Source organism: Pseudomonas sp. FSL R10-2964 (assembly GCF_009600035.1).
GTDB lineage: Bacteria > Pseudomonadota > Gammaproteobacteria > Pseudomonadales > Pseudomonadaceae > Aquipseudomonas > Aquipseudomonas bubulae.
Window position 1 is genome coordinate 113,574 of the sequence record NZ_WIWH01000005.1, and the last position, 41,017, is coordinate 154,590.

A 41,017-nucleotide genomic window follows, 5' to 3' on the forward strand; every position below is an offset into this window, starting at 1 on the left:
GGATGCATCGGTCAGGTCGACCTCTATCATCTCAATCGCTGGCGCGTATCCCAACTCATACGCCAGTGCCTGTTTCAACAGCAAAGCCGTGCGTCGGGCCGCGCGATCATTGCCGGGTTGAGTATCGGGTTTCGTGGCCAGGCACCTGGCCGTGTAATTGGCCGGTGCTGTCTGGGGTTGCCCCGCAATGCAACTGTCTTGGTTAATCAATTGTGCCGTTCGGCTGGCCATCAACCGGACAGGCGCTTCGAGGACTTGCGCATAGCGCACGTCGAACCAGATGCTGCTCGACAACAATTGAATAGCCAGCGTGCCGCTGACCAGAATCAGCGTCAGTTGGCCGAACAGGGTTTTGGGCCACAGGCGCATCACCCCCCGCACCAGAGCATCGCGCACCTGGTTAAACCGCCGCTTCAGGGCTGTAGACACTTAGCAGGTAACCTTCATTACGCACGGTCAGTATCTGGACGTGCCCCTCCTTGAAATGCTGGCGCAGACGGCTGATGCACATGTCGATCGAGCCGTCGTCGGGCGAGTATTCTCGTCCCATCGCACTGAGTGTCAATTGATCACGCGACAACACTTGTTCACGGGCCTGGAGCAAATCACGCAACACCCTGAAGTCGGAGCGCGGCAAGGTCAGGGTCTGGCCACCCGGGGTGTGTAACAGGCGCTTTACATAATCGAGGCGATAGCCGACGAAGTCGCGGTGGGTCGTGACCGGGCGATCCGCGATGGGCTCGGCCCGTGCTTGCCGGCGCAGCACCGCCTTGATTCTGGCCACCAGCTCACGGGGCTCGAAAGGCTTGGTCAAATAATCATCGGCGCCTACCTCCAGGCCAATGATGCGATCCAGCGCTGATCCCTTGGCGGAAAGCATGATCACGCTAAGGCCGGGGCGCGATTGAAGCTGGCGACACAGACTCAGGCCGTCTTCTCCCGGCAGCATGACGTCCAGCACGACCAGATCGACAGCCTGGCGCCCAACTGCGCCCACATCTCAAGGCCATCGGCTGCTGCCAGCACATGGTCGCCGTTCTCACTCAGGTAATCACATAACAACTCGCGAATTTCATCATCGTCATCCACCACCAACAGCGTTTTGGCGGCCACGGGAGGTTTTGACGTGGGTAAAACATGGCGCTCATTACATTCCATTACATACCCACACATATCCGTAATAGTGCCTGGCGGCGTGATACCTAAAATGCTACCAAACATTATCTGCAAATACGAAGTATTACCAATGACAACGCAGGGCATGATGACGGATCTCTCAGCACGACCTTTGATGCTAACCACCCCGGCTCGCCGAAATGCACCCCGCAACCAGGCCGCGCTCATGGCCGCTATCAGCCTCAGCGCCATGGTCGGCTTGGCCAGCCAACCGGCAATAGCGGGGACGATTGAACTGGACACCCTGAATGTCGAAGGTACCCAGCCATCAGCCGATGAAAACACCGGCCAACTGGGTTACACCGTCAAGAGCACCACCAGTTCCACGGGCATGAAACTCACCCCGCGCCAAACGCCACAATCGGTCACCACCATCACCCAGGAACAAATGGCAGACCGCCAGATCACCAATATCGAGCAAGTGCTGGACAGCGCACCCGGCGTCACCATGAGCAAGTCAGAAGTGGGCGGACGCACCGAGTACCGCGCACGCGGCTATCCGATTACCAACTGGAAAACCGACGGCCTGCAGTTTCAGGGCGGCTCGGACTTCAGTGGCGCAGGCAGCTCGCTGAACATGGATATGTACGAGCGTATCGACATCGTACGCGGTGCCAATGGCCTGCTGGGCGGCACCGGCGACCCATCGGCCACCGTCAACCTGATCCGCAAACGCCCTGGCTACGAGTTCGGCGGCAGTGCATACGCCACCTATGGCAGTTGGGACAAGCGACGCCTGGGCGCTGACCTGAACCTGCCCTTGTCTGAAGATGGCCGATTGCGCTCTCGCCTGGTCATGACGCAAGAGGACGCCAACTCTTTCCGCGATCAACAGTCCGAGCGTTCACGGGCCGCGCTGGCCAATGTCGAGTTTGACCTGACGGATGCCACGACCCTCGGTGCCGGCTATCAATATGAGTACTACAAGATCGTGGGCGGCGGCTGGGGCGCGAACATCCCTATCTGGTACGGCGATGGCAGTAAAACAAGCCTGCCGCGCAGCACCAACGTGGTGCCCAGCTGGAGTTTTGGCGAGTACACCACGCGTACAGCGTTCGGCTCGCTGGAGCATCGCTTTGATAATGACTGGACGCTCAACGTCAAAGCGGCGCAAAGCACCACCGATGCGTTGAATCACCGCGGGCTGGCCAAGGTCAACTCCATAGGTGGCGGCGCATTCGGCGGTTACTGGAACCAGGATGGTACCGGGGCCATTCTCAATGGCCTGCACAGCTCCACCGACACGACCCAGCAATCGGCACAAGTCGACGTGACCGGACCTTTCAGCCTGTTCGGACGCACCCACCAGGCCATGTTCGGCTACAACGACAGTCGCACCGTCGCCTGGTCACCTCAATATCGTTGCAATATGGTCAGCGATGACCGCACCAGCCCTAGCGCGCTGGGGTGCCAGTTCCGGGCAAACAACGGTTTCCCGATTACCGACTGGCACAACGGGGTCGATAGCGACTACCGGATCAACGCTTACAAAACCGGCCTGCACAGCAAAACCACCACCCGCCTGCAAGGCATGTATGCGGCCACCCGCCTGAGTATTACCGACCCGTTGTCGGTGATCCTGGGCGCGCGCATCAGCGATTACAGCAGCACCACGGTGTCGACCGCCGGAGTGCGCAGCAATCAGCAACAAAACGGTATCGTCACGCCTTACCTGGGGGCGGTGTATGACCTCAACGACACCTACTCGCTGTACGCCAGCTACACCGATATCTTCAGCCCGCAAAGCGAAGAAAACGCCAGCGGCAACAAGCTCGAGCCGATTCGCGGCCAGAGTTATGAAACCGGTATTAAAGGAGAATGGTTTGACGGTCAGGTCAATGCGCAAGCGGCCTACTTCCTGACCCGCCAGGAAAACAAGGCAGTGACCGATGGCGCCAACCTGACGCCCACCGGAGCCCAGGCCTACACGACCGGCACCGGCGTAGAGACAGAAGGTATCGACCTCGAAGTCCCCGGCGCGTTGACGCCCAACTGGAATGTCTACGGTGGCTACACCTATCTGCACTTTCGTCGCCTTAACGCCGACGGCCAAAGTGACCCGTCGCACCTGTTCAAGGCTTCAACCACCTACCGCCTGTCGGGTGCTCTTGATCGCTTGACCGTGGGTACCGGTGTCACCGCGCAAACCAGCATTCGCGCCACCTCTACTCCGGCAGGCATTCCCACAGACGGTGTGAGCCGCGGCCCCACCGATGTGACCTGGGCAGGTTATGCCATCTGGAGCGCAATGGCCAAATACGACCTCACCGAAGATACGGCCGTTACCCTGAACGCCAACAACCTCTTCGACAAAACCTACTACACCCGCTACGGCTTCTACGCTGGCGCCATATACGGTGATCCGCGCAGCCTGTCGTTGACCCTGAGTACTGCATTTTGAGACCTGGCCTGTTCCTTCCCCCAAGGTAAGCCCTGCTTCAACATGCAACTACCGAAGCCCGCCCAATGGCGGGCTTCGTCTGTTTGGCAACGGCCAAAAAAGCCACTGGGGGAACATCACACCGTCATCAAGGTCGGTTACTTAAATGGCTCACTTTGGCCCCACGACGAAGGCTTATAAAATTGCGACATTTTTTGTTGATCTAAGCGCAGTCACGCCCTAAAGTTCGCGCCGAACATCCATGCTGGAAACGATCCATCCGGCTCAAGTACTGACGACGAGACAGCAAGGTCCATTTACCTTATTTGCTTTCGGCGGACATGCCTTGGGAAGTAGGCGAACCAAAGTGGGGATACGGAGGATGTTCAGCTGCACCCATTTATTGATGACGTTTGCCACAGGAGTTCCCCAGCATGTCGATCCAGGTCGAAGACTATTACGCGCGCGACACCTTCAACAAAATGAAGGCGTTCGCTGACACCCAGGAAACACCGTTCGTGGTGATCGATACCGCCATGATCAGCAAGGCTTACGATGACCTGCGCGCAGGCTTCGAATTCGCCAAGGTGTATTACGCGGTGAAGGCCAACCCGGCCGTCGAAATCATTGATCTGCTGCGCGACAAAGGTTCGAGCTTCGATATCGCGTCGATCTATGAGCTGGATAAAGTCATGGACCGCGGCGTCAGCCCGGACCGCATCAGCTACGGCAACACCATCAAGAAATCCAAAGACATTCGTTATTTCTACGAGAAAGGCGTGCGTCTGTTTTCCACCGACTCCGAAGCCGACTTGCGCAACATTGCCAAGGCCGCACCGGGCGCCAAGATTTACGTGCGCATCCTTACCGAAGGTTCGACCACCGCTGACTGGCCTCTGTCGCGAAAATTCGGCTGCCAGACCGATATGGCCATGGACCTGCTGATTCTGGCCCGTGACCTGGGCCTGGTGCCTTACGGCATTTCGTTCCACGTAGGTTCGCAGCAACGTGACATTAGCGTGTGGGACGCAGCCATCGCCAAGGTCAAGGTGATCTTCGAGCGTCTGAAAGAAGAAGACGGCATCGTCCTCAAGCTGATCAACATGGGCGGCGGCTTCCCGGCCAACTACATCACCCGTACCAACAGCCTGGAAACCTACGCCGAAGAAATCATTCGTTTCCTGAAAGAAGACTTCGGTGACGACCTGCCAGAAATCATTCTGGAACCGGGCCGTTCGCTGATCGCCAACGCAGGCATCCTGGTCAGTGAAGTGGTTTTGGTCGCACGTAAATCGCGCACCGCCGTCGAGCGTTGGGTGTATACCGATGTGGGCAAATTCTCTGGTCTGATCGAAACCATGGACGAAGCCATCAAGTTCCCGATCTGGACTGAAAAGAAAGGCGAGATGGAAGAAGTGGTCATCGCCGGCCCAACCTGTGACAGCGCCGACATCATGTACGAAAACTACAAATACGGCCTGCCCCTGAACCTGGCCATCGGCGATCGCCTGTACTGGTTGTCGACCGGTGCCTATACCACCAGCTACAGCGCCGTTGAGTTCAATGGCTTCCCGCCGCTGAAATCGTTCTACCTGTAACAACTGGCCCCCCGCGCAAGCGTGCGGGGGGCAGCCCCTATCGGCTGATGTGCCGTAAGAAACGCAGAAAACCCGCCAGCTCTGCCGAGGCTTGCACCATCGAGTGCTCATTTGCATCAATGGCTGCATTGACCCGAGTGGAAAACACGGTCAACCCGTTGGCAATCCGCTTCATGTTGTCGACCCAGTACGCCCGCGCTTCAACCAGCTCTGCGTGACGCCTTATTTTTTCAGCGCGCTCCTTGAGCACGCGCCTGTCTGACTTGTCCCTGGATTTACGCATGCTCAAATCAGCCAGTTTGTCGGTGATTTTGTTGCGTGCTTCAATCAGCGAAAACATCCTGTACCCACTGTCAATAAAACCCAGGTACTGCGTTATACGCTCAATGGCGGCAGTCACCACATCCGCCTCGACCTTTCCCACTGCAGCTGTTGTCACAAGTACCTGAATTTGTTCAATACCAGGCAGCAAATCCCTTGCATGATCAAGCCAGGTCCTGGACTGAAGGATCTCCAGAGCCGCGACGACAACCTGTTTGTCCGCACGCAATTGATCTTCTTCCAGTTGCAGCGTAATCGCCTGTTGCTCCAGTTCATCCAGCCTGGCCACGTCATACGCCAGCAGCGGATCGGAATAGTGTTCGAGATTCAGTCCCTCGCCTTCGGCAGTACGCAATGCTATTTGCGCTTTGGCCGCCGCAACAGCACTCACCAGGCGCCGGCTTCGCTGAGTGAAAGTTTCATTCAGAATATGGATTGCAGAGGTGCGAGCCTCAGGCGTTAATGGGCCATGAGTGTGAATGGCTGCCCATTGTTCCGCCAGTTCATCAAAACCCGCACTGTCCACCATTACTTCAAGGCTACGCACCTTGTCGACAATACTGCGCGCACCACGACTCAAGCATCTGGCCGCCAGGCTTAAACGCTCCTGCAACGATGGAATAAAATCGTATTCATGACTGACCGCCACTGCATTAAACTTTTTTAGCCCGCTGAAAACACCTGGCATATCAGGGGTTTCATACTCCACTTCATCGACGCCCGCATTCATATTGTGACTTCCTTTTCAAATACGCTTTTCAATAATCTCATTAAATGCATTGGATATTTGCACGCTGTAATCCTTAACACGCTTCCACGGATTCAGCAGCTGTGCAAAATCAACTTTAAGTTTGTATAAGCGACCAAAAGAATCCACGTACCCCAATTCATGATCAACTTCATCCAGGTAGTTACTTATATAGCTCCATACTTGCGCCAGACGCTTGGCGCCCTCTTCTGCTCCCAGCATGCGACTGCGCAAGTCGGTAAAACGCTGCTGGGTGGCATCCAGCACCATCGCGAGTTGCTCTTGCTCCTGGCTGCCTTGCCTGGCAATGTCACGCTCGGCAATCAGTTTGTTTTTTCGTGTGCGTATTGCTTCGGCCTTTACCCCGAATATCCCGCCTGTGACAGCCAAGCCGATAGGCCCCAGAAAAATCCCTGAGTGCCCGTACAAAACCTGAGACCTGTAATCCCTTATCAATCGCTCGATTTCGCTGTCCAGCTCTTTGATGCGCGCAGTCAGTGTTTCACGGTCCCTGGAAAGGCCCGCTTTGGCATAGGCATCCAGTTTGGCATTGACTTCATGAGTCAATTCATCGGACAGGACGCGCTCAAACTCGGCCGCCAATGCCCCCACTGCGTAGGCTCTTTTTATATAGGAATCGGTGCTGCTTTTGATCGACTTTACATGTTCGCGCATGATGGTGACTGCCTTGAGTTCTGTAGAGCTAAGCCCATCAGCCAACTGCGCGGTTTCCGCGGCCGTCAGATCGTCCAGCCCACCAGAGAACAGCCGATCGGAATCCAGCCTGTTTATTAATTCAATGATGCCATTGGCATGGGTAATGAAACTGTCCGAGAACCGGTTCAGTTGGCGAGCAAGTTCCTTTGTTTCCCGCTCGAGCGCCGACCAGCTGCCGGCATGCTGCACGACGCGTTGATGAAAAGACTGAATACTGGCGGGTTCTAGCCCCGGAATACTTGTAGTGTCCAGACCAAACCAGGCCACAATCTTGTTGTAGTCCACGGGTAACTTGCGTGACTCACTCACATAGGCTCGAACACTGTGAATATCACTGCGCCGGATAATAAAACCCAATTCTTCCTTTGAAACAGCGGAATCTTTTTCACCGGCCAGCATTTGAATATAATGCGATGGCAAATAGATAGCCGCTTCCAGAGCGCTCATTTTCTCAAGCGATCTGGCCTCCTCAGCACTGTTGCTGAACGCCTTATTATCAACCTGCATATTAATTCCCTTTAAAAAATGATCCTGTTCGAACAGCATCACTTCTCAAAGAGCATCCATCAATAACAGAACTACCCGAGTACCTGTAAGACCGGGACAAAAATAAAAATGAATAATTACCCGAATAAACAGTTATTGGCTAGGACACGCTTGAAAGCCGCGTACGAGCATTAACTTTGACGGTGTAATCACGGTCAGCCGTTGTTGCCCTGCAAGGCATCGATACGCACTTGCCAGGCAGCGCTCAGTGCCCGGATACGGGGTTCCCGAGCCTCTAGCAGGGTGCCCAGGGTCACCCGCAAGAAGTTCAGATTGCCGCCATTCAGAGCACGCTCGAACCAGCGCAACGCGTCATCAATATTGCCGTCTTCGGCCAGTACCGAGGCATGGCTGAACTGGCCACGAAAATCACCGCCGCGTGCCGAGCGCTCGTACCAGAGACAGGCCTCGGCTTTGTCGGCCGGGCAATGCTCGCCTTCTTCGAGGTAACGCCCCAGCAGGTTCATCGACTTGGCATGGCCCGCCTGTGCCGCCACCCGGTACAGCTGGTACGCCGCGTTCTGGTCTTGGGTTACGCCGCGACCGGTAGCGAGCAAGTTGGCGTAGTTGTAGAGCGCCCAATCCAGTCCAGCTTCAGCGGCTTGTCGATATTCCAGGCTTGCCAGGGTGCAGTCGACGGGCCCGCCCCAACCATGCTCCCAGCAGCGACCCAGCATGTTGCGGGCCATCAAGTGGCCGGCATTGGCCGCAATCTGAAACCAGCGCTTGGCCAGCACCGGGTCGCGCTCGATGCCCTGGCCGTCGAGCAGGATCTGCCCCAGCAACGCCTGACCATCGACGATGCCCTCTTTGGCCGCCATCAAAATGGCCTGGGCCGCTTTGGCCGGGTTCTCGCTCAACATGGCGCTCAGCTGGTCACCATTGAGTACTTCTTCGCGGCGTAATTGAAAGCTCATGAATTACACCTCGGCCCATCGACGCAACAGGTTGTGATAAGTGCCGGTGAGCTGGATCAGCGAAGGATGATCAGGAACGTCACGGGTCAGTTGCTGGATCGCGCCGTCCATTTCAAACAGCAACGTGCGCTGACTGTCCTCGCGTACCAGGCTCTGAGTCCAGAAGAACGACGCAAAACGTGCCCCACGGGTAACGGCATTGACCTTGTGCAAACTGGTACCGGGGTACAAGACCATATCGCCAGCAGGCAGTTTGACCTGCTGCACACCATAGGTGTCCTGAATCACCAGTTCGCCGCCGTCGTACTCCTCGGGGTCACTGAAAAACAGGGTCGCCGACAGATCAGTACGCACCCGTTCAGGGCTGCCCTTGGGCTGGCGCACGGCATTGTCGATATGGAAGTCGAAACTGCCGCCCCCGGTGTAGCAGTTCACCAACGGCGGGAAGACCTTGTGTGGCAGGGCCGCCGACATATACAGCGGATTTTTCCACAGCCTGTCTACCATCGCCGCGCCGATCTCCTTGGCGAGGGGATGGTCTTCGGGCAGTTGCAGATTGTGCTTGGCCTTGGCCGATTGAAAGCCGGCGGTGATTTTACCGTCAGCCCATTGCGTCTGCTGCAGCGCCTCACGGATGCGCTGCACCTCTTCACGGGAGAACAAGCCGGGGATATGCAGCAACATGACGCAATACCTGATAGCAAAGGGATGGCAATGGTATTGATTCTTATTGTCTATGTAAAACTTTGTTAAGAGACCTGTAGACGAACGAGTGTGAAAAAACCGTAAAGGCAATTTGTAAAGAATGTAAATTCAGCGCAAATAGTAATGCCTCTCAATTGATAGTCAGAATTGTTTGCCATATATTTCGCGGCTCAAATTCTGGGGGAAGGGATCTTCAAATGTCGCGCCAACAAATAAAAATACCCGTCAGCTCACCGCGTTTACTGGCTTCGGCCATCGGTGTCGCGATTACCGCGACCTCGGCAGGCCATATGGTTCAGGCTGCCGAGAGCACTGACAGCAAGGCACAGGGCAGCAGTATTTCCCTTGGCGCGACCACAGTTACCGGTGAACAGACCGAGCAGTCTTATCAAACCGAAAAAGCCAGCTCCCAAAAATACACAGCGCCCCTGGTAGATACCCCGCGCTCTGTCACCGTGATCCCACAGCAAGTGCTGCAGGACACCGCAGCCACTTCGCTGCAGGATGCATTGCGCACCGTACCGGGCATCACCTTCGGCGCAGGCGAAGGCGGCAACCCACAGGGCGACCGTCCATTTATCCGTGGTTTTGACGCACAATCCGATATGTACCTGGACGGCGTGCGCGATGCTGGCGGCCAGACCCGGGAAATCTTCGACATCGAATCGATCGAAGTCAGCAAAGGCCCGAACTCCACCTTTGGTGGTCGTGGCTCGGCTGGCGGCAGCCTGAACATGGTGAGCAAGACCGCCAAGGCGGGTGACTTCCTCAACGGCGGCTTCACCTATGGCTCCGACCAGACCCGCCGCTACACCCTGGATGTAAACCGCCAGTTCCTGGACACCGCAGCGTTCCGCCTGAACCTGATGAGCCACGAGCAGAATGTCGCTGGCCGTGAGTCGGTCAACTACGACCGCTGGGGCGTAGCGCCATCGCTGACCTTCGGCCTGGGCACTGAAAACCGCCTGAACGTCAGCTATTACCACCTGGAAAGCAACGACCTGCCGGACTCGGGCATTCCATACGGCTACAGCAACAGCTCCAAGACCGCTGTTCACGCCCACGACAAACCGGACGATGGCGGCGACAGCAAAAACTTCTACGGCTTGAAAGACCGTGACTTCCGCAAGACCCGCGTGGACATCAGCACCATCTCGTTCGAGCATGACTTCAACGATGCGATGACCCTGAAAAACACCTTCCGTCACGGCAACACCGGCCAGGACTACATTCTCACCCAGCCGGACGACAGCCAGCACAACGTCAACCAGTACGGTACCGTATGGCGTCGCGCCAACACCCGGGTTTCGACCACTGAAACCACTACCAACCAGACCGATCTGTTCGGCAACTTCCAGGTCATGGGTTTCAAGAACAACTACTCCACAGGTGTTGAATTCACTCGTGAAGAGACTCGGGCCAGCAGCTACAACGTATATGGTCCAGATGGTCTGATTCAGGGCAATCCAAAACCTAACGGATGCACGCCTAGCATGGTAGGCAATAGTGGCGGCGTATGCACCTCGCTTGATAACCCTAACCCGAATGATGTCTGGGGTGGCTCCGAATCACGCAACTACTACGGCACCAACACCGTGGGTGTGACCAAAGCTGCCTACGTGTTCGACACCATCGAGCTGGATCCGAAGTGGCTGTTGAACGCCGGCCTGCGTTACGACGCATTCAGCACCACCGCCAATACCAATGCGGCGAGCGGTCGTACCAAAGCCTCAAACGACAGCCATTTCTTCAACTGGCAGACCGGCCTGGTCTGGAAGCCACTGGATAACGGCAGCGTTTACCTGTCCTACGCGACCTCGGCTACCCCGCCAGGCGGCGTGGTGGGTGAAGGGGTCGAAGGTAACGGCATACCTGCTCCAGGCAGCGGTATCACCAGCGACCTGAAGCCGGAAGAAACCGTCAACTACGAACTGGGCACCAAGTGGGACGTGTTCCACGATCGTCTGTCGCTGACTGCAGCCATCTTCCGTACCGAGAAAAAGAACACTCGCGTCCTGACTGACTCGTTCACCTACGAAAACGCCGGTGAATCCCGCGTTGACGGTCTGGAACTGTCGGCCAGCGGTAAAATCACTGACAAATGGCAAGTGTTTGCAGGCTACAGCTACCTGAAAAGCGAGCTGGTTGATCCAGGCCAGAAAGCCAACCGTAACGGCACTATCAATACCGCAGCGGTTTCGGACAAAGGCAACGAAATGCCGAACACCCCGAAAAACAGCTTCAGCCTGTGGACAACCTATGAAGTGATGCCAAAGCTGACCATCGGCGGCGGCGCGTTCTATGTTGACGAAGTCTACGGCGACACGGCCAACACCGTTTACGTGCCGGCTTACACTCGCTACGACGCAATGGCCAGCTACAAGCTGACCAAAAATATCGACCTGCAACTGAACGTACAAAACCTGACCGACAAGACCTACTACGACAAAGCCTACGCTGCGCATTTCGCCAGCCAGGCAGCGGGCCGTACTGCCCTGTTGACCACCAGCTTCCACTTCTAACTCGAAGTTGAGCTGAACCAAGCCCCGTCCATTCAATGGTCGGGGCTTTTGTGTGTAAAAAGACGTACACGGCATACTGCGCCGTGATGAATTCAATTGAGCAAGCAAGGCGGTCGTTGTGTTCAAGAAAACACTGTTTCAGCTGCACTGGTTTTTCGGCATAACCGCCGGGCTGGTTCTGGCCCTGATGGGGATAACCGGTGCCACGGTGTCGTTTCAGGACGAGCTGCTGAACTTGCTCAACCCTTCAGTGCTCAAGGTCGAGAAACTCGACAGCGGCGTGCTGCCACCGGCCGAGCTGGTGCGCAGGGTCGAGGCCACCGAGGGCAAGCAAGTCGCCATGCTCTGGGTGGGCGTGGACAGCGGCACCGCTGCACGCATCTTCTTCACCCCGCCACCGGGCGAGCGTCGTGGCCAGTTGCGTTATGTTGACCCCTATACCGGTACCTATCAGGGCGAGGCCAACGGCCAGGGCTTTTTCGACCTGATGCTGCAATTGCACCGTTTCCTGGCCATGGGCCAGAGCGGTCGCCAGATCACCGGCGCCTGCACCCTGATGCTGGTGTTCTTCTGCCTGTCGGGCCTGTACCTGCGCTGGCCGCGCCAGGCGCTTAACTGGCGCACCTGGCTGACCCTGGACTGGGCGAAAAAAGGTCGCAGCTTCAACTGGGACCTGCACGCCGTGGCGGGCACCTGGTGTATGGTCTTTTATCTGCTGGCCGCACTGACCGGCTTGTCGTGGTCCTATGAGTGGTACAACCAGGGCCTGCAAAAACTCCTGTCCGATGCCCCGAGCGGCGAGCAGCGCCAGGGCGGCGGTCGCGGCCCCCGTGGTCAGGGCGGGCCAGCCGGGCCAGCTCCGGTCGCCGATTACGATGCCATTTGGGCCAGCATCCAGAAAACCGCCGGGCCTGAGTTGAGCATGTACAACGTGCGTATGCCGCCAGTGGCCGGCCAGCCTGCCACGGTGTTCTACCTATTGAACACCTCACCCCATGAGCGCGCGTTCAACCAGATTGTGCTCGACCCGGCCACCGGTGCCGTCAAAAAAGTCGATCGTTATGACGACAAGTCCTACAAGGCACAATTGCTGACCAGCATTTACGCGCTGCACACAGGCAGTTACTGGGGCATTACCGGGCGCGTGCTGGTGACCGTAGCCAGCCTGACCATGCCGCTGTTCTTTATTACCGGCTGGTTGCTGTATCTGGACCGTCGACGTAAAAAGCGTCAGATCAAGCAGGCACGCCAGGGTTTTGCCGCTACGAGCAGCGATACGCCGTCCTGGCTGATCGGTTTTGCCAGCCAGAGCGGCTTTGCCGAGCAACTGGCCTGGCAGACCGCCGGGCAATTGCAAGCCGCCGGATTGCCGGTACGGGTGCAGCCCTTGGCCGCCCTGAGCGAAAACGATTTACAACAGGCCAGCAACGCGCTGTTTGTGGTGAGCACCTTTGGCGATGGCGAAGCGCCTGATAGCGCGCGGGGCTTTGAACGCAAGATCCTCGGCCAGCCTCTGGGACTGAACCGCCTCAAGTACTCGGTGCTGGCACTGGGCGATCGTCAATACCCGCACTTTTGCGGTTTTGCCACGCGGATCCAGCACTGGCTGAGCGAGCGCGGTGCCCAAGCGTTGTTCAGCCCGGTGCAGGTGGACAGCGGCGATGCCGAGGCCCTGCATCAATGGCAACAGCAGCTTAGCCAACTGACCGGAGGCACGCCGAATGCCAACTGGCAGGCGCCTGGTTACAACAACTGGCCCCTGACTGAGCGCAAGCTGCTCAACCCCGGCAGCAGTGGCTCGGGGGTGTACCTGCTGGGGCTCAGCGCGCCTGACACCAACAGCCTGTGGCAGGCCGGTGATCTGGTGGAAGTGATGCCGCGGCAATCGAGCTGGGCGGTTGAGCACTTCCTGGAGGGGCTGGGCCTGTCGGCTGACACTCCGGTGCAACTCGATGGCCTGCAGGAAACTTTGGCTCAGGCCCTGGCTGGCCGACAACTGCCGGAAAATCGCGGCCATCTTGTGGGCATGCACGCCCAGGCACTGGTGGACGCACTGATCCCGTTGAACATGCGCGAATACTCCATTGCCTCGATCCCGCAGGACGGTCTGCTGGAGTTGATCGTACGTCAGGAGCGGCATGCTGATGGCAGCCTGGGCATCGGTTCGGGCTGGCTTACCGAACATGCCGCAGTCGGCTCGGCGATCAGCCTGCGCGTGCGCCGCAACAGCGGTTTTCATTTGCCGGCCGAACCGGTGCCAATGATTCTCCTCGGCAATGGTACCGGCCTGGCAGGGCTGCGCAGCTTGCTCAAGGCTCGGATTGCCCAGGGCCAGCAGCGCAACTGGCTGTTCTTTGGCGAGCGTAATGCCGAGCACGACTTCTATTGCCGCGATGAGCTGCAGGGCTGGTTGGCCAGTGGCGATCTGGCGCGGCTGGATCTGGCGTTTTCACGGGATCAGGCGCAGAAGGTGTATGTGCAGGACCGCTTGCGCGAGTCTGCCGAGCAGGTACGCCAATGGCTGGACCAAGGCGCGGCGATTTATATCTGTGGCAGTTTGCAGGGAATGGCGGCGGGTGTGGATCAAGCGCTGATCGACATGCTGGGGGCAGAAGCGGTAGAGAGGCTGATCGAGCAAGGGCGTTATCGGCGGGATGTGTACTAGTCGGACAAGCTGCTCAGCTCTTGTGGGAGCGGACTTGCTCGCGATGGCATCGCCACGGTTTGCCTGACAGACCCCAGTATCTGCATCGCAGGCAAGCCAGCTCCCACTGGATTTACGGTGACATTGTGGGAGCGGGCTTGCTCGCGATGGCATCGCCACGGTTTGCCTGACAGACCCCAGTATCTGCATCGCAGGCAAGCCAGCTCCCACTGGATTTACGGTGACATTGTGGGAGCGGGCTTGCTCGCGATGGCATCGCCACGGTTTGCCTGACAGACCCCAGTGCCTGCATCGCAGGCGAACCAGCTCCCACTGGATTTGCGGTGACATTGTGGGAGCGGGCTTGCTCGCGATGGCATCGCCACGGTTTGCCTGACAGACCCCAGTGCCTGCATAGCAGGCGAACCAGCTCCCACTGGATTTGCGGTGACATTGTGGGAGCGGGCTTGCTCGCGATGGCATCGCCACGGTTTGCCTGACAGACCCCAGTGCCTGCATAGCAGGCGAACCAGCTCCCACTGGATTTGCGGTGACATTGTGGGAGCGGGCTTGCTCGCGATGGCATCGCCACGGTTTGCCTGACAGACCCCAGTGCCTGCATAGCAGGCGAACCAGCTCCCACTGGATTTGCGGTGACATTGTGGGAGCGGGCTTGCTCGCGATGGCATCGCCACGGTTTGCCTGACAGACCCCAGTGCCTGCATAGCAGGCGAACCAGCTCCCACTGGATTTGCGGTGACATTGTGGGAGCGGGGATTGATTTATGCTTTGGCCGTCTCCAGCGCCATTTCAACCGGCTCCGGACGCTTGATCACCGCGTACACCACCGCCGTCACCAAGCTGCCCGCCACGATCGCCAACAAGTACAGCAGCGCATGGTTGATCGCGTTTGGAATCAGCAATACAAACAAGCCACCGTGCGGTGCCATCAGCTTGCAACCGAAGTACATCGACAATGCCCCCGTCAACGCGCCCCCCACGATGCTCGCCGGAATCACCCGCAGCGGGTCTTTGGCAGCAAACGGGATTGCACCTTCAGAAATAAAGCACAGCCCCAGCACCAGTGCAGCCTTGCCCGCCTCACGCTCAGTCTGGGCGAACTTGCGGCGCGCCAGGAACGTGGCAATACCCAAGCCAATCGGCGGCACCATGCCCGCCGCCATCGTTGCCGCCATCGGTGCATAACTTTGCGAAGCCAGCAGCCCCACCGAAAACGCATAGGCCGCCTTGTTGATCGGCCCGCCCAGGTCTACGCACATCATCCCGCCCAGCAATACACCCAGCAGGATGGCGTTGGTGGTGCCCATGCTGTCGAGGAAGTGGGTCAGGCCTTCAAGCATTCCGGCAACCGGCTTGCCCACCACGTAAATCATCACCAGACCGGTAAACAGGCTGGCGAACAACGGGATGATCAAAATCGGTTTCAGCGCCTCAAGGCTCTGCGGCAAGCGCGCATAACGGTTGATCGCCTTGGCACAGTAACCGGCGATGAAACCGGCAATAATCCCACCGATAAAGCCCGCACCCAGGGTACTCGCCAGCAAGCCGCCGATCATCCCCGGCGCCAGGCCCGGGCGGTCGGCAATCGAGTAGGCGATATAACCCGCCAACAACGGCACCATCAGTTTGAATGCGGCATCGCCACCAATCTGCATCAGCGCCGCCGCCAGCGTGCCGGGCTCTTTATAAGCTTCAATGCCAAATACGAAAGACAGCGCGATCAGCAGCCCCCCTGCCACCACCATCGGCAGCATAAAGGACACGCCCGTCAGCAGGTGCTTGTAGACCCCGGCCTTCTCCTGCTTGGCAGGCGCCCCGCCCGCAGCGGCGGCACTCTCCTGCTTGCCTTCGCTCAACGCCTTGTTCAGGGTGGCTTCGGCTTGCTTGAGGGCGATGCCTGTGCCGCAACGGTAGATTTTCTTGCCGGCAAAACGCTCGGTCGGCACTTCGATATCCGCCGCCAGCAACACCACATCGGCGTCGCGAATGGCTTCGGCGCTCAACGGGTTGCGCGCGCCTACCGAACCCTGGGTCTCGACTTGCAAGTCGTAGCCCAAGCGCTTGGCCGCTTGCTGCAAGGCTTCGGCTGCCATAAAGGTATGGGCCACGCCTGTCGGGCAGGCGGTGATGGCGACGATTTTTGGAGCTTTCTGCGCGTTTTCAACTGCAGCTGTTGGCGCAGGTGCAACGTAGACCTCGGCCTCCTCCACGCCACGCTGCAACACCGCCTCTACATCTTGCAGGGCCTGGGCCGGCGTGCTCTGGAACACACGCTTGCCGATAAAACGCTGCATATCCAGCGGCGTACTGCTGACCAGCAACACCCACTCGGCTTCATCTATGGTCGCCGCCGATAACTGACGTTCAGGGTGCTTGGGGTCGTGGACTTCAACGCTGGTGCTCCAGCCCTGACGCTGAGCCGCCGCATCAAGCAAACGGGCGCACAGCACGCTGGTCACCATGCCGTTGGGGCAGCCCGTCACAATGGCTAATTTCATGTGGATTCCTTTTATTCTTCTGTCAGGGGGCGAACGCGAACGCCGCTTTCGAGCGTCGCCAGGTGCGCTGCATCGCTGATACCAAAACCGATCTGAGTAACGGCCATTGCCGCAATGGCAGTGGCGGTGCGCAGGGTCTGCTCGGGGCTATGGCCGCTGAGCAAACCGTGGACCATGCCCGCCAGCAGCGAGTCGCCCGCACCCACCGTGCTGGCGACGCTGACCTTGGGCGGCAACGCTTGCAAGGCCGGCCCACGGCTGAACCAGTTCACGCCTTCTGCACCGTGGGAAATCACCACGTGCTCAACGCCCTGTGCCTGCAAAGCGGTTGCGGCTGCAACCTGGGTTGCAAGGTCGCTGATATCGCGGCCCAAAGCATCGCTGAGTTCTTCGGTGTTGGGCTTGATCAGCCACGGCCCCGCTGCCAGGCCCTGCTTCAAGGCCTCACCGCTGGTGTCCAGGACCACTTTCAGGCCCTGAGCCTTCAAGCCCAGCAGCAGATCGTGCAGCCATTGCGGGCTGACGCCTCGGGGCAAACTGCCAGCCACCACGACCGCGTCATGCCCGGGAGCAATGCGCTCAAGGGTATCGAGCAAGATTTGCTGCGCCTGTGCGTCAACCTGCGGCCCCGGCCCGTTGAGGTCGGTGACGCGGCCATCGTCTTCAGCCAGCTTGATATTGCTGCGGGTTTCGCCCGGCACACGGATAAAGGCATCGACAAAACCGCGACGCTTGAACAGGGCATCGAATGCTTGTGCATTGTCCTCACCCAAAAAGCCACTTACCGTCAGCGTGTGGCCCAGATCGGCCAGTACTTGCGCCACGTTCAGGCCCTTGCCGGCAGCATGGGTCAGCATCAGCGGGCTACGGTTAACCTCCCCCGGTACCAGTTGCCCAAGACGCACGGTCAAGTCCAGTGCCGGGTTGAGGGTGACAGTCAGAATACGGGCCATCAGAGCGCCTCCACCAACGCACGAACTTCATCCGGGCTGCCCACGCTCAACGCTTCGGCGGCCAGGGTTTTCAGACGATCCATGCTCAACTCGCGTACCCGCGCCTTGACCTCGGGGATGCTGCGCGCCGAAACGCTCAGCTCATCCACGCCCAGGCCCACCAGCACAGGCACGGCCAGCGGATCAGCCGCCAGCTCGCCGCACACGCCCACCCATTTGCCATGGGCATGGGCCGCACGCACGGTGATATCGATCAGTTGCAATACCGCGGGGTGCAAGCCGTCAGCCTGGGCCGACAGGGTCGGGTGGCCACGGTCGATGGCCAGGGTGTATTGGGTCAGGTCGTTGGTGCCGACGCTGAAAAAGTCCACTTCCCTGGCCAGCACGGGCGCCAGCAAGGCAGCCGACGGCACTTCGATCATGATCCCCAATTGCAGGTCAGCCACTGGAATTTCCAGGCGCAAACGCTCGGTCATGTCGCGGGCGGCACGCCACTCGGCCACGCTGCCCACCATCGGGAACATGATACGCAGCGGGCGGTTGTCGGCTGAACGTAGCAAGGCGCGCAACTGACTTTCCATGATCTGCGGCCGTTGCAGCGTAAGACGAATGCCACGTACACCCAAAAACGGGTTTTCTTCTTTCTCGATCGGCCAGTACGGCAGCGGTTTATCGCCGCCCACGTCCAGCGTGCGTACCACCAGCGGCCGGCCAGCCAGGCCGTCGAGTACACGACGGTATTCGGCTTCCTGAGTCGCCTCATCCGGTACTTGCGAATGGGCCATGAAAATCAGTTCGGTGCGCAGCAGGCCAATGCCTTCGGCGCCCTGCTCCACTGCCGTGGCGACGCCCTTGCTCTCACCGATATTGGCAAACACTTCAACCGCATGACCATCCTGGGTCACGGCCAGTTCGTGGCGCTGGGCAGAGGCTGCCAGCAAACGCTGCTCACGGCTGTCGCGCTCCTGGGTGGCACGCTGCAAGGCGTCGGCATCCGGGGAGACGTGCAGGCGACCGCGCTGGCCATCAATCAACAATTCAGTGCCCGGCGCCAGCAGCAGCACCGCCTCGCCCGCGCCAACCAGGGCCGGAATACCAAGCGCGCGGGCGACAATGGCGCTGTGCGCAGTCGCACCACCGCGGGCGGTTAAAATGCCTGCCACCCGCGCCGGATCAAGGCGAGCCACATCTGAAGGGCCGACCTCATCCATTACCAGCACATAAGGCTGGTCAGGCTCGGCCGGGGTTTCGACGCCACACAGCTGGGCCAGCACGCGACGGCCGATATCCCGCAGGTCCGCTGCCCGCTCGGCCAGCAGCGCATCCTGCAAGGACTCCTGCTGACGCGCAGCGGCCTCGATCACCGACATCCACGCGGCTTCGGCGCTTTCGCCCTGCTTGAGGCGCGAATCCACTTCATCGGTCAGTTCAGGGTCGTCGAGCATTTCCTGGTGGGTAATGAAAATTTCGCGAATGGCCTTGGACTGGCTGCGCGTAATCAGGCCTTCAATGTCCTTGCGCACTTCGCTCAGGGCTTTTTGCAGACGCTCGCGCTCGACCACGGAAGACTCGCCACGCAGCGGGTAATCGAACGTTTGCAGCACCTGTATATGGGCAGGGCCAATGGCAATGCCGGGCGATGCGGCAATCGCCTGCACCAGGCTGCCAGCCGCCGGGGCGGTAAGCACCGTGGCAATTTCGGCGACACCGGGCACGGCTTCAGCCAACGCCGGCAACGGCTCGACTTCCTCACCCAAACCCGCCTCGACCGCAGCCAGTAGTGCAGGCAGCGCATCGTTGGCGATATTCGGCTCGGCGACAAATTCCAGCACCTGACCGCGACGGGCACCCAGGCTCAGCAGCTTGCTCAAGCTCTTGGCAGATACCGCCGAATCCTGGCCATCGACGATCCGGACGCGGATTTCGCCTTCAAAACTTTTCGCCAGTTGCGCCAGCACTTTGGCCGGCCGCGCATGCAGGCCGTGGGCGTTGGCCAAGGGAATACGGGCACTTGGCCAGTCGGCCGGCAGCTCGCCGCCCAATACTTCAAGCACGGCACGGCGGCTGGTGGCACTGCCCAGTTCGTGGCCACGACCGGCAATCAGTAGCGCGCACAAGCGCTCCAGCAAGGCCTGATGCGCTTCGCCAAGGCTGGCCAGGCAGAACAGACCGCTCAGCGGCTGGCCCAGATAGCGCATCGGTTTGTCCGGTGTCACAAACGCCAGCCCCGGACGTTTGACGGTTTGCTCGCTATGCAGCCACCACAGGCCATCGCCCAGCGGCAGCGCATCGACTTGCTGCAGTACGGCAGCAAAGCCATTGCTCACGCAATCAGCCTGACGCAGCAGACGGGCACCACGCCATACCAGTTCCTCAAAGTCATCGGCAGACACACCCAGGCCGATCATCTGTGCATCCAGCGCCAGCTCCTGTGGTGCGCCCTGCAGCAGTTTAAGCAAGGCTTCGGCGGAGCTGGCGCGACGCAGGGCCTCACCCAGATCGGTTTCGCCCAGGGCACGGGTCAGCAGTTGCAGCAAACGTAAATGTTCGTCGGACTTTGCGGCAATACCGATGGCCAGGTACACCATCTGGCCATCACCCCAGTCCACCCCCTCGGGGAACTGCAACAGGCGCACGCCCGTGGTGAACACCAGCTCACGTGTTTCGGGCGTGCCGTGGGGGATGGCAATGCCCTGACCCAGAAAGGTCGAACCCTGAGCCTCACGCGCTTGCAAGCCACTCAGATAGCCTTCGGCTACCAAGCCATCGGCGACCAGTTTATCGGCAAGCAATTGCAGCGCCGCAGACTTGTCCACAGCCGTCTGGCCCATGGATATCTGCTCTATGGTGAGCTCGAGCATGCGTTCTCCTTTCCGGTACTCAATGGCAACCGGTATTGTTTTGAATTAAGTCAGCTTAGGTCGCTCTTCCCGTGCTGCGTCAGTTGATGCGTGGCAAGCACATCACTGCCGGGTTCGAGGCCTTTAAATGCGCAGGCTGAAACGTTTAATCAAGAATACCCGGCACGTTACTGCATAATTCCCCGCGCTTGAAGTCCAACTTGTCGTATTGCCTGGCGGCAGCGGGTAGATGTCGCAAATAAATACAGCGCACCCATGACAGACGATGGTCGGCTGCCTTTATCGGTTAGGATTGTTCACAATGTCGACATGTACTACAAAAAATAAGGAATTTTCGGCGTGAAACTCAGTGATATCGCTCAATTGGCAGGTGTTTCCGTAACGACTGCCAGCTATGTCATCAATGGAAAAGCCGAACAGCAGCGCATCAGCAGCAGCACGGTCGAGCGCGTACGTGCGGTGGTCGAGGAGCACGGCTTTACTCCCAACCCGCAGGCAGCCGGGCTGCGCAGCCGACACACGCGCACCTTGGGGTTCATCCTGCCGGACCTCGAAAACCCGAGTTATGCGCGCCTGGCCAAGCAGCTCGAACAAGGCGCCCGTGCCCGCGGCTATCAGTTGCTGATCGCCAGCTCCGACGATGCACCGGACAGTGAGCGCCAATTGCTCAAGCTGTTTCGTGCCCGTCGCTGCGATGCCCTGTTCGTAGCCAGCTGCTTGCCCGCAGAAGATGACAGCTACCGCCAGTTGCAGGACCTGGGCATGCCCATCATCGCCATCGACCGGACCCTGGAGCCGGAGCGCTTCTGCTCGGTAATCAGTGATGATTGCGAAGCCAGCCTGCAATTGACCCGCAGTCTGTTGCAGCCTTTGCCGCGCCAGATTGTGTTGATCGGTGCGCGCCCCGAACTGAGCGTCAGCCAGGCCCGTGAAGCGGGTTTCAAGCAAGCGGTCGAAGGGTTCAAGGGCGAGGTCCTGATCGAACACGGCAGTGCGTTCAGCCGTGAATGTGGACGGCGGATCATTGATGATTTGCTGGCACGCCAGGGCCACTTCCCCGAAGCGCTGATCACCACTTCATATGTGCTGTTGCAAGGGATGTTCGACGCGTTGCTGGAGCACCCGACCCAGCGCCCGCCATTGCGCCTTGCCACGTTTGGTGACACCCAGTTGCTGGACTTCCTGCCGCTGCCAGTCAATGCTATGGGCCAACAACACAAGCTGATTGCCGAAACAGCCCTGAACCTGGCCCTGGCGGCGATTGAAGAGCAAAACTACGTACCCGGCATCCATGCCATTGCCCGTAACTTCAAACAACGTATCCATCAGGCCTGAGTATGCAACTGATCGACACCCACACCCACCTCGACTTCCCTGAGTTCGACGCCGACCGCCCACAGATACTGGCGGGCAGTCGGGCACTGGGGGTTGAGAGCATGGTGGTTCTGGGGGTTTATCAGAGTAATTGGCAGAGCGTGTGGGACTTGATCCAAACCGACAGCCAACTGTATGCCGCGTTTGGCCTGCACCCGGTGTACATCAATGAGCATCGCCCCGAGCATATGATTGAACTGGGGCAATGGCTGAGCCGCCTGGCAGGGCATCCTCAGGTGTGTGCTGTGGGCGAGATCGGCCTGGACTACTTTCTGCCCGAGCTGGACCGCCAGATCCAGCAACAGTTGTTTGAAGCCCAATTGCAATTGGCCGCCGACTTTAATCTGCCCGCCCTGCTTCATGTTCGGCGCAGCCATGCGCAGGTAATCGCCACCCTCAAGCGTTTCAAGCTTCAGCGTGGCGGGATTGTTCATGCCTTTTCAGGCAGTCGCGAAGAAGCCCGTGAATATATAAAACTGGGATTCAAGCTGGGCCTGGGGGGGGCTGCCACCTGGCCACAAGCCTTGCGCTTGCGCAAAGTGCTACCTGATCTGCCGCTGGACGCCATCGTGCTGGAAACCGATGCCCCCGGCATGGCCCCGGCCATGTACCCCAACCAGCGCAACAGCCCGCAGTACCTGCCTGATATTTGCCGGGCGCTGGCCGAGATAATGGGCATCAGCCCCGAGCAATTGGCAAAGGCGACAACAGCTAATGCCTGCGAAGTCTTTGGCTGGAAGCGCTGACTTATACCCCTGTAGCAGCTGCCGAAGGAACGAGGCTGCTACAGATCTTGTGTAATCTCAGAGCAACAACGCCCACACCGCGAAGCACGCATACCACAACACCGCCGCCCGCAGCAGCAAGGCCCACAGGGTGTCGAGGCTGCTCACGCCCTCAGGCCCGGCCTGTGGCGCAGGGATTTCAGCAGCTGCGCAGCCGGCTTTGTTGATCAGCTGCGCAGCACTGATGTCCCAGCTCAGCAACTCATGCAACATCACCCGGCTAACCGCTGCAAAATTACCCACCAGGGCAAAACTCGCGGCCAGCAACCGCACCGGCAACCAGTCAAAAGCATGGCGCAATTGCCCGGCACGCTCCACCAGCGCCGGGTTTTGGCTGTGCTCCTGCGCCAGGGCCAGCAGGCGATAGCTCAGGATCACCACCGGCCCCAGCAGGAAGTACCAGAAAATAACCGCAAAGAAGCTCTGGTAGGCCTGCCATAACAAATGCCCCTGCACCCTCTCCAGCAATTGCTCACCGCTGTCCGCATTTATGCTCAGGTCACGCTCGGCAACATGGGCGGCGGCCTGCAAATCACCACGACGCCAGGCATCACGAAACGGCCCGAGCCCCCCCAGCAAGTCTCCACGCCCAAGGCTGTAGATCACCACCAATAAATGTATCGGCAGTGCCAACAGGCCATAAGCCACCGGATGCAGTACCACCAGCAGCAAGCCCAGCACCGCCGCAGGCAAGGCAATCAGGATAAACAACACCCACCATGGCTTGTTGCCAAGCCTTGGGCTGGTTTCAAGTTTGTGCAACTCGCGCAACCAGCCGCCATCACGCTGCAGACGCTGACGCAGCCCCGAGAATTTCTCGACCACAATCGCCAGCAGTAACACCACAAAACTCATTGTTTATCTCCTGTGTGCTGCAACGCGCTGCGAAAACGCGTCCAGTCAAAAGCCGGTCCCGGGTCCGTCTTGCGTCCCGGCGCCACGTCGCTATGGCCGCAAATCCTGTGTCGGGTAATGGCAGGAAACTGCATCTGCAACTGTCGGGTCAAGGTTGTCAGAGCCTGATACTGGGCATCCGTAAAAGGCAGCTCATCGGTGCCCTCAAGTTCAATGCCCAGAGAAAAATCATTGCAGGTCTCACGTCCTTCGAAGCTCGAAACGCCAGCATGCCATGCGCGATCAAAACAGGAGACAAACTGGGTAACAGTGCCGTCACGCTCGATCAGAAAATGTGCGCTCACGCGCAGGGCACTTATACCTTCAAAGTAAGGATGTTCTGTGACGTCCAGTCGATTCTGGAAGAATTCCTGGACCTTACCGGTGGCGAACTGCCCCGGCGGCAAGCTGATGTTATGAATGATCAGCAGGGAGATTTCATCACCCGGGCGCGCATTGAAGTTGGGTGACGGGCAATGGCGCACGCCTTGAAACCAGCCGCTCGCGGGGTCCATCTGCATACAGGCTCCTTTAACAGGCAAAACCAAAGGCCCAGTATGCCGCGATGCGCGCATCGATGGGGAGCAATCTGCGCTATACGCGATTACTCGCCGCCAGCCTGACGCAAACTGTCTATCACCGACTCCAGAGCCCGATCAATCAACAGGCGGTCATCGACCAGCAGGATACTGCCATTGCGCAGGTGCACGATTAAATCGTTGCGGCTTTTTTCCAGCATCTTGGCCCCGATACGGTTTACAAAGATATGCGTACCGTCCGGCTCAAGAATCGTAATCAGCTTGCAACGCAGGCGGGTGGTCTCATCTTCTTGCAGTTCGATCCAGGCCCCAACCCGCAACTGACTGACCAACAACAACCCCAACTGAGCTTGCTCATCGAGAACCGGTGAAGGCCATGAGCGCACCGGGTTGCGCTGCACCGCAGGGCGGCAGCGCACCTGTTCGGCATCCCGGGTGCGCTGCTCAAGCAGCTCGGTGCGGCTGCGCTCGCCGCGGGTAAACATCGAAAAATCATGCAGCAACGACTCAAGCAGCGCCGGATTATTGCCCGCGTACCGGGCCAATTGCAGCACCACGTGCTCGACCTTGCGGTACAGCGGATCGTTGCAACTATTGGCACCGGCGTCCCAGCCAATGGCTGCATCGGCCATGACATTGAGCAGACGCCGGGCCGGATGGCTGTCACAGCTGAAGAAGTTCTGATCACGCCGGGCGATCTGGAGCATGGGTTCACGCAACAAGCCCAGCAGTTTTTTCAAAGGCTGCGAAAGGTTGCGATCATCGCTGATGTAGTCGAACAAAAGCCCGATCAGGTTACTCGCATCCTCACCCGCCCCTGGCAATTCCTGGGCATGGATATCGGCTTTGGCGGCGCAGCACGACTCCCTGTCCGACAGATCTGGCAGCACTCCGGTGGCAATCAACAGCTGGTTGGCGTCGGCGTACAGCTGCCCGGTCTGACTGAGCAGGTACTTGTCGAACAGGCGCAGCATGATCAGCTTGACCTTGATGTCCATGCCTTGGTCACGTTCGGCCTGCAAAAAATATTCGCACAGCATCGCCGGCCCCAGCGGGTTGTTCTGTTCATCCAGTGGCATGCAGCTCAGGGTGTTGAGGCGTGTGCTCAACTGGCACAAAGCCAGCTGGTTGCGGCTCAGGACCTTCGTCACCATTGCATTGGTTACCTGAGCGCGCTCAATGTTATCGGCCATCAGCGAGAACACCGCATGCCCCGCGGGAACGACGTGCAGGGCTGGCTCACTGACATCAGGCAGGGTCAGACGGATAAAGGCATCGAACAGACGCTCAAGAAAACCGCGTTCAATGCTTTTACGTTTGAGCCGCACATCGCGCATGGCCTCAAAGAACAGGCTCTGATCGGTATCGCTCTGCGCCTTGTCGGCCATTTCAAACAGGGTCTGGTCGGCATTTTCGAACAGCACCTGCAGTTCGTTGCGCAACTGCTGCGCAGCCTTGTCATGCACCTGCAGCAGGATCACAGGCAGGCGGGTAAGCGGCGAGTGCATCGCCAACTCCTTAGTGGTCCTGCTCCCAGGCCCCACTTTCCCGTCATTTTGCATCCTGGCCTCCCGGAAGGATTTCTTCGTTTGCCAGTGAACGCGCGTGGTCAGAGCCATTTTTGCCGCTCACTAACAGAAACCGGCGAGTGCATTGGGCACTGGCCGGTGAATCGGAATTTAGGGCAATGGCAGCACGTCAAAGCTATGGCGCCAATAGCAAGGCGGATTATCTTGTAAAAGATGGCGCTTGTACCAGCGGACTCTTCATTTGAGTGATTGCAGGTGCAAATTAATGTTCAAAGTGCCGAAAACAGCACATTGCAGGTATTTGCATGTGACTCTTCGCACACCTTGGGTTCACCGGTGGCATGCCCCTATAATCGGCGCACTTTGTTTGTGGAGCTCGTTATGCCGAATTTACGCCTGGCCGACCTCACTGCCGAAATAGAAGCCAACGTGCGCCGTGCGTTAGCCGAAGATATTGGCAGCGGCGATATCACTGCACGGCTGATCCCGGCCGAGCGCCTGGCCAAAGCCACGATCATTACCCGTGAAGCAGCAGTGATCAGCGGCACAGCCTGGGTCGACACTGTGTTCCGCCAGCTTGACCCTCGGGTTGCCGTGCATTGGCAGGTGGCCGATGGCGATCGCGTGAGCCCCGACCAGGTACTGTTTCATCTTGAAGGCCCGGCCCGCTCGCTGCTCAGCGGTGAACGTAGCGCGCTGAACTTTCTGCAAATGCTGTCAGGCGTCGCCACCCATGCCCAGCACCTCGCTGATCAGGTGGCCGATACGCGGGTCAAGCTGCTGGACACACGCAAGACCCTGCCGGGTTTGCGTATGGCGCAGAAGTACGCAGTAACCTGTGGTGGCTGCCACAATCACCGTATTGGTCTGTACGACGCCTTTTTGATCAAGGAAAACCATATCGCTGCCTGCGGCGGTATCGCGCAAGCCATCAGTGCCGCGCACAAGATTGCCCCTGGCAAGCCGGTTGAAATCGAAGTGGAAAGCCTGCAAGAACTGAATGAAGCGCTGGCGGCAGGTGCGGATATCATCATGCTCGACGAACTGAGCATGGATGACATGCGCGAAGCGGTACGCCTGAACGCGGGCAAGGCCATGCTGGAAGCCAGCGGCGGTATCAACGAGTCGACCTTGCGTCCGATCGCCGAAACCGGCGTGGACTACATCTCGATTGGCGCCATGACCAAGGATGTGAAGGCGGTGGATCTGTCGATGCGGTTGAGCCTGTAAGCCCTGCACACCTTTGCTGTGGGAGCGGGCTGGCTCGCGATGGCCTCACTGGGGTTCGCCAGATACACCGCGGTGCCCGCATCGCGAGCAAGCCCGCTCCCACAAAAAGCACAGGTTTTGCATCAGCCGTGCCGGCGGCACTTGATCTCATGCTCTAGCAGCCATTGCTTGGCTGCCAGACCTCCGGCAAAACCGGTCAAGGTGCCATTGCTGCCAATCACCCGATGGCACGGGATGATGATCGGGATCGGATTGCGCCCGTTCGCCGCTCCCACTGCCCGGGACGCCTTTGGCCGATGGATCTGCTGTGAAATCTGGCCGTAACTGGTGGTTACCGCAAAGGGAATGGTGGTCAGGGCCTGCCATACCGACTGCTGAAAGTCGGTGCCTAGCGGCTTGAGAAACAGGTCGAACGTCTGACGCTCACCCGCAAAATATTCCTCCAGTTGACGGCGAACTTCGGCAAGCTTTGGTGGCGAATGCACCCACCCGTCCTGTGGTACATGGGGCCGGCGATCCAACTCGAAACGCACTTCGCGCAACCCTTCATCATCAGCGACCAGAAACAGTGGCCCAATCGGTGATGGCATTTGTTCGTAGTAAATCTGCGTCATGTTCACACCTTGCGCGCTGTAATCGAATCGGTAGCTGCGCGCCATAAATACATCACGGAATAGGCCCGCCACGGGCGCCAGCTTTCAGCCAGTGCCTGCAGCGCTTTGGTACTTAACGGCTCACCCTGGGGGTTGGCTTCACGGCGCAGAATCAGATCGGCGGCCGGAAATGCATCTGGGTGTTTGAGCACGCGCATGGCGATGTAATGCGCGGTCCATTCGCCAATACCGGGCAGTTGTACCCAGCGCTCGATAAAACGCTCCAGGGGTTGCTCCACGGCGAAGTCGACACGCCCTTGTGCAAGGGCGCGGGCGATGCCCTGGATCGTATTGATGCGCGCCTGGGTTATGCCCATTTGCCCAAGATCGGCTTGCGCCAGCTGCTCAGGGCCGGGAAACAGACGATCCAGCCCCGAGCCCTTGTCGGCTTCAATGGCAACACCATGGCGCTGCACGATTCGACTGGCCAGGGTGCGTGCTGCAGCCACACTGACTTGCTGCCCCAGCACGGCCCGCACCGCCACTTCAAAACCGTCCCAGCCCCCCGGCAATCGCAGCCCCGGATAACGCCCGATCACAGGCGCCAGCAGCGGGCTGGCACTCAAGGTACGGGCGATGGCCAGCGGGTCGGCATCCAGATCGAACATGCGCCGAATCCGCGTGACCACCGCCAGCATCTGCCCCGGTGGCACATTGCGCAGCTCCAGCTGCAATGCATGCTGCTCACCCGGCCAGGCGCTGACCCTCAGCCAGCCGGGAGCTTCAGGGCTGCCAAACACCCGCTGATAACTGTGGCCATCGACCCGTTCGATACCGGGCAAGGCCCGGGTCTGCAGAAAGCCCGGCAAGGCTGCAAAGTCGTAAGGCGGGCGATAGCCCAGGCGCAACACCAGCGCCTTGTCTGCCCGTGTCTTCGGGCTGCGCCTGAAGGCACGGGGCTCGGCATGATTGGCTTCGGCAAAAGCCGCATTGAAACGACGCAGACTACCAAAGCCGGAAGCCATTGCCACTTCAGTGATCGACAGGTCGGTTTCGGTCAATAGTTGCTTGGCAAAAAGCAGGCGCCGGGTGGAATGCACGGCCATCGGCGGCGCCCCGAGATAGTGAACAAACAGACGACGCAATTGCCGCGCACCGATGTCCATGCGCTCAGCCAACTCTTCCAGCGAGTGCTCTGCCAGGTAACCCTCATTAATCAGCGTCAAGGCGCGCGACACCAGATGCTCGCCCTGCAACCAAAGCTGATTACCCGGTGCCAGCTCGGGCCGACAACGTAAACAGGGGCGAAAGCCTTGGGCCTGAGCCGCTGCCGCGCTGGGGTAATAAACCACGTTTTCGGCTTTTGGCGCACGGGCCGGACACACGGGGCGGCAGTAGATCCGGGTGCTGAGTACGGCAGTGAAAAACACCCCGTCAAACCGCGCATCACGGCTCAGGCGAGCGATTTCGCAGGCAGCGGTACTGGGCGTTGACAGGCGGTTATCTGTATTCATGGTCCGCAGAATAGCACCGCGTTTTGGCCGATTCTCGCCATTTTCGGACGTCAAAGTGCCTGGTGCTGCCCCTGAACGAAAAAGCCACCCGGCATTGACCGGATGGCTTTTTAAGTGGTGCCGGAGACAGGAATCGAACCTGCGACCTTCGCGTTACGAGTGCGCTGCTCTACCGACTGAGCTACACCGGCGGTATCAGTAAAACTAGCAGCGCTGGAAAAAACCGGCAATTGCCGCATGTGTGCCGCTGCAGGAGCGAGCCTGCTGACCAAGGTTGTTAGTAAATCGCGATATTCTTGAGCCCTTGGCGCCCAGGCTTCACACACTCGGCATTACGACCATCACGGGTTATTTGCACGCACCGCTGGCCAGGCAGGTGCCATTTTGCGTCCAGTTCAGGGTGCCCCCCGAATTGCTCGAGGTCGGCACCAATACGCTGACCCAGCCGCCTGCTGCCTGGGTCCCCGCCATGGTAATCACACCATCGACCACCGTCATGCCCGCTGCCAGGTTTTCCGTCGCTTCGGCCGGCCCCGGGATGCCGTTGGTGCCCGCATCACAGGCCATCAGATCATTGGTCTGGCTGTAGCACAGGGCGACGGCAGTCTTGTAGGTATTGCTGATGGTGTTCACCTCGGCAAAACGGGTCTTCATCACGTGCTCGTGGTAAGCCGGAAATGCGAACGAAGCAATCAGACCGATAATTGCAACCACAATCATCAGTTCGATCAGGGTGAAGCCTTGTTGTTGTTTCACATGAAGTCTCCAGAAAAGGGGCACCCACAGGTGCCAGGCAGTGCTGTGCAGGCAAAAAAGTGCGCACAGGCTATCAAGGTTAGTGGGCCGTTGCTCCACAACTGCATCGCTGACACTTCTGGTCACTCTCAACTTTCCGGGTCAAAGCTCGGAGCATCTAGTCTTTGGGCTTACAGCACAGCCGGGCGCGCCGCGCTCCAAGGATCGATGCATGGCAACACAGGCCGTTAAATACAGCCTTTACCAGTGGGAAGGCACCGATCGAAATGGCATTAAAACCAGCGGGCAAATCACGGCGGAACACCACACAATGATTCGGATCCAGCTACGCCGCCAAGGTATTACCGTTAGTAAAATCCGCCGCCATTACAGTCACACACTGAATGCGGGCAAATCGGTCACGGCACTGGATATCACCCTGTTCACCCGCCAACTGGCTACCCTGATCAGCGCGGGCATAACTATGCAGCAAGCTCTGAAGGTTATCGCCAACGGTTTCGAGAGCCGTGCCATGCGCCAGCAGGTCACCGAACTCCAGCAAGACATCGGCGCAGGCACCAGCCTGTCGGCGGCGCTGCGCAAAAAACCGGCACATTTCGATCCTCTGTTTTGCAGCCTCGTCGAAGCTGGCGAACTGGCCGGGGCTCTGGACGTGTTGCTGCAACGGGTGGCGACCTACAGGGAAAAGACCGCCACTCTGAAAAAGAAAATCAAAAAAGCCATGACCTACCCCAGCGCCGTGCTCGTGGTCGCGCTGGCGGTGTGCGGCATTTTGTTGATCGAAGTGGTTCCGCAGTTCCAGGGCGTTTTCCGCTCATTCGACGCGCAACTGCCAGTGCTTACCTTGTGGGTGATCGGCCTGTCTGACAGCCTTCAGGCGCATGGTCTATGGCTCCTGTTTTTTTGCGGCATCACCCTTGCAGGCCTTCACCATCGCTACAAGCACTGCGCAACCTGGCGCCAGCGTGTTGATCGCTGGCTGCTGAAACTGCCCGTCATGGGCAATCTGCTGCACATGTCAGCCATGGCCCGTTTTGCCCGCACGCTGTCGACGACCCTGGCTGCCGGCGTGCCATTGCTCGAAGCGCTGAACTCCGTAGCCAGCGCCACTGGCAATAGCCTGTACAAAGACGCGGTGCTACGACTGAAGAAGCAGGTTGCAACGGGTAGCCAGATCCATGTGGCCATGGCCGCTGCCGGAGTATTCCCGGGCATGGCAATCCAGATGACAGCTATTGGCGAAGAATCCGGCACATTGGACAGCATGCTTGACCAGGTTGCCGCCTATTATGAAAGCGAGGTCGACACTCTGGTCGACAACCTGACAACCTTGCTGGAGCCGATAATCATGGTGGTACTTGGAGTCATGGTTGGCGGGCTGGTCATCGCCATGTACTTGCCGATATTCAACCTTGGCCGGGTAATATGAGCATGATTGATTTGCTGAGCCGTCACCCCGACGCTTTTATTGCCTGCGCACTGATACTCGGCTTGCTGGCAGGCAGTTTTATCAATGTGCTGGCGTGGCGATTGCCAAAAATGCTTGAACAGGAATGGCAAGCCCAGGCCCGCGAGGTGCTGGATTTGCCCGAGCCAGCCAAAGGCCCTGTGTATAACTTGCTGCGCCCGCGCTCTCACTGCCCCAATTGCCAGCATTCGCTGCGCGTCCGGGAGAACATCCCGCTACTGAGCTACCTGTTTTTGCGTGGCAAATGCTCGCAGTGCAAAAGTGCCATTAGCCTGCGCTATCCCCTTACGGAACTGACCTGCGCGGTATTGTCGGCTTTTGTCGCCTGGCATTTCGGTTTTGGCGCCCAGGCGGGCTGGATGCTTCTGCTGACCTGGGGGTTATTCGGCATTTGCCTGATCGATATCGAGCATCAAATCGTGCCTGATGTGCTGGTTTTGCCTCTGCTGTGGCTGGGATTGTTGCTCAACAGCTTCTCCCTGTTCACCACTTTGGGGCAGGCCGTATGGGGGGCCGCGCTGGGCTATGCAAGCCTGTGGTCGGTGTTCTGGATATTCAAACTGGTCACCGGCAAGGACGGCATGGGCTACGGCGATTTCAAGTTGCTGGCCGTACTCGGGGCATGGGGCGGGGTTGCGGTTCTGCCGCTAACCCTCCTGCTCTCTTCACTGCTGGGGGCGACGGTGGGGCTGGGGCTTTTGGCCATGCGCCGGGCCAAAACCAGTACCCCGATCCCCTTTGCGCCGTATCTGGCAATTGCCGGCTGGATTGCATTGCTCTGGGGTGGTCAAATAACCGGCTTCTATTGGCAGGTTTCGGTTTGACATGATGACTCCACCCTCCAAACCCTGGATTCTCGGGCTTACCGGCGGTATCGGCAGTGGTAAAAGTGCCGCTGCCGAGCACTTTGCCGCGTTGGGCATACATGTGGTGGACGCCGATCATGCGGCGCGCTGGGTCGTTGAGCCGGGACGCCCGGCGCTGGCCAGTATTGCCGAACACTTTGGAGCACAGGTGCTGCAAGCCGACGGGCAACTCAATCGTGGCGCATTGCGCCATCTGATCTTCACCGACCCCGAGCAACGCCGCTGGCTTGAAGCACTGCTGCACCCACTGATTCGTGAAGAGATCGCAAACAATCTGGCACAGGCAAAATCGCCTTACGCCATTCTGGTTTCGCCGCTGCTGATCGAGTCCGGCCAATACACCACAACTCAACGTGTCCTGGTGATCGATGCACCGCAAGCCCTGCAGATGCAGCGCACCCTTGTGCGTGACAACACCACCGAACAGCAAGTCCAGGCCATTCTCAAGGCACAGGCCAGCCGCGAAGATCGCCTTCGTCACGCTGACGATGTGCTGGTCAATGACAAGGATCTGAAGGCGCTGCAGACTGAGGTCGAGCGCCTGCATCACTTTTATTTAACTTTGCGTGGAGGCCAACCATGACCAAACCTATGACCATCGACTGCCCGACCTGTGGCACAGCCGTGCAATGGGATACCACCAACGCTTTTCGCCCGTTCTGCTCGGACCGCTGCAAGCTGATCGACCTGGGTGCCTGGGCCAGCGAGGAACACAAGATCCCGGTCAGCCCGGATGCTGAAGATGATCTGTTTTCCGAAGACCTGAGCGAGCGCTTACATTAAAAGCCAAATCCTGTAGTCGCTGACGAGGTACGAAGGCTGCGATCGAGCCCGAAGGGGTCGTGCTTTTAAAGAGCACAGGCCCTGCGGTCCATCTCGCAGCCTGCGTCGGCGATTACGGCTTTTCTCCATCATCCTTCCATGGCGCCGCCAGGTAGCGGGTGCGGTTAAAGGTCTCAAGCCACTCCGGGCAGAACACCACCAGTGCCGTTACCAGCATCCCGTTGATAAACGCTTCGGGAAAGATGATCAGCCACAGATAGCCGACAAAGTCCTCCAGCCAATACGGCATGACGAACAACCCGTCCAGCCACAACACACCCAGCACCGCCCCTATGCACAGCAACGCCGCCAACGCTGCGGCAAAAAAACCCGAGCAAAAGATATACACAAAGGGGTTACGCGGTTGCGCACGCTCGACCATACGCGCACACCCTTCGGTCACTGCTATCGGCAACAGAATCAGCAGCACGCCGTTGACACCCATCGCGGCCAACTCCTGACGCCCCAGCAACACCAGTCCGACTTGCGCCAGAAGCGCACCGACCACTGCCAGCGGCCAGTCGAGCAGCAACGTGACCACCGTCAGGCCAATAAAGTGGTAAGACACCCCGCCATCAAAGTCACGCCGTACCAGCCAGAGCAAAAACAGCCCGAACACCGTGCCAAACAACAGGTGCTGGCGCCGCGTATCGGTAAACAGCTCAACCCAGGGAGCACGCCAGATGGCCCACAGCACAACGGGAACATAGATCAGCCAGCCGATGACCAGCGTTTGTGTGGATAACACCTGTGTACTTATCATCGGCCTTGCCCTGCCTTGTCAAAACACACCGTTCAACCCTCCCTGTCGGATGCGACTGAGTCTACACCCGGACTTTCAGTAACACCTGTTTCAAGGCTAAGCTGCGTGCATGGACGACTCAGATTATTTACGCCTGCTCACCATTCAGGCCGAGCAAGCCAATGCCTTTTTATCCAATGCCCGCAAATGGGAGCGTGAGCGTTGGGTCTGCCAGCGCCTGTTGCAAGGCCTGAATATCCCCTACCACAGTGAAGACTTCCGGCAGGCGGGCCAGGAGCCTCCCGATGTGCTGTTCGGCGATGCACGCTTTGAGGTGTTCTTTGTCCTCGATGAGGGCCGGCGCCTGAACGATGAATGGCGCGCAGAACTGCAGCGCAGGCGCAGCGCCTACTCCCTTAGCCAATTGGTCCGTCGCGAAGCACGGCCCAAACGGATTCCGGCGAGCAAGCTGTTGCAGCGGCTGGGCCCGACCCTGCATAAAAAAGCCACTAACTACAAAGAGCGCGATATCGACCTGGGGCAGCTGGATATCATTGCGTTTTCCAGCCTCAAGCGCGAAGTGCTGGACCTTAACAGCCACTTTCCGCCGCCGACTGAATATTTGCGCCAGGGCTGGCGCTCGCTGTCGCTGGTAGGGCCGACCTTTGCCCGGGTGCTGTTTGCCCAACCGGACGCACCGGATTTTTTGCGCAACAACCTGGGACGCAGCATTATTTTTGATGTGGGTATCAGCCTGTGAGCCCGTTGCAGGCGCTTATTGCCAATGTGCCGCAAACCGGGCGCGTGTGCTGGATCGGCGTACGCCCCGAGTCCCGGGCAGACATGCTCGAACTCGACGCGGTTGAAGCCCGCCGCGAAGCCGGGCTGACCGGCGATCATGCCCGGCCCGGCGCCCGCAATGCCCGCCAGGTGACGCTGATACAATGGGAACACCTGGCCGTTATCAGCTCACTGCTGGGGCGCACGGCGGATCAACCGATCCTGGCGCAGGACTTGCGCCGCAACCTGGTGATCCGCGGAATCAACCTGTTCAGCCTCAAAGGCCGGCGCTTCAAGGTTGGCCAGGCCATTTTCGAAACCACTGGCTGGTGTCAGCCTTGTGCCCGACTGGAGCAGCGTCTGGGCCAGGGGACTTTTCAGGCGGTACGTGGCCACGGCGGGATCACGGCCCGGGTAATCGAAAGCGGGATCATTCGTCTAGACGACGAACTGCGGGTCGAGCCGTTAGGCCCGCACGGCTATGCTTCATTTCATCCCGGTTGATCAATGCTGTAGCTTTTACATACCCAGCAACGTCTATTTGACGAGGCCAAAAATATGCCCAGTCGCCTGAACCCCGATGATCTGAAGCGTGTCGAAGAGTACCTTCAATTGCCACAAAATCAGGTTGAGCGCCGCCCTTTCAGGCCCTGGCTGCTCCTTGCCATAGTGGTGATCGCGGTGATCGGCATGGGCCTTTTGAGCCGTTTCCTGAGTTACCTGGCGCTATGAGCTGCATTGCGCTCGCCCGGGGCCACTCAGGCACAGAATTTTTTTCAAGCCTTGTGAGTGATATCCATGACCCATCGTATTGTTATCGTCGGCGGCGGCGCCGGCGGCCTGGAGTTGGCGACCCGCCTGGGCAAGACTCTGGGTAAGCGCGGCAAGGCCAGCGTCACGCTGGTCGATGCCAACCTGACCCATATCTGGAAACCGCTGCTGCATGAAGTTGCTGCCGGCTCATTGAACTCATCGGAAGACGAGCTCAACTACGTCGCCCAGGCCAAATGGAATCACTTTCAGTTCCAGCTGGGCCGCATGAGCGGGCTGGATCGTGAACTGAAAAAGATCTCATTGTCGGCAACCCTCGACGAAAACGGCCAGGAACTGGTACCTGCCCGCGAGTTGGGTTACGACACCCTGGTGATTGCGGTGGGCAGTACCACCAATGACTTCGGTACCAAAGGCGCGGCCGAACACTGCCTGTTCCTCGATACCCGCAAGCAGGCCGAGAAATTTCATCAGCAACTGCTCAATCATTACCTGCGTGCCCACGCAGGGCAAAGCGATACGCTCGAACAGATCAGCGTGGCCATTGTCGGCGCAGGTGCAACCGGAGTCGAGCTGGCTGCCGAACTGCACAATGCCGCCCACGAACTGGCAGCCTATGGCCTGGACCGGATCAAGCCGGAAAACATGCATATCACCCTGATCGAAGCGGGCCCACGGGTATTGCCTGCCCTGCCGGACCGTATCGGCGGGCCTGTGCATAAAACCCTGGAAAAACTCGGGGTCACCGTGCTGACCAACTCCGCAGTCAGCGAAGTAACTGCTGACAGCTTGATAACCAAAGATGGTCAGGTGATTCCTGCAAGTTTGAAGGTTTGGGCTGCGGGCATTCGTGCACCTGGCTTCTTGAAGGAAATTGCCGGGCTGGAAACCAACCGCATCAACCAGTTGGTGGTACGCCCTACCCTGCAAACCACCCGTGACGAGAATATTTTTGCCTTTGGCGATTGCGCCGCCTGCCCGCAACCCGGCACCGACAAGCTGGTGCCGCCTCGCGCCCAGGCTGCTCACCAGCAGGCGTCGTTGCTGGCCAAGTCGCTGAAATTGCGCATTGAAGGTAAAACTCAGCTGCCGGACTACACCTACCGCGATTATGGCTCGCTGATTTCCCTATCGAGCTTTTCGGCTGTGGGTAACTTGATGGGCAGCCTGATGGGTACCGTTATGCTGGAAGGCTGGTTGGCGCGGATGTTCTACATCTCGCTATATCGCATGCACCAGATGGCGCTGTACGGCACCTTCCGCACCTTGATGCTGATGCTGGGCAGCAGGATCGGACGCGGCACCGAGCCGCGCCTGAAACTGCACTAAGTGCGACTACTCTGTAGTCGCTGCCGAAGGCTGCGACAGTAAAAACTGCAACTGTGGGAGCGAGCCTGCTCGCGAAGGTCGTTCGCGAGCAGGCTCGCTCCCACAATAGGGCTTGATCTACAACAGAGTATCTACAGCGCCGCGTAATCAGCGCCCCGCGTGATTACCCGCCTCGGCTTCACGGCCTTTAAAGCCGTGGGGCTGATGCTCGTCAAAGAATTTCACCGCGCGCACAAAGTCCTCCAGCAACAACTTGGCCATGTCGATCGACATACCCTGCTTCACCAGAATCCGCTGCACCACTACGTTCTCGACATTTGCCGGCAAGCTATACGCAGGTACCAGCCAGCCACGGGTGCGCAACCGGTCTGCCAGGTCATACAGCGAATATGAAGTTTTCGCCCCTGGCTTCAGACGCCAGGTCAACGCCGGAATCCCCAGCTGCGGGTCACCGTTATAGAGCATCTCGAACGGTCCGACCTTGACCAGTTCAGCCGCAAGAAACTGTGCCGTCTGGTAGCAGGCTGAATGAATACGCTCATAGCCTTCACGCCCCAGACGCAAGAAGTTGTAGTACTGCGAGATGATCTGCCCGGCCGGACGTGAAAAGTTAAGGGCGAACGTAGGCATATCACCCCCCAGATAATTCACATGAAACACCAGCCCTTCAGGCAGTTCCTTTTCATCCCGCCAAACCACCCAGCCCGCGCCCAGCGGAGCCAGACCGAACTTGTGCCCGGAGGTACTGATGGACTTGACCCGCGGCACGCGGAAATCCCAAAGAATATCCGGCGCACAAAACGGAGCCAGCATCGCGCCACTTGCACCGTCGACGTGCAGATCAATATTCAGACCCGTGCTTTTTTGCAAGTCATCCAGAGCATCGGATAACGGCTTTACGGTTTCATACAGCCCGGTGAACGTCTGGCCAAAGGTCGGCACTACGACGATGGTATTTTCATCGACCCGCTCCAGCATGTCCTCGGGGGTCATAAACCAATGCCCTTCCGACATCGGCACTTCACGAATTTCGACGTCCCAGTAACGGGCAAATTTGTGCCAGCACACCTGCACCGGACCGCACACCATATTCGGCGTAGTTGTCGGCTTGCCTGCCGCCTTGCGCACCGCACGCCAGCGCCACAATGCAGCCAGACCACCCAGCATGCAGGCTTCGCTGGAGCCTACGGTGGAAGTACCGATGGTGGTAGCCGCTTCCGGCGAATGCCATAAGTCCGCCAGCATATGAATACAGCGGTTTTCCAGCTCCGCAGACTGCGGGTACTCATCCTTGTCGATCATGTTCTTGTCGATCGACAGGTCCATCAACTTGTGGACCTCGTCCTCTTCCCACGTCTGGCAAAAGGTCGCGAGGTTCTGCCTGGAGTTTCCATCCAGATACAACTCATCGTGGACCAGTTGGAAAACCTCACCCGGCGCTTGCTCAGCCTCGGGGAACAGCTTGATTGCAGCGGCATGAGCCAGCGCAGAAGAACCAAATACGGGGTCGACGTCCTTGTTGCGCTTGATACGGTGCAGTGCCATGTGAACTCTCCTTGAGTATTGGTCAATCTATGAGCCCGCCGTTGCAACTCTGGCTCAGCTTCGGCCCAGCCAGCATAGCCAAGCATTTGAGGTCTGCCGTCCGATTTCCGACCACCGTGCATTTTCCGATCTATAGTCTCGATTCTCGATAGTACTCACGGAGCGAGCACGATGAAGCAAAGACCCACGACCGTAGACAGCACGGTAAAACAGGCGCTGGACCAGTCCCTGCAACGGTTTGCCAGCAATCAGCACGGCAAGAACGCCAGCTACATCCCTTACCTGGCCTCAGTGCCATCCCATCTGTTCGGCATCAGCATCATGTTCTGCGACGGTACCCATGCAGAAGTGGGCGACACCGATTACGCCTTCGCCATCGAGTCGATTTCCAAGGTATTCACCCTCGCCCATGTACTCGATGAAGTGGGACCCCAAGCCTTGCGCAGCAAGATCGGTTGCGACCCCACAGGTGAGCCGTTCAACTCGGTGATTGCCCTGGAACTGCATAAGGGCCGACCGCTCAACCCCTTTGTAAACGCAGGCGCCATGGCCACTGTCAGCCTCCTCGAAGCCGATACGGCGCAAGCGCGCTGGGACCAGATCCAGGCGACTTACAACCTTTTCGCCGGGCGTGAACTGACGGTCAACGACGAGGTTTATCAATCGGAAGCCAAGACCAACCAGCACAACCGCGGCATTGCCTGGCTATTGCAGAGTTACGGCTATATGTACGCCGACCCGATGGAAGTGTGCGCCGTCTACACCCGTCAATGTTCCGTGGCGATCACCTGCCATGACCTGGTGACCATGGGCGCTACCCTGGCCAATGGTGGCGTCAACCCGATCAGCGGAAAACGCGCGGTTCGGGCCAACAACGTGGCGCCAATCCTCTCCGAGATGACCCTGAATGGCCTGTATGACACCACCGGGGACTGGTACTACAAAGTCGGCCTGCCGGGAAAAAGCGGGGTCGGCGGCGGCATTCTGGCGGTGGTTCCGGGGGTGTGCGCCATCGCCGCCTTTGCCCCGCCACTGGACGGAGCCGGTAACAGCGTTCGCGGTCAACTGGCCGCCGAATACCTTAGCCGCACGCTCAATCTGAGCCTGTTGCACGAATTCGCGTAAGGGAGCGGGATACTTATGGCCACCACCAGCAAAGCTAAAACCTACATGTCCTGGCTGACCATCTGCTTTATGATGGTTGCCGCTGTTGCCAGTATTCGTTCGTTACCCAGCATGGCCGTCTATGGCCTGGGCTCGGTCTTTCTCTATGTCATCCCCGCACTGCTGTTTTTCATTCCGGTATCCCTGGTCGCCTCTGAACTGGGCACAGGCTGGAACGGCGGGATTTATGGCTGGGTAAGACAAGCCTACGGCGACCGCCCGGGCTTTTTCATCATGTGGTTCATGTGGGTACAAGTGGTGGTCTGGTACCCGATTGTGCTCGGGTTTGGCGCCAGCACCATGGCGTATCTGATCAACCCTGAACTGGCCAAAAGCGGTGTATTTACTGCCGCCGTCATCATCGTTTTATACTGGCTATCGACATTTGTGGCACTTAACGGGCTGACAGCACTGTCGAAGCTGACGTCATGGTTCATGCTGCTGGGCACCGCATTACCCGCCGCGCTGCTGGTTTTGCTCGGCGTCGCCTGGCTGGTGCTGGGGCATAAATCAGCCACCCCGTTGACTTGGGATGCCTTGATCCCGGCCATTTTCGATACCCACTCCACAGTCAAATCCGGCTCGCGCAACCTGCACCCGGACTTCTGGCAGGAATTTACCGGCGCCATTACCGGCCTGGTACTGATTGTGAGTAACTTCCTGGCGTTTGCCGGTATCGAAATGAACGCCATTCACGCCCGTGAATTGCGTAACCCGCAAAAGGAAATGCCCCGGGCGATTCTCTTGGCCTTCTTTATGATCCTGCTGGTGTTTATCCCGCCCACGGTGGCGATTTCGCTGGTGGTACCCGCTGACTCAACCAGCCTTACCGCCGGGGTTATCCAGGCTTACGCTGCGTTCTTCCAGGGCTTCGACATGCCATGGGCAACCCTGATCATGGCCATTTTGCTGATTATCGGTGCGTTGGGCGGGGTACTGGCCTGGACTGCCGGGCCGTCTACCGGCTTGCTGTTCGTCGGTAAGGCCGGAATGCTTCCACCTGTGATGCAGGAAGTGAACAAAAAAGGTGTGCAAAAAAACATTCTGTATTTACAGGCCGTTATCGTCACGCTGCTGTCGACGATTTACATCTTTCTCGACAATGTATCCGATGCCTTCTGGATGATCAGTGCGATGGCTGCGCTGATGTACCTGATCATCTACGTATTCATGTTTATGGCGGCCATGAAACTGCGTAAAACACAGCCCAATGTAAAACGCGGCTATGTGCTCAAGGGGCTGCATGGCTGGTGCTACCTGGGGTTGTTTTCAACCTGCGTGGCGCTAATTTTCGGCTTTATTCCGCCCAACAGCTTCAGCAGCATGCCGTTTTTCGAATATGCGGGGATTTTGTTGCTGGGATTGATCGTCGCAGGCGTGCCGCCGTTTATCTTCTATGCATTGCGCAAGCCGTCATGGCAGATGGTGCCCAAGGCAGAAGCGGATCAGTATTCGGCCGCGCTGCAGGATCTTCAGGACGCGGACAACAAGGCTGCAAACCCAAGCTGAAGCAAAAACCTCGTAGCAGCTGCCGAAGAACGAAGGCTGCGACTACAGGGTTACGTTTCCTACAGGCATAAAAAAAGCGTCCAATGGACGCTTTTTTTATGGCTACAGGAGCCGAACATGGTGGGTCGTGTGGGATTCGAACCTACGACCAATTGGTTAAAAGCCAACTGCTCTACCAACTGAGCTAACGACCCAAAAAT

Annotated in this window: 33 protein-coding genes, 2 tRNA genes and 1 pseudogene (1 of these 36 running past the window's edge); 17 read left to right on the forward strand and 19 right to left on the reverse strand. The window is 58.6% G+C overall.

The window, feature by feature from the left end; genetic code table 11:
- A protein-coding gene (locus tag GHN92_RS04345; protein WP_165484596.1) for an ATP-binding protein crosses the window boundary here: on the reverse strand, positions 1-381 show its start. Its footprint begins 1,026 nt before the window's first position; only the first 381 of its 1,407 coding nucleotides appear in the window; its start codon is at positions 379-381; the stop codon falls past the left edge of the window.
- A gap of 19 nt (positions 382-400) precedes the next feature.
- Positions 401-1,158, reverse strand: a pseudogene (locus GHN92_RS04350) (response regulator).
- 184 nt (positions 1,159-1,342) lie between these two features.
- Here GHN92_RS04350 and GHN92_RS04355 point away from each other — a divergent pair.
- Entirely contained in the window at positions 1,343-3,577 is a 2,235-nt protein-coding gene (locus GHN92_RS04355; protein WP_153379431.1) for a TonB-dependent siderophore receptor, read from the forward strand.
- Between the two features lie 413 nt (positions 3,578-3,990).
- Positions 3,991-5,154, forward strand: a complete 1,164-nt coding sequence (locus tag GHN92_RS04360) for a type III PLP-dependent enzyme (protein ID WP_095001593.1) — start codon at positions 3,991-3,993, stop codon at positions 5,152-5,154.
- A gap of 37 nt (positions 5,155-5,191) precedes the next feature.
- Here the strand turns inward: GHN92_RS04360 and GHN92_RS04365 are convergent, their stop codons facing one another.
- From GHN92_RS04365 to GHN92_RS04380, 4 genes are all read right to left on the reverse strand, one after another.
- Positions 5,192-6,205: an alpha-xenorhabdolysin family binary toxin subunit B gene (locus GHN92_RS04365; protein WP_133144779.1), complete on the reverse strand. Its 1,014-nt coding sequence runs from the start codon at positions 6,203-6,205 to the stop codon at positions 5,192-5,194.
- A gap of 15 nt (positions 6,206-6,220) precedes the next feature.
- Positions 6,221-7,486, reverse strand: a complete 1,266-nt coding sequence (locus tag GHN92_RS04370; RefSeq protein WP_240043257.1) for an alpha-xenorhabdolysin family binary toxin subunit A — start codon at positions 7,484-7,486, stop codon at positions 6,221-6,223.
- A 155-nt stretch (positions 7,487-7,641) separates the two neighbouring features.
- On the reverse strand, positions 7,642-8,403 hold the full coding sequence (locus GHN92_RS04375) for a tetratricopeptide repeat protein (RefSeq protein ID WP_095018272.1): 762 nt from the start codon (positions 8,401-8,403) through the stop codon (positions 7,642-7,644).
- 3 nt (positions 8,404-8,406) lie between these two features.
- Positions 8,407-9,087: a Fe2+-dependent dioxygenase gene (locus tag GHN92_RS04380; RefSeq protein ID WP_095001596.1), complete on the reverse strand. Its 681-nt coding sequence runs from the start codon at positions 9,085-9,087 to the stop codon at positions 8,407-8,409.
- 218 nt (positions 9,088-9,305) lie between these two features.
- Here GHN92_RS04380 and GHN92_RS04385 point away from each other — a divergent pair, with 218 nt between their 5' ends.
- Both GHN92_RS04385 and GHN92_RS04390 read left to right on the forward strand, forming a co-directional pair.
- On the forward strand, positions 9,306-11,630 hold the full coding sequence (locus GHN92_RS04385) for a TonB-dependent siderophore receptor (protein WP_133144777.1): 2,325 nt from the start codon (positions 9,306-9,308) through the stop codon (positions 11,628-11,630).
- 118 nt (positions 11,631-11,748) lie between these two features.
- A complete protein-coding gene (locus tag GHN92_RS04390; protein WP_178102597.1) occupies positions 11,749-14,295 on the forward strand; it encodes a sulfite reductase flavoprotein subunit alpha in 2,547 nt (848 codons plus the stop codon).
- 761 nt (positions 14,296-15,056) lie between these two features.
- Here GHN92_RS04390 and GHN92_RS04395 read toward each other — a convergent pair.
- The 3 genes from GHN92_RS04395 to ptsP are packed head-to-tail and all read right to left on the reverse strand — an operon-like array spanning position 15,057 to position 20,607.
- On the reverse strand, positions 15,057-16,793 hold the full coding sequence (locus tag GHN92_RS04395; RefSeq protein ID WP_095018269.1) for a PTS fructose-like transporter subunit IIB: 1,737 nt from the start codon (positions 16,791-16,793) through the stop codon (positions 15,057-15,059).
- Positions 16,794-16,804: 11 nt separating this feature from the next.
- The gene (gene pfkB / locus GHN92_RS04400) at positions 16,805-17,746 is read right to left on the reverse strand and encodes a 1-phosphofructokinase (protein WP_133144774.1); all 942 of its coding nucleotides are present in this window, start codon (positions 17,744-17,746) and stop codon (positions 16,805-16,807) included.
- Positions 17,746-20,607 carry a phosphoenolpyruvate--protein phosphotransferase gene (ptsP, locus tag GHN92_RS04405; RefSeq protein ID WP_095026378.1) on the reverse strand — a complete coding sequence of 954 codons (2,862 nt, stop codon included), beginning with the start codon at positions 20,605-20,607 and terminating at the stop codon, positions 17,746-17,748. The genes pfkB and ptsP overlap by 1 nt, the downstream gene beginning before the upstream one ends.
- Positions 20,608-20,946: 339 nt before the next feature.
- Here ptsP and cra point away from each other — a divergent pair, with 339 nt between their 5' ends.
- Positions 20,947-21,942 (forward strand): catabolite repressor/activator, encoded by a 996-nt coding sequence (gene cra / locus GHN92_RS04410; protein WP_095001602.1) that lies wholly within the window; start codon positions 20,947-20,949, stop codon positions 21,940-21,942.
- A gap of 2 nt (positions 21,943-21,944) precedes the next feature.
- Positions 21,945-22,727 carry a TatD family hydrolase gene (locus tag GHN92_RS04415; protein WP_095038604.1) on the forward strand — a complete coding sequence of 261 codons (783 nt, stop codon included), beginning with the start codon at positions 21,945-21,947 and terminating at the stop codon, positions 22,725-22,727.
- Between the two features lie 57 nt (positions 22,728-22,784).
- Here GHN92_RS04415 and ampE read toward each other — a convergent pair whose 3' ends face one another.
- The 3 genes from ampE to GHN92_RS04430 all read right to left on the reverse strand — a co-directional run bounded on the left by ampE (position 22,785) and on the right by GHN92_RS04430 (position 25,707).
- Positions 22,785-23,621, reverse strand: coding sequence for a regulatory signaling modulator protein AmpE (gene ampE / locus GHN92_RS04420; protein ID WP_095001604.1), 837 nt, complete (start codon positions 23,619-23,621; stop codon positions 22,785-22,787).
- Entirely contained in the window at positions 23,618-24,181 is a 564-nt protein-coding gene (gene ampD, locus GHN92_RS04425; RefSeq protein ID WP_095001605.1) for a 1,6-anhydro-N-acetylmuramyl-L-alanine amidase AmpD, read from the reverse strand. The genes ampE and ampD overlap by 4 nt, the downstream gene beginning before the upstream one ends.
- Positions 24,182-24,264: 83 nt before the next feature.
- On the reverse strand, positions 24,265-25,707 hold the full coding sequence (locus GHN92_RS04430) for a DUF1631 family protein (RefSeq protein WP_372239728.1): 1,443 nt from the start codon (positions 25,705-25,707) through the stop codon (positions 24,265-24,267).
- Between the two features lie 402 nt (positions 25,708-26,109).
- On the opposite strand from GHN92_RS04430, the gene nadC reads away from it, so the two are divergent.
- A complete protein-coding gene (gene nadC / locus GHN92_RS04435; protein WP_095001607.1) occupies positions 26,110-26,958 on the forward strand; it encodes a carboxylating nicotinate-nucleotide diphosphorylase in 849 nt (282 codons plus the stop codon).
- A gap of 122 nt (positions 26,959-27,080) precedes the next feature.
- On the opposite strand, the gene GHN92_RS04440 is transcribed toward nadC, so the two are convergent.
- The 4 genes from GHN92_RS04440 to GHN92_RS04455 form a co-directional block, all read right to left on the reverse strand.
- Positions 27,081-27,572, reverse strand: a complete 492-nt coding sequence (locus GHN92_RS04440) for a methylated-DNA--[protein]-cysteine S-methyltransferase (protein ID WP_095001608.1) — start codon at positions 27,570-27,572, stop codon at positions 27,081-27,083.
- A gap of 2 nt (positions 27,573-27,574) precedes the next feature.
- Positions 27,575-29,065: a DNA-3-methyladenine glycosylase 2 gene (locus tag GHN92_RS04445; protein WP_153379435.1), complete on the reverse strand. Its 1,491-nt coding sequence runs from the start codon at positions 29,063-29,065 to the stop codon at positions 27,575-27,577.
- Between the two features lie 115 nt (positions 29,066-29,180).
- Positions 29,181-29,256 (reverse strand) — tRNA-Thr (locus GHN92_RS04450).
- Positions 29,257-29,413: 157 nt separating this feature from the next.
- Positions 29,414-29,821 carry a prepilin-type N-terminal cleavage/methylation domain-containing protein gene (locus tag GHN92_RS04455; protein WP_133144169.1) on the reverse strand — a complete coding sequence of 136 codons (408 nt, stop codon included), beginning with the start codon at positions 29,819-29,821 and terminating at the stop codon, positions 29,414-29,416.
- A gap of 211 nt (positions 29,822-30,032) precedes the next feature.
- Here GHN92_RS04455 and GHN92_RS04460 point away from each other — a divergent pair, with 211 nt between their 5' ends.
- The 4 genes from GHN92_RS04460 to yacG are packed head-to-tail and all read left to right on the forward strand — an operon-like array spanning position 30,033 to position 32,938.
- Positions 30,033-31,250, forward strand: a complete 1,218-nt coding sequence (locus tag GHN92_RS04460) for a type II secretion system F family protein (protein ID WP_095038606.1) — start codon at positions 30,033-30,035, stop codon at positions 31,248-31,250.
- Entirely contained in the window at positions 31,247-32,113 is an 867-nt protein-coding gene (locus tag GHN92_RS04465; protein WP_165484561.1) for an A24 family peptidase, read from the forward strand. Before GHN92_RS04460 ends, GHN92_RS04465 begins: the two co-directional genes overlap by 4 nt.
- Position 32,114: 1 nt before the next feature.
- Positions 32,115-32,738 (forward strand): dephospho-CoA kinase, encoded by a 624-nt coding sequence (coaE, locus tag GHN92_RS04470; protein WP_095018262.1) that lies wholly within the window; start codon positions 32,115-32,117, stop codon positions 32,736-32,738.
- Entirely contained in the window at positions 32,735-32,938 is a 204-nt protein-coding gene (gene yacG / locus GHN92_RS04475; RefSeq protein ID WP_016779444.1) for a DNA gyrase inhibitor YacG, read from the forward strand. Before coaE ends, yacG begins: the two co-directional genes overlap by 4 nt.
- Positions 32,939-33,050: 112 nt before the next feature.
- Here yacG and GHN92_RS04480 read toward each other — a convergent pair whose 3' ends face one another.
- Positions 33,051-33,740: an energy-coupling factor ABC transporter permease gene (locus tag GHN92_RS04480; protein ID WP_095025468.1), complete on the reverse strand. Its 690-nt coding sequence runs from the start codon at positions 33,738-33,740 to the stop codon at positions 33,051-33,053.
- A 109-nt stretch (positions 33,741-33,849) separates the two neighbouring features.
- Here GHN92_RS04480 and GHN92_RS04485 point away from each other — a divergent pair, with 109 nt between their 5' ends.
- The 4 genes from GHN92_RS04485 (at position 33,850) to GHN92_RS04500 (ending at position 36,599) form a co-directional block, all read left to right on the forward strand.
- Positions 33,850-34,479, forward strand: a complete 630-nt coding sequence (locus tag GHN92_RS04485; protein ID WP_095001620.1) for a DUF1780 domain-containing protein — start codon at positions 33,850-33,852, stop codon at positions 34,477-34,479.
- A complete protein-coding gene (locus GHN92_RS04490; RefSeq protein ID WP_095020318.1) occupies positions 34,476-35,003 on the forward strand; it encodes an MOSC domain-containing protein in 528 nt (175 codons plus the stop codon). The genes GHN92_RS04485 and GHN92_RS04490 overlap by 4 nt, the downstream gene beginning before the upstream one ends.
- Before the next feature lie 54 nt (positions 35,004-35,057).
- Complete coding sequence (locus GHN92_RS04495; protein WP_095001622.1) at positions 35,058-35,231, forward strand: DUF3094 family protein; 174 nt, start codon at positions 35,058-35,060, stop codon at positions 35,229-35,231.
- A gap of 66 nt (positions 35,232-35,297) precedes the next feature.
- Entirely contained in the window at positions 35,298-36,599 is a 1,302-nt protein-coding gene (locus tag GHN92_RS04500; protein ID WP_095001623.1) for an NAD(P)/FAD-dependent oxidoreductase, read from the forward strand.
- 147 nt (positions 36,600-36,746) lie between these two features.
- Here GHN92_RS04500 and GHN92_RS04505 read toward each other — a convergent pair whose 3' ends face one another.
- Positions 36,747-38,144, reverse strand: coding sequence for a glutamate decarboxylase (locus GHN92_RS04505; protein WP_095001624.1), 1,398 nt, complete (start codon positions 38,142-38,144; stop codon positions 36,747-36,749).
- Between the two features lie 171 nt (positions 38,145-38,315).
- On the opposite strand from GHN92_RS04505, the gene glsA reads away from it, so the two are divergent.
- Positions 38,316-39,269, forward strand: coding sequence for a glutaminase A (gene glsA / locus GHN92_RS04510; protein ID WP_095001625.1), 954 nt, complete (start codon positions 38,316-38,318; stop codon positions 39,267-39,269).
- Positions 39,270-39,284: 15 nt separating this feature from the next.
- On the forward strand, positions 39,285-40,817 hold the full coding sequence (locus GHN92_RS04515; protein WP_153379437.1) for an amino acid permease: 1,533 nt from the start codon (positions 39,285-39,287) through the stop codon (positions 40,815-40,817).
- Positions 40,818-40,935: 118 nt separating this feature from the next.
- Here GHN92_RS04515 and GHN92_RS04520 read toward each other — a convergent pair.
- Positions 40,936-41,011, reverse strand: a tRNA-Lys gene (locus GHN92_RS04520).
- Positions 41,012-41,017 lie beyond the last annotated feature (6 nt).

What these genes read in the sequence shown, in the direction of transcription:
- GHN92_RS04440 (WP_095001608.1), bottom strand. Translation starts at nt 27,572, where the DNA reads ATGACGCAGATTTACTACGAACAAATGCCATCACCGATTGGGCCACTG.
- GHN92_RS04445 (WP_153379435.1), bottom strand. Translation starts at nt 29,065, where the DNA reads ATGAATACAGATAACCGCCTGTCAACGCCCAGTACCGCTGCCTGCGAA.
- GHN92_RS04495 (WP_095001622.1), top strand. Translation starts at nt 35,058, where the DNA reads ATGCCCAGTCGCCTGAACCCCGATGATCTGAAGCGTGTCGAAGAGTAC.
- GHN92_RS04375 (WP_095018272.1), bottom strand. Translation starts at nt 8,403, where the DNA reads ATGAGCTTTCAATTACGCCGCGAAGAAGTACTCAATGGTGACCAGCTG.
- ampD (WP_095001605.1), bottom strand. Translation starts at nt 24,181, where the DNA reads ATGCAGATGGACCCCGCGAGCGGCTGGTTTCAAGGCGTGCGCCATTGC.
- ptsP (WP_095026378.1), bottom strand. Translation starts at nt 20,607, where the DNA reads ATGCTCGAGCTCACCATAGAGCAGATATCCATGGGCCAGACGGCTGTG.
- GHN92_RS04415 (WP_095038604.1), top strand. Translation starts at nt 21,945, where the DNA reads ATGCAACTGATCGACACCCACACCCACCTCGACTTCCCTGAGTTCGAC.
- GHN92_RS04480 (WP_095025468.1), bottom strand. Translation starts at nt 33,740, where the DNA reads ATGATAAGTACACAGGTGTTATCCACACAAACGCTGGTCATCGGCTGG.
- glsA (WP_095001625.1), top strand. Translation starts at nt 38,316, where the DNA reads ATGAAGCAAAGACCCACGACCGTAGACAGCACGGTAAAACAGGCGCTG.
- GHN92_RS04365 (WP_133144779.1), bottom strand. Translation starts at nt 6,205, where the DNA reads ATGAATGCGGGCGTCGATGAAGTGGAGTATGAAACCCCTGATATGCCA.
- GHN92_RS04355 (WP_153379431.1), top strand. Translation starts at nt 1,343, where the DNA reads ATGGCCGCTATCAGCCTCAGCGCCATGGTCGGCTTGGCCAGCCAACCG.
- GHN92_RS04465 (WP_165484561.1), top strand. Translation starts at nt 31,247, where the DNA reads ATGAGCATGATTGATTTGCTGAGCCGTCACCCCGACGCTTTTATTGCC.
- GHN92_RS04370 (WP_240043257.1), bottom strand. Translation starts at nt 7,486, where the DNA reads ATGCTGTTCGAACAGGATCATTTTTTAAAGGGAATTAATATGCAGGTT.
- nadC (WP_095001607.1), top strand. Translation starts at nt 26,110, where the DNA reads ATGCCGAATTTACGCCTGGCCGACCTCACTGCCGAAATAGAAGCCAAC.
- coaE (WP_095018262.1), top strand. Translation starts at nt 32,115, where the DNA reads ATGATGACTCCACCCTCCAAACCCTGGATTCTCGGGCTTACCGGCGGT.
- GHN92_RS04395 (WP_095018269.1), bottom strand. Translation starts at nt 16,793, where the DNA reads ATGAAATTAGCCATTGTGACGGGCTGCCCCAACGGCATGGTGACCAGC.
- GHN92_RS04485 (WP_095001620.1), top strand. Translation starts at nt 33,850, where the DNA reads ATGGACGACTCAGATTATTTACGCCTGCTCACCATTCAGGCCGAGCAA.
- yacG (WP_016779444.1), top strand. Translation starts at nt 32,735, where the DNA reads ATGACCAAACCTATGACCATCGACTGCCCGACCTGTGGCACAGCCGTG.
- pfkB (WP_133144774.1), bottom strand. Translation starts at nt 17,746, where the DNA reads ATGGCCCGTATTCTGACTGTCACCCTCAACCCGGCACTGGACTTGACC.
- GHN92_RS04460 (WP_095038606.1), top strand. Translation starts at nt 30,033, where the DNA reads ATGGCAACACAGGCCGTTAAATACAGCCTTTACCAGTGGGAAGGCACC.
- GHN92_RS04500 (WP_095001623.1), top strand. Translation starts at nt 35,298, where the DNA reads ATGACCCATCGTATTGTTATCGTCGGCGGCGGCGCCGGCGGCCTGGAG.
- GHN92_RS04430 (WP_372239728.1), bottom strand. Translation starts at nt 25,707, where the DNA reads ATGCACTCGCCGCTTACCCGCCTGCCTGTGATCCTGCTGCAGGTGCAT.
- GHN92_RS04515 (WP_153379437.1), top strand. Translation starts at nt 39,285, where the DNA reads ATGGCCACCACCAGCAAAGCTAAAACCTACATGTCCTGGCTGACCATC.
- GHN92_RS04505 (WP_095001624.1), bottom strand. Translation starts at nt 38,144, where the DNA reads ATGGCACTGCACCGTATCAAGCGCAACAAGGACGTCGACCCCGTATTT.
- GHN92_RS04380 (WP_095001596.1), bottom strand. Translation starts at nt 9,087, where the DNA reads ATGTTGCTGCATATCCCCGGCTTGTTCTCCCGTGAAGAGGTGCAGCGC.
- GHN92_RS04360 (WP_095001593.1), top strand. Translation starts at nt 3,991, where the DNA reads ATGTCGATCCAGGTCGAAGACTATTACGCGCGCGACACCTTCAACAAA.
- GHN92_RS04385 (WP_133144777.1), top strand. Translation starts at nt 9,306, where the DNA reads ATGTCGCGCCAACAAATAAAAATACCCGTCAGCTCACCGCGTTTACTG.
- ampE (WP_095001604.1), bottom strand. Translation starts at nt 23,621, where the DNA reads ATGAGTTTTGTGGTGTTACTGCTGGCGATTGTGGTCGAGAAATTCTCG.